This is a genomic window from Agreia sp. (assembly GCF_964263775.1).
GTDB lineage: Bacteria > Actinomycetota > Actinomycetes > Actinomycetales > Microbacteriaceae > Agreia.
Genome location: NZ_CAXVWM010000183.1, coordinates 1 through 52,535, shown reverse-complemented (window position 1 = coordinate 52,535; position 52,535 = coordinate 1). Strand labels below are relative to the sequence as shown.

45 protein-coding genes, 1 tRNA gene and 1 other RNA gene are annotated in these 52,535 nt (G+C 66.4%); 31 read left to right on the top strand and 16 right to left on the bottom strand.

Features of this window, described 5'->3' with window-relative positions:
• A partial coding sequence (locus ACE5CZ_RS13415; protein ID WP_374947834.1) for a helicase HerA-like domain-containing protein occupies positions 1 to 495 on the top strand: 495 nt, incomplete at its 5' end.
• Positions 496 to 633: 138 nt separating this feature from the next.
• Complete coding sequence (locus ACE5CZ_RS13410; RefSeq protein ID WP_374947833.1) at positions 634 to 1,047, top strand: DUF3224 domain-containing protein; 414 nt, start codon at positions 634 to 636, stop codon at positions 1,045 to 1,047.
• Here ACE5CZ_RS13410 and ACE5CZ_RS13405 read toward each other — a convergent pair.
• From ACE5CZ_RS13405 to ACE5CZ_RS13395, 3 genes are all read right to left on the bottom strand, one after another.
• On the bottom strand, positions 1,044 to 1,670 hold the full coding sequence (locus tag ACE5CZ_RS13405; protein ID WP_374947832.1) for a hypothetical protein: 627 nt from the start codon (positions 1,668 to 1,670) through the stop codon (positions 1,044 to 1,046). The genes ACE5CZ_RS13410 and ACE5CZ_RS13405 overlap by 4 nt on opposite strands.
• 133 nt (positions 1,671 to 1,803) lie before the next feature.
• Positions 1,804 to 2,355, bottom strand: coding sequence for a TetR/AcrR family transcriptional regulator (locus ACE5CZ_RS13400; protein WP_374947831.1), 552 nt, complete (start codon positions 2,353 to 2,355; stop codon positions 1,804 to 1,806).
• A 98-nt stretch (positions 2,356 to 2,453) separates the two neighbouring features.
• Complete coding sequence (locus tag ACE5CZ_RS13395) at positions 2,454 to 3,353, bottom strand: serine/threonine-protein kinase (protein ID WP_374947830.1); 900 nt, start codon at positions 3,351 to 3,353, stop codon at positions 2,454 to 2,456.
• A 187-nt stretch (positions 3,354 to 3,540) separates the two neighbouring features.
• On the opposite strand from ACE5CZ_RS13395, the gene ACE5CZ_RS13390 reads away from it, so the two are divergent.
• A complete protein-coding gene (locus tag ACE5CZ_RS13390; protein WP_374947829.1) occupies positions 3,541 to 4,074 on the top strand; it encodes a DUF6328 family protein in 534 nt (177 codons plus the stop codon).
• 40 nt (positions 4,075 to 4,114) lie between these two features.
• On the opposite strand, the gene ACE5CZ_RS13385 is transcribed toward ACE5CZ_RS13390, so the two are convergent.
• Entirely contained in the window at positions 4,115 to 4,480 is a 366-nt protein-coding gene (locus ACE5CZ_RS13385; protein WP_374947828.1) for a hypothetical protein, read from the bottom strand.
• Between the two features lie 54 nt (positions 4,481 to 4,534).
• Here ACE5CZ_RS13385 and ACE5CZ_RS13380 point away from each other — a divergent pair, with 54 nt between their 5' ends.
• Both ACE5CZ_RS13380 and ACE5CZ_RS13375 read left to right on the top strand, forming a co-directional pair.
• Complete coding sequence (locus ACE5CZ_RS13380) at positions 4,535 to 5,341, top strand: thymidylate synthase (RefSeq protein WP_374947827.1); 807 nt, start codon at positions 4,535 to 4,537, stop codon at positions 5,339 to 5,341.
• The gene (locus tag ACE5CZ_RS13375; protein ID WP_374947826.1) at positions 5,338 to 5,850 is read left to right on the top strand and encodes a dihydrofolate reductase; all 513 of its coding nucleotides are present in this window, start codon (positions 5,338 to 5,340) and stop codon (positions 5,848 to 5,850) included. The genes ACE5CZ_RS13380 and ACE5CZ_RS13375 overlap by 4 nt, the downstream gene beginning before the upstream one ends.
• 29 nt (positions 5,851 to 5,879) lie before the next feature.
• Here ACE5CZ_RS13375 and ACE5CZ_RS13370 read toward each other — a convergent pair whose 3' ends face one another.
• Positions 5,880 to 7,190 carry an MFS transporter gene (locus ACE5CZ_RS13370; protein WP_374947825.1) on the bottom strand — a complete coding sequence of 437 codons (1,311 nt, stop codon included), beginning with the start codon at positions 7,188 to 7,190 and terminating at the stop codon, positions 5,880 to 5,882.
• Positions 7,191 to 7,241: 51 nt separating this feature from the next.
• Between ACE5CZ_RS13370 and ACE5CZ_RS13365 the strand changes: the two genes are divergently transcribed.
• Positions 7,242 to 8,384, top strand: a complete 1,143-nt coding sequence (locus tag ACE5CZ_RS13365; protein WP_374947824.1) for an AI-2E family transporter — start codon at positions 7,242 to 7,244, stop codon at positions 8,382 to 8,384.
• Here ACE5CZ_RS13365 and ACE5CZ_RS13360 read toward each other — a convergent pair whose 3' ends face one another.
• On the bottom strand, positions 8,385 to 8,942 hold the full coding sequence (locus ACE5CZ_RS13360; protein WP_374947823.1) for a CGNR zinc finger domain-containing protein: 558 nt from the start codon (positions 8,940 to 8,942) through the stop codon (positions 8,385 to 8,387).
• A gap of 73 nt (positions 8,943 to 9,015) precedes the next feature.
• Between ACE5CZ_RS13360 and ACE5CZ_RS13355 the strand changes: the two genes are divergently transcribed.
• From ACE5CZ_RS13355 to msrA, 6 genes are all read left to right on the top strand, one after another.
• Positions 9,016 to 9,987, top strand: a complete 972-nt coding sequence (locus ACE5CZ_RS13355) for a DMT family transporter (RefSeq protein ID WP_374947822.1) — start codon at positions 9,016 to 9,018, stop codon at positions 9,985 to 9,987.
• 18 nt (positions 9,988 to 10,005) lie between these two features.
• Positions 10,006 to 10,566 carry a dihydrofolate reductase family protein gene (locus tag ACE5CZ_RS13350; protein WP_374947821.1) on the top strand — a complete coding sequence of 187 codons (561 nt, stop codon included), beginning with the start codon at positions 10,006 to 10,008 and terminating at the stop codon, positions 10,564 to 10,566.
• A 14-nt stretch (positions 10,567 to 10,580) separates the two neighbouring features.
• Positions 10,581 to 11,018, top strand: coding sequence for an SRPBCC domain-containing protein (locus ACE5CZ_RS13345; RefSeq protein ID WP_374947820.1), 438 nt, complete (start codon positions 10,581 to 10,583; stop codon positions 11,016 to 11,018).
• Positions 11,018 to 11,518 carry a DNA alkylation repair protein gene (locus ACE5CZ_RS13340; protein ID WP_374947819.1) on the top strand — a complete coding sequence of 167 codons (501 nt, stop codon included), beginning with the start codon at positions 11,018 to 11,020 and terminating at the stop codon, positions 11,516 to 11,518. Before ACE5CZ_RS13345 ends, ACE5CZ_RS13340 begins: the two co-directional genes overlap by 1 nt.
• Before the next feature lie 90 nt (positions 11,519 to 11,608).
• On the top strand, positions 11,609 to 12,100 hold the full coding sequence (msrB, locus tag ACE5CZ_RS13335) for a peptide-methionine (R)-S-oxide reductase MsrB (RefSeq protein ID WP_374947818.1): 492 nt from the start codon (positions 11,609 to 11,611) through the stop codon (positions 12,098 to 12,100).
• Positions 12,097 to 12,615 carry a peptide-methionine (S)-S-oxide reductase MsrA gene (gene msrA, locus ACE5CZ_RS13330; RefSeq protein WP_374947817.1) on the top strand — a complete coding sequence of 173 codons (519 nt, stop codon included), beginning with the start codon at positions 12,097 to 12,099 and terminating at the stop codon, positions 12,613 to 12,615. The genes msrB and msrA overlap by 4 nt, the downstream gene beginning before the upstream one ends.
• A gap of 31 nt (positions 12,616 to 12,646) precedes the next feature.
• On the opposite strand, the gene ACE5CZ_RS13325 is transcribed toward msrA, so the two are convergent.
• From ACE5CZ_RS13325 to pgi, 6 genes are all read right to left on the bottom strand, one after another.
• On the bottom strand, positions 12,647 to 13,288 hold the full coding sequence (locus ACE5CZ_RS13325) for a TMEM175 family protein (RefSeq protein ID WP_374947816.1): 642 nt from the start codon (positions 13,286 to 13,288) through the stop codon (positions 12,647 to 12,649).
• 66 nt (positions 13,289 to 13,354) lie between these two features.
• Positions 13,355 to 13,684 (bottom strand): hypothetical protein, encoded by a 330-nt coding sequence (locus tag ACE5CZ_RS13320; protein WP_374947815.1) that lies wholly within the window; start codon positions 13,682 to 13,684, stop codon positions 13,355 to 13,357.
• A 97-nt stretch (positions 13,685 to 13,781) separates the two neighbouring features.
• The gene (locus ACE5CZ_RS13315; RefSeq protein WP_374947814.1) at positions 13,782 to 14,378 is read right to left on the bottom strand and encodes a DUF1992 domain-containing protein; all 597 of its coding nucleotides are present in this window, start codon (positions 14,376 to 14,378) and stop codon (positions 13,782 to 13,784) included.
• Positions 14,379 to 14,418: 40 nt separating this feature from the next.
• Positions 14,419 to 14,907, bottom strand: coding sequence for a glutathione peroxidase (locus ACE5CZ_RS13310; RefSeq protein ID WP_374947813.1), 489 nt, complete (start codon positions 14,905 to 14,907; stop codon positions 14,419 to 14,421).
• Between the two features lie 187 nt (positions 14,908 to 15,094).
• Positions 15,095 to 15,433, bottom strand: a complete 339-nt coding sequence (locus tag ACE5CZ_RS13305; RefSeq protein WP_374947812.1) for a hypothetical protein — start codon at positions 15,431 to 15,433, stop codon at positions 15,095 to 15,097.
• A gap of 88 nt (positions 15,434 to 15,521) precedes the next feature.
• Positions 15,522 to 17,249, bottom strand: a complete 1,728-nt coding sequence (pgi, locus tag ACE5CZ_RS13300; protein ID WP_374947811.1) for a glucose-6-phosphate isomerase — start codon at positions 17,247 to 17,249, stop codon at positions 15,522 to 15,524.
• Between the two features lie 242 nt (positions 17,250 to 17,491).
• On the opposite strand from pgi, the gene ACE5CZ_RS13295 reads away from it, so the two are divergent.
• Genes ACE5CZ_RS13295 through ACE5CZ_RS13280 form a run of 4 tightly spaced genes read left to right on the top strand, consistent with a single transcriptional unit; the run spans position 17,492 to position 31,512 of the window.
• Positions 17,492 to 18,007, top strand: coding sequence for a hypothetical protein (locus ACE5CZ_RS13295; RefSeq protein ID WP_374947810.1), 516 nt, complete (start codon positions 17,492 to 17,494; stop codon positions 18,005 to 18,007).
• A 38-nt stretch (positions 18,008 to 18,045) separates the two neighbouring features.
• Positions 18,046 to 19,041: a hypothetical protein gene (locus ACE5CZ_RS13290; RefSeq protein WP_374947809.1), complete on the top strand. Its 996-nt coding sequence runs from the start codon at positions 18,046 to 18,048 to the stop codon at positions 19,039 to 19,041.
• Positions 19,042 to 19,084: 43 nt separating this feature from the next.
• Entirely contained in the window at positions 19,085 to 30,736 is an 11,652-nt protein-coding gene (locus ACE5CZ_RS13285; protein WP_374947808.1) for a beta strand repeat-containing protein, read from the top strand.
• A gap of 14 nt (positions 30,737 to 30,750) precedes the next feature.
• Positions 30,751 to 31,512, top strand: a complete 762-nt coding sequence (locus ACE5CZ_RS13280; protein ID WP_374947807.1) for a hypothetical protein — start codon at positions 30,751 to 30,753, stop codon at positions 31,510 to 31,512.
• On the opposite strand, the gene ACE5CZ_RS13275 is transcribed toward ACE5CZ_RS13280, so the two are convergent.
• A complete protein-coding gene (locus tag ACE5CZ_RS13275; protein ID WP_374947806.1) occupies positions 31,427 to 32,137 on the bottom strand; it encodes a FadR/GntR family transcriptional regulator in 711 nt (236 codons plus the stop codon). The genes ACE5CZ_RS13280 and ACE5CZ_RS13275 overlap by 86 nt on opposite strands.
• Positions 32,138 to 32,274: 137 nt before the next feature.
• Between ACE5CZ_RS13275 and ACE5CZ_RS13270 the strand changes: the two genes are divergently transcribed.
• Both ACE5CZ_RS13270 and ACE5CZ_RS13265 read left to right on the top strand, forming a co-directional pair.
• Positions 32,275 to 33,960: a 2-isopropylmalate synthase gene (locus ACE5CZ_RS13270; RefSeq protein WP_374947805.1), complete on the top strand. Its 1,686-nt coding sequence runs from the start codon at positions 32,275 to 32,277 to the stop codon at positions 33,958 to 33,960.
• An 82-nt stretch (positions 33,961 to 34,042) separates the two neighbouring features.
• A tRNA-Ser gene (locus ACE5CZ_RS13265) sits at positions 34,043 to 34,127 on the top strand.
• Between the two features lie 65 nt (positions 34,128 to 34,192).
• On the opposite strand, the gene ACE5CZ_RS13260 is transcribed toward ACE5CZ_RS13265, so the two are convergent.
• Positions 34,193 to 34,846 (bottom strand): SDR family oxidoreductase, encoded by a 654-nt coding sequence (locus ACE5CZ_RS13260; protein ID WP_374947804.1) that lies wholly within the window; start codon positions 34,844 to 34,846, stop codon positions 34,193 to 34,195.
• A 53-nt stretch (positions 34,847 to 34,899) separates the two neighbouring features.
• Here ACE5CZ_RS13260 and ffs point away from each other — a divergent pair.
• The 3 genes from ffs (at position 34,900) to ACE5CZ_RS13245 (ending at position 38,392) form a co-directional block, all read left to right on the top strand.
• Positions 34,900 to 34,996, top strand: an RNA gene (gene ffs / locus ACE5CZ_RS13255) — signal recognition particle sRNA small type.
• Between the two features lie 64 nt (positions 34,997 to 35,060).
• On the top strand, positions 35,061 to 37,211 hold the full coding sequence (pta, locus tag ACE5CZ_RS13250) for a phosphate acetyltransferase (protein ID WP_374947803.1): 2,151 nt from the start codon (positions 35,061 to 35,063) through the stop codon (positions 37,209 to 37,211).
• On the top strand, positions 37,208 to 38,392 hold the full coding sequence (locus ACE5CZ_RS13245) for an acetate/propionate family kinase (RefSeq protein ID WP_374947802.1): 1,185 nt from the start codon (positions 37,208 to 37,210) through the stop codon (positions 38,390 to 38,392). Before pta ends, ACE5CZ_RS13245 begins: the two co-directional genes overlap by 4 nt.
• A gap of 49 nt (positions 38,393 to 38,441) precedes the next feature.
• On the opposite strand, the gene ACE5CZ_RS13240 is transcribed toward ACE5CZ_RS13245, so the two are convergent.
• On the bottom strand, positions 38,442 to 38,909 hold the full coding sequence (locus ACE5CZ_RS13240; RefSeq protein ID WP_374947801.1) for an endonuclease domain-containing protein: 468 nt from the start codon (positions 38,907 to 38,909) through the stop codon (positions 38,442 to 38,444).
• Between the two features lie 303 nt (positions 38,910 to 39,212).
• On the bottom strand, positions 39,213 to 39,629 hold the full coding sequence (locus ACE5CZ_RS13235) for a GNAT family acetyltransferase (RefSeq protein WP_374947800.1): 417 nt from the start codon (positions 39,627 to 39,629) through the stop codon (positions 39,213 to 39,215).
• 87 nt (positions 39,630 to 39,716) lie between these two features.
• On the opposite strand from ACE5CZ_RS13235, the gene ACE5CZ_RS13230 reads away from it, so the two are divergent.
• From ACE5CZ_RS13230 to ACE5CZ_RS13185, 10 genes are all read left to right on the top strand, one after another.
• A complete protein-coding gene (locus ACE5CZ_RS13230) occupies positions 39,717 to 41,792 on the top strand; it encodes a DNA polymerase III subunit gamma and tau (protein ID WP_374947799.1) in 2,076 nt (691 codons plus the stop codon).
• Complete coding sequence (recR, locus tag ACE5CZ_RS13225) at positions 41,793 to 42,392, top strand: recombination mediator RecR (RefSeq protein WP_374947798.1); 600 nt, start codon at positions 41,793 to 41,795, stop codon at positions 42,390 to 42,392.
• 2 nt (positions 42,393 to 42,394) lie between these two features.
• Complete coding sequence (locus ACE5CZ_RS13220; RefSeq protein WP_374947797.1) at positions 42,395 to 44,092, top strand: bifunctional 3'-5' exonuclease/DNA polymerase; 1,698 nt, start codon at positions 42,395 to 42,397, stop codon at positions 44,090 to 44,092.
• A gap of 60 nt (positions 44,093 to 44,152) precedes the next feature.
• Positions 44,153 to 45,448, top strand: coding sequence for an aspartate kinase (locus ACE5CZ_RS13215; RefSeq protein WP_374947796.1), 1,296 nt, complete (start codon positions 44,153 to 44,155; stop codon positions 45,446 to 45,448).
• Positions 45,449 to 45,615: 167 nt separating this feature from the next.
• Complete coding sequence (locus ACE5CZ_RS13210) at positions 45,616 to 46,749, top strand: aspartate-semialdehyde dehydrogenase (protein ID WP_374947795.1); 1,134 nt, start codon at positions 45,616 to 45,618, stop codon at positions 46,747 to 46,749.
• Positions 46,750 to 46,817: 68 nt separating this feature from the next.
• Positions 46,818 to 47,396: a DUF1707 domain-containing protein gene (locus ACE5CZ_RS13205; protein ID WP_374947794.1), complete on the top strand. Its 579-nt coding sequence runs from the start codon at positions 46,818 to 46,820 to the stop codon at positions 47,394 to 47,396.
• Between the two features lie 81 nt (positions 47,397 to 47,477).
• Positions 47,478 to 48,176, top strand: a complete 699-nt coding sequence (locus ACE5CZ_RS13200; RefSeq protein WP_374947793.1) for an SGNH/GDSL hydrolase family protein — start codon at positions 47,478 to 47,480, stop codon at positions 48,174 to 48,176.
• A gap of 45 nt (positions 48,177 to 48,221) precedes the next feature.
• Positions 48,222 to 48,887 (top strand): response regulator, encoded by a 666-nt coding sequence (locus tag ACE5CZ_RS13195; protein ID WP_374947792.1) that lies wholly within the window; start codon positions 48,222 to 48,224, stop codon positions 48,885 to 48,887.
• A 31-nt stretch (positions 48,888 to 48,918) separates the two neighbouring features.
• Complete coding sequence (locus ACE5CZ_RS13190) at positions 48,919 to 50,409, top strand: malate:quinone oxidoreductase (RefSeq protein WP_374947791.1); 1,491 nt, start codon at positions 48,919 to 48,921, stop codon at positions 50,407 to 50,409.
• 34 nt (positions 50,410 to 50,443) lie between these two features.
• Positions 50,444 to 52,423: a diguanylate cyclase domain-containing protein gene (locus ACE5CZ_RS13185; RefSeq protein ID WP_374947790.1), complete on the top strand. Its 1,980-nt coding sequence runs from the start codon at positions 50,444 to 50,446 to the stop codon at positions 52,421 to 52,423.
• The last annotated feature ends 112 nt before the right edge of the window (positions 52,424 to 52,535 follow it).

The window sequence follows — 52,535 nt, the reverse complement described above, 5'->3', positions numbered from 1 at the left end:
CAGAGCCTGGCCATCGGCGAGGCGATCGTCACGGTGATGAACGAGAAAGGTGCGCCCACGCCGGTCGCGTGGACGCGGATGCGCGCTCCGCAGGGCTCCATGGACCCCACGCCGACCGCGGAGATGCAGGCCACAGTGCAGGCGTCGCCGCTGCTCGCCCGGTACGGAGTCGCGGTCGACCCCGACTCGGCGAAAGAGATGCTCGCCCGTCGTCTCGACGCCGCATCCGCCGCTGCGGCCCAGGCCGAAGCCGCCGAGGCCGCCGCCGCGCAGGCCGCCCAAAGCGAGAAAGAACGCTTGGCCGCGCAGAAGAAGATCGACGCCGAGTACGACCGGATGGCGCGACAGACCGAGCCTCGGCGCAGCAGCACGCGCTCGTCGTCGACCCGCAGGTCGTCGAAGACCCCGATCGAGCAGGTTCTCGGCTCGCAGGTCACCAAGACGATCCTCACCGAGGTGATGCGGGGAATCTTCGGCAATGCGCGTCGACGATGATGCTCGACCGGCGCATCCGGTCGCAGCGAACAGTCGACGCGCCCGACGTGTTCGTATTATGAGCGACTCGGGTTGCGTGCTCGTGCGGCGCCCGCCGAGATCGGTGCACTGACGGGCCGGAGGCTCTATGATCGGCTCATGATCGAAGACGCTCCCATCATCGCCCCGTTCGAGATCACCGGCTGGGATCAGGCGCCGTACGGCGAGGTCGGGGAGCGCAACGAACTCGCCCGGGTCACCGTCACCAAGGTCTTCACCGGAGACATCGAGGGCCAGAGCGTCGCCCAGCTACTGATGGCGGGCAACCCTGTGGGCGCCGGCTATCTCGCATCCGAATCGTTCACCGGCACCGTCGGGGCTAGGTCGGGGTCTTTCGTCGTGCAGCACGGCGGGCTGGTCGACTCGGCAGACGCTCACTCGTTCGGCAGCATCGTTCCCGGCTCGGGAACCGGCGAGCTGGCCGGCGTGCGGGGCGAGGCGATCTACGCCGACAACGACGAGGGCCACACGCTCACCCTGACGCTGCGCTTCGTCGAAGAAGCTGACGCTTAGCCCACCACGAGGTTCTCGGGCGACATCAGCAGGATGAGCGTGAGTGACAAGGCCGCGATGGTGCCCGCAGCCACGGCGACGCCGAGCCAGGGCCAACGCTCGAACCAGTGCAGAAGCGGCGCATGGTCACGGCGTAACTCGGCGCGCGTCATCGGCTCGAGAATCCGTCTTATAGGCACATCGAAGGCGGCAGCCACCGCCTCGATACTGTCGATCGAGTAGAACTGACCGCGCATGCGCAGCAGTGCGTCGCCGCTCGCGTCGAGCAGAAACAGGTGTGCGGCCAGGTCGAGAGAATGACCTCGATAAGCCCTGACGATGAGGACGCTCTCGATGCGCTTGCTCGCAACCCGGTTGCTCGTGAAGAAACCCCGCTCTGAAACGCAGTCGTGTGCGATGCGGATCGACACACGGGAAAGAAGGTACGACGCGACCGCATAGACCGCGCTCACCACGAGCAGGGCGACGAAGACACGCGGCCACGTGCCCCGGGGGATGGCGAACCAGAAGACGGCGGTGAAGACCGGGATGAGCAGAGCCGCGGTGACGAGGCGTGTCTGCCCGTGCAGCTGGGCGATCGGCCGGAGCAGTCGGTCGGCGCGCGAAACAGGGGTCTTCAGCAACGCGGCCTCGATCCTTCGACAGGAAGCGGCAATTCGGATGCCCGCCCGTGCTCATCGTAGGTTGCGCCCTGCATCGCGGAACAGCCGCATTAATGAGGACACGCCACTCAGCGACGCGAGGCCTGCTGTGGTGTCAGCTGTGCGCGACCGCTTCGCCGGCGCCGAGAAGCTCTACGGCGCCGTCGGCGAGGCGCCCGATCAGGGCGTCGGATGCGGGTTCGTGCAACACGAGTTCACTGAAGTAGACCGGGCCGACGAGCTCGGCGAACTGCTCGGCCGTGACCGGCCCGATGAGGTCGCGGAGCTGCTGCAGTCGCTTGTCGCTCATGTCGTTCATCGAGGCGACCGCCTTGTCTTCTTGCGTCGCGTGGTGAATGAGCGACGTGAGGGCGACCTTCGTGATCGGCTCGTGGATGCCGTCGCGCACGCTGCCCAGGAAGTGCACGACACGTTCGCGGTTCGACAGGCCTTCCGAGTCGAACCCGTCGCCACCCGGCGCGAGGCTGACCGCTTCGCTGATGACCTGCTCGATCGTTCCCCAGTGCACGTACAGGGTGCGCCTGGAGACCTCGGCCTCTTTTGCCAGGCTGCTGAGCGTGATCGTCTCGCCGTTGCGCTCGGACAGCATCCGGCGGGTCGTCTCGAGGACGTGCAGGCGAGTTCTTTTGATTCGGGGATCAGTCACGTGGAAAATGCTAGACGAGTCGTATCCTTTGCAGCATGTCCTTGACGTAGATGGTTAGACGCTGTAGGTAAATCCTGAGGCGGAAAACGCCCATTCAATCACGTGCCGACGCCCGGCGAGGCCGTCGCCTCAGGGGCGCCGTGCCGGCCCGAGCCCGCAGCGAACGCGTCGCGAAAGAAGACGATGATCTCGTTCAATGCGGGCCTGTCGGCGATCGCGCGTGACGTCATGCCCGTGAGCACGATGCGCCAGTCGACGGGCAGATCGTCGGGAACCTCGGGATCGTCGAGAAGTCGGGCCATCGCCGCCTGGAGTTTGGGTCCGCTGAACGAGGGCGTGCCGCTGAGGCATTCGAGCAGAACGAGTCCGAGCGAATACACGTCACTCGCCGGCCCGAGCAGCTCGCCTCGTGCCTGCTCCGGGCTGAGGTAGGCCGCCGTTCCCGTGGCGGAGCCGCCGCTGGCGGGCAGGCCGTTGCGCGACTGGGCTATGCCGAAGTCGGCGAGCTTCGCCCGGGTGCGCACCCCGTGCTGCGAGTACTCGGCCAACAGGATGTTGGCGGGTTTCACATCGCGGTGCACGACCCCGTGGTGGTGGGCGTACTCGAGCCCTTCGGCGAGATCGAAGGCGAGCTGGGCGACCTGACGCAGGGGAAGAGGTCCGTCATCGAGAGCCTCTTTGAGGTTCTTGCCCTCGACGAGTTCCAGCACGAGGAACCGGCGAGGATTTTCGGGGTCCGTGCGATCGATTCCCGCATCGTGCAGTGTGACGAGGCTCGGGTGGTTCAGGCTCGCGAGAACGGCCAGCTCGTGATGCTGCCGGGCCAGCTCTTCTGTGTTGGACGGCGCCGGCTCGAAGAGTTTCACGGCCACGTCGCGACCGAGCATCTGGTCGTGGGCGCGGTAGACAGAGGCCATCCCGCCCTTGCCGACGAACGCCTCGATGCGGTAACGGTCGCGCAGCACCGAATACGGGTGGTGCGACGCGGTCTCGCTCATCGTGAACCCTCCATCCCCAGTGGATGCCGATCACCCCACTACTGATCGTAGGCGCGAACTCGACAGAACCTCACCGATGACGGCGGGGGTTGACGCACGGTACACACCCGTGCTCCCGTCATGCCGCAGTCGCCGTGTTTCGAGTTGGCGCTCGATTGGGTAATCTGGCGACAAACGAGGAGCGGCTGTGAATGAGACGAACGGCAACGGCGCCGGCGCCGTCGACGATCGGGACGCGGACCCCAACGACGGACGCCGCGAGACGCTGACCGAGCGGCTCGACCGCAACTGGGAAGAGATCCTGCAGGAGCTGCGCGTCATCCAGACGGGAACACAGATCCTCACAGGCTTCCTGCTGGCCGCAGTGTTCCAGAGCAGGTTCACCGACCTCGACGACTACCAGAAAACCGTCTACGCCACTCTCGTGATCGTCACCATCCTCACGACGGTGATGGGGCTCGCGCCCGTGAGCCTGCACCGCATCCTGTTCCGCCAGCACGCGAAAGCCACCATCGTGGCGGCAACCGACCGTCTTCTGCAGGTCACGATGGGTGGCGTCGCGATCACACTGGCGGGAACGGCGATGCTCATCTTCGATTTCGTCTTCGGTCGCGCAGCCGGTGTCGTCGCGGGCATCGGCGTGCTGCTGGTCGTGGTGGCGCTCTGGGTGGTGGTGCCGCGAGTATTGCGTGCGCACGCCTCGAACGCGCGCCCCCTCTGACCTCGACCCCGCCTATTCGGCCCCGCCTATTTGGCCCCGCCTATTTGGCCGGCGCGTCGATGATCGCGATGAACCGCGAACCGATGCCGTCGAGCTCGCTGCGCGCGAGGCCGGTGGCGGGCAGCGGTATGTCGCCGATGCTGTGATGATCGCAGGTGAGGTAGGTGAACTCGGGCCACCACTTCTTCGGTCGCACCGACTCTTCGAAGCCGCACACATCGCAGCTGAGCTGCACCCACACGGCCTTCGTGCCCGTGCGGTTCGCCCGAGACTGGGCCAGCCACGGCGGAGGATTGTCGTTCAGCTCGGCGAGGTCGGCCTCGGAGATCGTGGCGGCGATGCCGTGCTTGCGCGCCATCTCGAGCGAGATGTCGAGGCGGAGGGCGGCTTCTCGTCGAGTGGTCATTGCAGTCAAGGATACTTCGTCCCGTCAGGGCATCCGTGGGTTTAAGATCGCAGGGTGCCCACACTCCAGACTCCGTACGAAGACCTTCTGCGTCACACGCTCGAGACGGGAGCCGCGAAGTCGGACCGCACGGGCACGGGAACGACGAGCGTATTCGGCGCCCAGCTGCGCTTCGACCTGAGTGAGGGCTTTCCGCTGGTCACGACCAAGCGGGTGCACTTCAAGTCGATCGCCTACGAGCTGCTGTGGTTCTTACGCGGCGAGAGCAATGTGGGCTGGCTGCGCGAGAACGGCGTCTCGATCTGGGACGAGTGGGCCGACGCCGACGGTGAGCTCGGCCCGGTCTACGGAGTGCAGTGGCGCTCGTGGCCCACGCCGTCGGGCGGCCACATCGACCAGATCGCTCAGGTCATCGAGACGTTGAAGACCGATCCCGACTCGCGGCGCATCATCGTGTCGGCGTGGAACGTCGCCGAGATCCCCGAGATGGCCCTGGCGCCCTGCCACGCCCTCTTCCAGTTCTATGTCGCCGACGGCAAACTGTCGTGCCAGCTCTACCAGCGCAGCGCCGACCTCTTCCTCGGCGTTCCGTTCAACATCGCGAGCTACGCCCTGCTGACCCACATGGTCGCGCAACAGGCGGGCCTCGAGGTGGGCGACTTCATCTGGACCGGCGGCGACTGCCACGTCTACGACAATCACGTCGAGCAGGTCACCGAGCAGCTCACCCGCGAGCCCTACGCGCTGCCGAAACTGCGCATCGATCGCACGCCCGACAGCATCTTCGACTACCGCTACGACGATTTCGAGATCATCGACTACGTGCACCATCCCGCGATCAAGGCGCCTGTCGCGGTATGAGCATCGCGCTCATCTGGGCCGAGGCCCGCGGGGGAGTCATCGGCGACGACGGCACGATGCCGTGGCATCTGCCCGAAGACCTCGCGCACTTCAAAGAGGTCACCTGGGGCAGCACGGTCGTCATGGGCCGGCGCACCTGGCAATCGCTTCCCGAGCGTTTTCGACCCCTCGCGGGCCGGCGCAACGTCGTGCTGACCCGCGACCACAGCTGGTCTGCCGACGGCGCGGTCGTCGGGCATTCGCTCGACGAGGTTCTGGATGCGACGGGTCGCGACGACCCGTCGGCGACCGTCTGGGTCATCGGCGGCGGCGAGATCTACGCGCAGACGCTGCCCCGGGCATCCCGAATCGAGGTCACCGAACTCGACCTCGAGATCGGGGGCGACACCACCGCGCCCCGCATAGATGCCCAGGTCTGGCGCGTCGCAGACGCGACGGAGTGGCGACAGTCCCGCATCGGAACGCACTACCGGTTCGTGAGCTACGTTCGGGCCGCGCCGGCCGAGTAGGCCGGCCATCGCGTTTCGAAGCTCTCGCGTCACCTCGCTGTGGGCGACGGGCGGTGCCAGTCGTCCTCGAGCATCCGCGGTCGGGCGACCACGGGGCCCACGACGACAACGATGACGAGCGTCAGAAGGAGAAAGACGATCGGCAGTTGCCATCCGCCGGAGGCCTCGTGCAACACGCCCACGACGAGGGGGCCGAGCGCTCCGAGGGCGTACCCGATGCCCTGCGTGAATCCTGAGAGCGCCACGGTGCCCTCCGGCGTGCGGCTGCGAAGCCCCACGAGAACGAGCACCAGCGGAAACAGCAGTGGGCCCGCGCCGGCGAGCGCCACCCACAGCCAGGGGAGGGCGGCCGGGGCGAGGAGCAGCCCGCCGTAGCCGAGCACGTAGAAAATGAGTCCGAGCGCGATCAGGGGCGCCACAGATCTCATTCGGCTCGCCAGCACCGGCACGAGAAGAGAGAACGGGATGCCCATGCCCGCGTAGAGCGAGAGCAGAACTCCGGCCTGTGCGGGAGAAGCCCCGGCGAGGTCGATCAGAATCTCGGGAAGCCATGCGAAGGCCGCATAGACATTGAGGCTCGTCGCGCCGAACAGCAGTCCCATCGACCACGCCAGCGGCGAACGCCAGACCCGCCCGACGACGACCGGCGAGGCTTCCGGCAGGAGGTCGGCGTCCAGCCGCGCTGCGGACGCTGCGGCGCCTGCCGTGGCCGCGGCGGCTGACGCGGCCGTCGCCCGACGGTCGCGCATCCACAGGGTGAACCACGGAATGATCGCGACGACGGCCAGCACGGCCCACAGAGATACGCTGACGCGCCAGCCGAGCGACTCGGCCACGGGAACGGCGACGAGGGGAGGGATGAGGCTGAAGAGCGCCATGATCGTCACATACACCGAGGTGAGCGCACCGATCGAGGCCGGAAAGTATTTCTTGACGACGGGGGGAAGCACCACGTTGGCGACGCCCATTCCGGCGAACGTCAGAACGCTCGCCAGCGCGAGCACGACATAGCTCGGGGCGAGGCCGCGCACGAGATGGCCGATCAGGATGGCGCACAACGCCGCGATCAGCAGGGTCTCGAGGCGCAGGTGCCTCTTCAGCGCCGGAGCCAGGAGGCCGAAGACGGCGAAGCAGAGGGGAGGCAGGGTGCCGAGCAGCCCGACGCCGACGCTGGTGATCGGAATGTCGACACTGATCTGCGCGAAGATGGGCGACAGGGCGGCCACGGCGGTGCGGAGATTCACCGCGACGAGCACGATCCCGGCGAGGGCGAGTGCCCGTCCGCCGCCTCGCGCCGCCGCTGCCGCTTGCCCGCTTCGAGGATCGGAAGGGTTCGGCACCGGCCAAGTCTAGGGGGGCGCACGAATCCATTCGTTGCCTAGGGTGGGTGTATGACCGTTCCCTCCGGCGAGCCCACGGCCGCTCCCACGCTGCGATCCCTCCTCACAGACAAGATGGGTTCGCTGGCGATTCGCAGCGGCCAGATCCTCATCGTGCTCGCGTTGGCCGTGATCGTGGTCTTCGCGCTCGTGCAGCTCAAGCTCGTGGTGATCCCAGTGCTGATCGCACTCATCGTCGCCGCCGCCGCCTCGCCGATCATGCGCTTTCTGAAGAGGCGTGGCCTGTCTGCGATCGTGGCGACCTGGCTGACGCTGCTCGCCGGCATCCTCGTGATCGGCGGACTGATCACGCTTATCGTCTTCGCCGTTCGCGGGCAGTGGGAGACGTTGGCGTCGTCGGCGAAGGACGGCCTCGACGAACTGCAGAAGTTCATCACGACCGGGCCGATTCCGGTCGACGCCCAGCAGATCGAGTCGGCCAAGCAGTCCCTCATCGATTTCGCGACGAGCAGCCAGGCCGGATCGGGCGCCCTTGCCGGCGTGTCGGTCGTCGGCGAACTGGCGACGGGAGCGGCGCTGGCCGTCGTGATCCTGTTCTTCTTCCTCAAAGACGGGCCGGTCATCTGGGCCTTCTTCCTCCGTCCGTTCCGAGGCCACCGCAAGGCGCGCGGCGAGCGGATCGGTGCGACCGCCGTTCGGGTGCTCGGCGGCTACGTGCGGGGAACCGCCATCATCGCCTTCGTCGACGCCGCCGGCATCGGCATCGGTCTCGCCATCCTCGGCGTGCCCCTGGCCCTGCCGTTGGCCGTGATCGTGTTCGTCACCGCCTTCATCCCCATCGTCGGTGCGACCGCCGCCGGAATCCTGGCCGCACTCGTTGCCCTGGTGGCGAACGGTCCGGTGGTCGCCCTGATCGTGGTTCTCATCGTGATCGCCGTCAACCAGCTCGAGGGCAATTTCCTCCAGCCCGTGGTCATGGCGCAGTCGCTCAAACTGCATCCGCTCGTCATTCTGGTGGCCCTCACGGCGGGAACGATTCTCGGAGGCATCACGGGCGCAGTGCTTGCCGTGCCGATCGCCGCAGTCGGATGGGCGATCGTCAAGACGTGGAACGAGAATGGGCCGGCGACGTCGGCCTCGCCCGTCGCGCCGCCGCCCGCCATCGATGCCGAGCCACTCACACCCAAGAACTAGCTAGGCCGTCTCGGATGCGGCGCGCTCGCGGAACGCGATCATGTTCACCCGGTTGCCGCAGCGCACACTGCAGAACCGCTTCGAGCCGTTGCGCGAGAGGTCGGCGAAGATGCCGTCGCAGTCGACGGCGCCGCACACTCGCAGGCGGGCCATCTCGTCGGTGCGGATCACGTCGACCAAGGCGAGCGCCGCTTCGCTCAGGATGCGATCGGCCAGGGGCTCGTCGCTCGCCGACGCGTGCAGGTGCCAGTCGAAGGCGTCGTGACGAGCGAGCTGGGGCAATGCGCGGGTCAGCTCGAGCATGTCATTGACCTCAGCCGCAGCCTCGTCGCGCGACAGACCCCAGACCCGGCGCAGGTGCGCGCGCACGCGGTGCACGGCGTCGAGTTCACGGTCGTCCCGGTCGAACCGTCCGGTGTAGCCGTGGGCATCGAGGAGGCGGGTCAACTCGGCGGCCGTGGCGATCTCGTCGGAGCCGCTACGAGAGGCGCCGGCGACGGTATTGCCGAGCGCGACGACGAACGCGAGTACATCTTCTGTGTCAGGGGCTAAATGCAAATTGACTCCTTACTCACTCTGAGACTAGCGTCTGGCATACGGAAGCTCTACCAGCAATGTGAGAAGGAATGCCATGCCCCGGTCACAGACCTCGCTCGGACTCGTCATCGCCGTGATCGCGGCGGCCACCTTCGGCAGCTCGGGCGCCCTCATCAAGCCCGTGCTCGAGGCCGGCTGGAGTCCGGCGGCCGCCGTGACCGTGCGCGCGCTCGTCGGAGGAATCGTGCTCGCGCCGGTGGCGATCGTGGCGCTTCGCGGCCGCTGGTCGACGCTGTGGCGCTCGCGGGGCCGGGTGCTCGCCATGGCCCTCATCGGCGTCGCCGCAACCCAGCTGCTCTACTTCGCCGCCATCCAGCGCATTCCCGTCGGCACCGCCGTGCTCATCGAATACATGGCGCCGTTGCTTCTCGTCGCCTTCGCCTGGGCTAGCACGCGTCGGATGCCCAAGGCCGTCGTCCTGATCGGCTCGGTCGTCGCGCTCGTCGGCCTGGTTCTGGTGGTGTCGCCCGGCGGATCGGCGAGCTTCGATGTGCTCGGGCTCACCTTCGCCCTGGCGGCAATGATCGGATGCGCCGTCTACTACGTCGTCGCGGCTCAGCCCAGCGACGGGCTTCCCCCTGTGGCCCTCGCGGCAGCCGGCCTTGTCGTCGGCGGAATCGTTCTCGGCGCGGTCGGACTGACCGGACTCGTGCCCTTCACCGCCACGTTCGGCGAGGTCGCGATGTTCGGAGGTCTGGCGCCCTGGTGGATGCCGCTTCTGATCGTGGGCATCGTCTCGACCGCGATCGCCTATGCCACCGGCATCACGGCGAGCGAGATGCTCGGCTCGCGGCTCGCCTCGTTCGTGGGGCTGCTCGAGGTCGTGGCCGCGACCTTCTATGCATGGCTGCTGCTCGGCGAGCGGTTGACCATTCCGCAGATGCTCGGCGGCGCGCTCATCCTGGTCGGCATCGGCTTCGTGCGCAGCGAGAAGACGGATGCACCGGCTGAGGCCGTGCCAGAAAGGCGTCGGGTTGTGGCGAGGCGGGTGCGCCTGCTGAAGTAGGCGAGTAGTGTCCTGACCATGGCGAAGCTGATCTATTTCGGAATCGGATCGCTCGACGGCTACGTCGCCGATGCAGAGGGCAGCTTCGACTGGGCCGAACCCGACCCCGAGGTGCATGCCGCGGCCAACGAAGTCGCCAGGCCGATCGGCACCTACCTCTACGGTCGTCGCATGTACGACGTCATGTCGTTCTGGGCCACGCCCGACGCCGAGAAAGACCCCGAGCCGGTGATGCAGGACTTCACCCGCATCTGGCGCGCCGCGCAGAAGGTCGTGTTCTCGACGACCCTCGCCGAGGCATCCACCGAACGCACGAGAATCGAGCGGACATTCGATTCTCGGGCGATCGCCGAGCTCAAGCGAATGGCGACGACCGACATCAGCGTCGGGGGTGCGAACATCGCGGCGCAGGCGATCGCGGCAGGCCTCGTCGACGAGTACAGCTACTTCGCGTATCCCGTGGCCGTCGGCGGCGGCACGCCGTTCTTCCCTCAGGGGGTGCGCCTCGACCTCGAGCTCGTCGAGGTGCATCGATTCTCGAGCGGTGTCGTCTCCATGCGCTACCGTTCACAGCACTGACGAGAGGTACAGCAATGGCAGCACTCACCATCACCCGTTCATTCGCGGCCACGCCGCAGGCGGTCTTCGACGCCTGGACTAATCCCGAGAAGTTCGCCGTGTGGTTCGGCACCGACGGCGTCGACGTTCCGGCCGAGACCCTGTCGTTGGATGTCCGCCCCGGCGGCTCCTGGAGCGCCGTCATGCAGCTTCCCGATGACACCTCCATCAGCTGGGTCGGCGAATACGTCGAGGTCGAGGCGCCCTCGCACCTGGTGATGACGATCACCGACAACCCCTCTGACGACGCGCGGGGAGTGATCACGGTCGACCTGGCCGAGGTGGTCGGCGGCACCGAGATGATCATGTCGCAGCAGTCGCCCGGTTTCGACGAGGGCCAGCTCGAGCAGACTGTCATCGGCTACAATGCGTTTTTCGACGTACTGCAGAGCGTGGTCACCGAGAGCGAGTAGTGGCGTCGCAGCGAGTGAGCGAGGCGTGCGGCCTCATCGATGAGGCTCTGCAGTACGAATCGTCGTGGCAGCGGGCCGACGAGCATCGCGCCCGTTTCGGCGAGGGCGTCGAGTACTACGGCTCATCGGTGGGTGCCATCCGAGCCACTCTTCGCGACACGCTTCGCCGTTATCCCGAGCTGTCGCACGACGAGCTCACGACGCTGAGCTCCCAGCTGTGGAGCGCGCCCGTCTATGAGCGTCGACTGGCGGCCGTCATTCTGCTCCAGACCCGGCTCGAGGTGCTCGTGGCATCCGATCTCACGAGGCTCGAGGGGTTTGTGCGCGCCAGCGTGCCGGTCGAGATCGCCGACGCGCTTGCGCACGACGTGATTCGTCCTCTCGTGCGCTCACTCGGCCCCCGCGATCGCACCCGAGCGGATGCCGTGGTGGCCCGGTGGTCGCGCAGTGAGTATCCGGTTCTCCGACGTGCCGCCGACGTCGTGAACTCTGATTCCTGAGTATTGGCCGACCGCGGAACATCCGGCGGGCGATGCCTGTTCTACCTGATATCCGCGGCAGCCAGCCGCGCACTACACGAGGAGTCGACAATGTCAGCCCAGTACGAGAAGAGCCCCGAGGCGATCGCCCGCCTCACGCGCCAGCAGCGCCGGGTAACGCAAGACGATGCAACCGAGCCGGCATTCCAGAACGAGTTCTGGAACAAGAAAGACGCGGGGCTCTACGTCGATGTCGTCTCCGGTGAGCCGCTGTTCGCGTCGACCGACAAGTACGACAGCCGTTCCGGTTGGCCCAGTTTCACTGTTCCGGTCGATCCCGACAACATCGTGATCAAGACCGACAAGGCGTTCGGAATGGTGCGCACCGAGGTGCGCTCCGCCCACGGTGACAGCCACCTGGGCCACGTCTTCGACGACGGCCCCGCCGAGGCCGGGGGGCTGCGCTACTGCATCAATTCTGCCAGCATGCGTTTCATCGACGAAGCAGACCTCGAGGCAGAAGGCTACGGTGAATACCGCGGCCTGTTCACGACCGAGTCCACCAGCACCGAGTCCACCAGCACAGAGGAGATCTCACGATGACCACGACCACCGAAACAGCCATTCTGGCCGGCGGATGCTTCTGGGGAGTCCAGGAGCTGATTCGCAAGCGCCCGGGAGTCAGCTCTACCCGCACCGGCTACTCCGGCGGCGACATCCCGAACGCCACCTACCGCAACCACGGATCCCACGCTGAGGCCCTCGAGATCGTCTTCGACCCGTCGCAGATCAGCTATCGCGACCTGCTCGAGTTCTTCTTCCAGATCCACGACCCGTCGACGAAGAATCGACAGGGCAATGACGTCGGCGAGAGCTACCGCTCCGCGATCTACTACACGTCAGACGAACAGAAACAGATCGCCCTCGACACGATCGCCGACGTCGACGCATCCGGTCTCTGGCCCGCGAAGGTCGTCACCGAGGTCGCGCCCGCGGGCCCGTTCTGGCAGGCCGAGGAGGAGCACCAGGATTACCTGGAGAAGTACCCCAACGGGTACACGTGCCACTATGTACGTCCGGGGTGGAAGCTTCCCCGCCGAGAGCAGTCGGTCGCCTAAGCGCTGAACTCCAGCAGAATCCGCGCCGGGTTCATCGCGTCACTTTCGCGGTGGATCCGGCGTCGTGCGTTCTGCGACGCAACAGTTTCGCGATCAACCCGTCGAAGACGAGGAGCAGCAGCGCCCACGGGCCGACCGCCGGCACGAGCACCGCGATGACGAGAGCGGCGGCCATCGTGATCACGGTGACGACCCCACCCGTCAGCCGAGCGGTTCCTCGGCTCTTCGACGACTGAAGAGACGGTGTTCGGGTGACGTGCCATTGCATCGCCAACGCGGCCACACACGTGAGGAGCATGTTGCCGATGTACACCCCCGTGCTGGCAGGATCGCGACTGTCCGACGTGCCGATCAGGCTGGTCGTGAAGGGCAGCAGCACGATCGAGAACAGCCAGACGGCGTTCGACCAGAACAGGGGCGCATCGAAGGTGACGAGCTCCCGCATGATGTCGTGGTGGGTCAACCAGAACCGACAGATCACGAGAAAACCGAGAAGCAGAAGCAGAACCTGGCCACCGCTCTCGGCGACGATGTCCCCGAGCGAGGGAAGGCCGCCCCGGGTCGCGTTCTCGGCCAGGGGAAGCACCAGCAGGGTCGCGGCTATGGCGACGACTGCGTCGCTGAAGGTGATCAGCCGCGCGAGGTCGCCCGGCACCCGCTTAGACAGGGCCAAGCTCCGTCGACACGGCACGGGTGTCCAGAGCGAATGGCATGAGCTGAACTGTACTGCCCGAGATTGTCAGTATTCGAATTCGAAATCCGGATACACGACCGAATCGACGGCCCCCGCGCTGATCGGTCGATGCAGCGAGGCGATTCGCTCGCGCAGATCTCGGATCGTTTCGCTATCGTCGAGCTCGTCGGCCGTCTCGCTCGCGGGAGTGCAGAAGATCTGGGTCGACGGCCCGAGCAGGATGTTTGAATCGGCGACCGAGCCGTTCACCAGCACGGGCACGTTGATCAGGTCGGAACGGCCGACCCGCGCAAGTGCAAGGGCGTAGTCGAAGACCGCCGTGCAGACATCGAGTCCGACGATCAGAATGCCGCCTCCGTAGTGAAGCTCTCTCATTCACCTACTCTCGTCGGCCCGCCGTCGTCGGTGCAATGGGGTTGCACGGGTCAACACCCGCCGTTAGAGTCTCAAGAATTCGGAGCTGCCCTCGTGGTCAGCGGCGCGACCGGCGTGCTCGGCGGCGTTCTCGCCATCCGAGGGCTCGGTACTCGGCCTCCTCGCGTTGCCGGGCCTCGGCGTACTGTCGGTAACGGGCATCCCGTCGCTCGCGCCAGCGGCGCACTTCTTCCTCGACGTCGCGCGGGCGCGTCACCACGGGCGGCCCGCCCAGCAGCTGACGGCGGGCCTCGATGATGCGCGCGTTGAAGTCTGCGAGCGTGTGCCGGACCGCCTCCTCCGAGGGGGCTGCGTCGAGCCGCTCGTCGAGCTGCGCGTCTTCGGTTCTGAGCGTCAGGGCCGGGGGCCCCAGCCCGGTGAGACGCTCGCGCTCGATCTTCTGGCGGATCCACCAGTTCGGATCGTAGGCGTTTTCGAGCCCGGTCAGCGGCTTGCCCGCGCCGGGCATGTCGTCGAAATCTCCTCGTCGCATCGCCTGTTGGATCGAGATCTCGACGATTTGGGCCCGCTGCTGCATCGTCGGCTGGCCCGGGTCGGAAGCGTCGTCGTCGCGTTCGCTCTCGGGGCTCAGCTTGTCGACCTGGTAGCGGGCGACGTTCACTCGGGAGTCGCGAGGTTCTGTCGAGCCACTCATGCGTCGAGCCTGGAAGCGTTAGAAAGAGGCCGCGAGGCGGTCAGGGGGTGGCGGTCGGCAGCGACGACTCTATGACGCCGACGATGGCCGGATCATCGGGCTCGGTTCTGGGGCTGAAGCGGTGCACGACGCCCTCCGGGGTCATGACGAACTTCTCGAAGTTCCAGCTGATGCGGCCCGCCTTTCCAGAACTGCCTGGCGTCTTGGTGAGCTCTTTGTAGAGGGGGTGCGCATTGCGGCCGTTGACGCGGATCTTCTCGAAGATCGGGAACGTGATGCCCCACGTCGTCGAGCAGTACTGCTGGATCGCTTCGTCGCTGGAGAGCTCTTGGAGAAACTGGTTGCTCGGAAAGCCGAGCACGGTGAAGCCCCGGTCGCCGTAGGTCTTCTGGAGCGTCTCGAGCTTCTCGTACTGCGGTGCGAGGCCGCAGCGGCTGGCCACGTTGACGATGAGTCTGACCCCGTCGTAGGCACCGAGTGTGGTCTCTTCGCCGGTGGTCGTGGTGATGGGAATGTCGTCGAGGTTCATAGTGTCTTCCCTACTCGATTGGTTTTCGATTTCGACACCGCAAATCCGCGCCATCGTCAAGCCCCAAATGTCGCTATGGCCGGGGTCGTTACGATTGCGGGCAGTTGGCGGCGTTCTCGCGCGGGACTAGCTTCGCAGACGAGTGCACCGGTCGAGGTCGTGCGAAACGCCGCCACGCCAGCGTCTTCTATTCGAGGCCGAGTTCGTCGTAGGTGGCCGGCATGGTCTCGTCGGTGGGAAGAGCCGTGCGCGGCGACGTCAGATACATGATCTTTTGTCGGATGTACATCACCGCGTCTGCGTTGTCGGGCTCGGCGAGCGACGTATTAGAGGTCTCCGCCATCAGATTGCTGCCCGCGTCGAGAAGAAGGGTTGCATCCACCTCGTCGCCGTCGGCGCCGACAGCGTGAAGCGTGACCGTGTCGGCCTGGCCGTTGCTTGCCAGAACGGCACCGTAACGCAACACGAGATCAGCGACCTCGTCGCCGACGAGAAGGCTCTTCTCTGTGTATGTGATGTGTTTCATGCGACGACGATACCCGCTCCTCCGTAGTGCCTCGAAAGGGGGTTCCTCTGGGCCGACCGAGGTTCTAGGGTGCCGTCGCGCAAGAACTCTATGCGCGCAGCTCGAGGTACTTCGCGATGAGCGACTTGCTCGACGAGTCCTGGCTCTCGAGGGCTGCCGCGTCGCCGGCCACCGCGGGCGTGATCTGAAGGGCCAACTGCTTGCCGAGCTCGACGCCCCACTGATCGAATGAGTCGATGCCCCAGACGGTGCCCTCGACGAAGACGATGTGCTCGTACAGCGCGATCAGCTGTCCCACCACGCTGGGCGTCAGCGCGGGTGCGAGAATCGACGTCGTCGGCCGATTGCCCGCGAACTCGCGCGCAGGAACGACGGACTCGGTCGTGCCCTCGGCTCGAACCTCGTCGGCAGTCTTGCCGAAAGCGAGCGCCTTCGTCTGCGCGAAGAAGTTGGCCATGAACAGCGTATGCACATCCTGGCCCGGCTCGACCGCAGCACCGTCGCCGGTCGCGTCCTTGAGCGGATGCGCCGGGTTGGCTACCGCGATGAAATCGGCAGGGATGAGGCGCGTGCCCTGGTGGATGAGCTGGTAGAACGCGTGCTGGCCGTTCGTGCCCGGCTCGCCCCAGAAGATCTCGCCGGTGTCGGTCGTGACAGGCGAGCCGTCCCAGCGCACGCTCTTGCCGTTGGATTCCATGGTGAGCTGCTGCAGGTAGGCGGCGAAGCGGTGCAGGTACTGCGCGTACGGCAGCACGGCGTGGCTCTGCGCTCCGAGGAAGTTGGTGTACCAGACGTTGAGCAGGCCCATGAGCACGGGAACGTTCTCGTCGAGGGGAGCTGTGCGCATGTGCTCGTCGACGGCGTGGAAGCCGGCGAGGAACTCGCGCCAGTTGTCGGGGCCGATGGCGATGACGACGGAGGTTCCGATGGCGGAGTCGACCGAGTAGCGGCCTCCGACCCAGTCCCAGAACCCGAACGCGTTCTCGGGATCGATGCCGAACGCCGCCACCTTGTCGAGGGCGGTCGACACGGCCACGAAGTGCTTTGCCACGGCACCCGTGCGAGCCTCGTCGGTGTCGTCGAGCACGCCGGCGGCGCCCAGTTGGGCCCAGAGCCACTCGCGCGCGAGGCGTGCGTTGGTGAGGGTCTCGAGGGTGCCGAACGTCTTGGAGGCGACGATGAACAGCGTGGTCTCGGGGTCGAGGCCGACGGTCTTCTCGTAGACGTCGTTGGGGTCGATGTTCGAGACGAACCGCGCCTCGATGCCTGCCTGCACGTAGGGCTTGAGGGCCTCGTACACCATGACCGGACCGAGGTCGGAGCCGCCGATGCCGATGTTGACGACTGTCGTGATGCGCTTGCCGGTGACGCCGGTCCACTCGCCCGAGCGAACCTTGTCGGCAAACGCGTAGACCTTGTCGAGGGTGGCGTGCACGTCGGCATCGATGTCCTGGCCATCGACGATGAAGCCCCTCGGCGGAACAAGTCCCTCGCCGTCTTTCGGGCGGCGCAGGGCCGTGTGCAGAACGGCGCGGTCTTCGGTGACGTTGATGTGTTCGCCGGCGATCATGGCTTCGTAGCGACCTGGCACGTCGACATCTCTGGCGAGCTGCAGCAGGTTGGCGAGGATCTCGTCGGTGACGAGCCCCTTCGACACATCGACGGTGAGGTCGGCGGCCTGATAGGTGTAGCGCTCGGCGCGCCCGGCGTCGGCGTTGAACCATGCGCGGAGATCGGGAGAGAAACCGTCGGCGATCGTAGCGAGGTTCTTCCAGGCGTGGGTGGTGGTGGGATCGACGGGAGTGGATGCGGTCATGGAGTTCTCCGTAAGTGCCGGCGGCGCGTGGCCCGCGACTCTCGCGGCGATGCGAGGCGAGCCACAGACAAGCCTATTCCTGCGGCCCGGTGATGCCGTGCGTTGCACTGTGTAGCAGCAGGGGTCCAGCGCATGCTCCCTTATCGAGCTATACATCGCCGGAGCCATGAGCTACCCTGTTTTTCAGGGTGAACTCTCACCCTATATTGGGGGATATAATGAACGCTCGTTTTAATACCACTATGCCGCGCGGCTACCGCACTCTCATGGGAGCGGCAGCTCTTGCGTCAACGGCGGCGCTGCTGGCCGGCGGCGGCCTGGCCGCGAACGCGGCCACCGACTCAGACACGACCGAGGCACACGTCGAGGTCGAGACCGCGATCTCGTTGACCGCTCTCACCGACGAATTCACGCTCACCGGGGCTCCGAGCGACGTCGTCACCGACGCAGACGCCGTCACCTTCACAGTCGAGACGAACAATATCGCCGGCTACTCGGTGACCGTGCAGAGCACGACGGCAACGCTGCTTCCCGAGACGGCAGGCAACCCCGATTCCATTCCGATCGGAGCGCTGAGCGTCACGGGAGATACCGGCTCCGGCGCTCTCAGTTCCACGGTGCCCGTCACCGTCCACACCCAGGCGACCCGGTCGGCCGAGGGCGGCGACGACCTGACGAACGGATACACGGTCACGATTCCGTTCGTCAACTCCGACACCTACACGACCACGCTCACCTACGTCGCGGCGACGCTCTAGCCCGAGGCGCAATTGTTTCAACGCATGACGGTCATCCGATGACCGGCCGTCGTGCACGCGGCCGAATCGTCGCCGCGTGCACGATCCTGTTCAGTTCGTTCCTGCTCTCGTCGGGCAGCATCGCCGCGCATGCGAGTGTCACCCCGACGCCGATTCCCAGCCCGAACCAGACGACCACATATCAAGCCGTTCCCGACGAATTCAACCTCACGGTAAGTCCGACGCGGTTGATTGTGGGGCCGGAAGACACGGCCAAGACGCACGAGGTGAGAGTGGTGAACCGAGGCACGGCAGCGGTGCACGTCGACGTCAATGCGCAGAGCTTCGTGGGCGGCGCCGACGGCAGTCTCGTGTTTCAGGAGGACGCGCCGTACTCGGCGGCGAAGTGGGTCAGCCTCTCGCCGACCAGTTTCGAATTGAAGCCTGGAACGGAGCAGGTCGTCACAACGACCATTGCGGTGCCGCCGAATCCCGATCTCGGCGATCACCAGGTCGCGCTCGTGTTCCTCGTGCCCGCCGGCGAGACCGGAGGAAACATCAAGGTCAATCGAGGTGTCGCCACCCCGGTGTACATCACGGTGCCGGGGCCGGTCGACGAGTCGGCCGAGGTGAGCGACCTGACCGCGCCCGGTTTTTCGAGCGGTGGCACCGTGAAGGTCGAAGCCACGGTCACGAACACGGGAACGGTGCACCGGGACTTTCGGGGAGAGTCGGCCCTGCTCATAGACGGCGCCGGCTCGACCACATTTCCCGACTTCACGGTTGCTCGCGGCGGAGAGCGGCGCATCGCGGTCGACTGGGAGCCGCCCCTGTTCTGCATCTGCAACCTCAGCGCCGCGGTCGAGAACGTCGACGGCGTCTCGACGACGAACACCGTGCAGGTCATCGTCTTTCCCGTAGTGCCCGCACTCATTCTGCTGGGCGGCTTGGCCCTCGTCGTGGTGCTGGTCATTTTCGCGTACAAGCAATTTCAGAAGGGCGTTCGACAGGCTGCGGCCGACATGCACGCCTCCGGCGGCGGCGGGGATGGCTAGCCGGGCTATCGCGGCGTACTCCGCTCGCAGAAGGTCTGTCGCGATGGCAGTGACGATAGCGCTCCTCGCTGCGGTCATCAGTGTGCTCGATCCGACGTCGGCGTCGGCAGTGGGCACCGTACTGTTCCAGAACGCGTTCAACAATCGGACTGTTGACGGTACCGGCTCCGTCGTCGTCCCGACTCCGGCCAGCGGGGCCAACACCGCCTGCCTGACGGTGCCGGGCAACAGTGCAACGGGACCCCTGTTCTCGTGCGCCGGCGCATCCGATGCGCAAGGCTCGGGCAAGCTGAGGCTGACGAGTGCAGCCGGCAATCAGATCGGCGGGGTGTTCGGCGAAACGAGCTTCCCGACATCCAACGGACTCGACGTGACCTTCAACTCCTACCAGTGGGGCGGCGGTGGAGCCGACGGACTGTCGTTCATGCTTGCCGCCGTGAATCCGACCAATCCCGTGGCGCCGACCTCCATAGGTCCGGGTGGCGGATCGCTGGGCTACAGTCCTGCCGGTTCGATCAAGGGTCTGGCCAACGCGTACCTCGGCGTCGGACTCGACGTGTACGGCAACTTCAGCAGTTCCAGCTTTCAAGGAACCGGATGCCCGGCCGTGCCGAATATCGGTACCTCGGTGTCGGGGGCCGTCGTCGTGCGCGGCCCGGGTAACAACAACACCGGCTACTGCGGCCTCACCACGACCTACACGGGCACAGCAGCATCTCAGATCGCGCTGCGTGCATCGACCCGGGCGGCGTCTGCCGTGCCGGTGCAGGTTCTCATCAACCCGACCGACGGCCCGTTCACGTCGACGACGGGTGTCACGGTCGACGCCAATACCTACAAAGTCGTGGTGAAGCCGGTCGGCCAGGCCGGGAGGACATTGACCGGGGCGCTGCCTTCGGTCTCGTCGACGCTCTATCCTTCCCCCACCTGGCTCGACTCCGACGGCGTCCCCCGACAGCTCGCGTTCGCCTTCGTCGGGTCGACGGGTGGCGTGACAGACAACCATGAGGTGTCTGACGTCAAAGTGCTCACCTTCGATCCAGTGCCCCAGTTGCGGGTGGCCACCACGAGTTTCACCGCTGCGACTCCCGCCGCCGGCGCTCCGGTGACCTACAAGATCACACCGAGCGTGCAGGTCGGCGCCGACGAAGCTGCCCCGGTCTCGGTGACCCAGACGACGCCGGCCGGCGTGCTGCCGGTGGGGGCCTACGGCACAGGATGGGCATGCCAGGCACCGGTCGGCCAGTCGGTCACCTGCACGACGACCGCGTCTTCCTTCGGCAACGGCACGACTCTGCCCGTCATCACCGTGGTCGGCATCGTGACGGGCTCGAGCATGTCGGCTGCCATCGTGCAGAACTCCTCGGTCACTCGGGTCTCGTCGACCGACGCGAATCCCGACACCGTCACCGTCACCACGGCGGGAACCCTTCCGGCGTCGCCGTCCGCAGTCACCGCCTCACCGACCATCGGCCCCACGACCGGCGGGGGTTCCGTCACGCTGACCGGAACGAACACCGCGAACGCCACAGCCGTCGAGATCGGCACCGCCGCCCAGCAGACGGCGGGCACCCCCGTGGTCCTGCTCCCATGCCCCGCGAACACGCCGGCCGCAGGATGCTTCACCCAGTCCGGCTCGACCATCACGATCTCGTCGATGCCCGCCCGCGGCTCCCCGGGAGCCGTCTCGATAACGGTCGTGACCTCCGGCCTGGCGTCCGCCGCGCCCTACACCTATGCGTCTTCCCCGGCGACACCTGCCGCACCCACGGCCACTGCCGGTGTCACGAGCGCCACCGTGTCGTGGGTCGCCCCGGCCGACAACGGAAGTGCGATCACCTCCTACACGGTCACGCCGTACCTGGGAACAACCGCCGGCACGCCGGTCACGGTCGGCCCCGCAGTGCTGTCTCGCACGTTCACCGGCCTGACCGTGGGGGCCTCGTACACGTTCGCCGTCACAGCCACCAACGCCTACGGAACCTCGGCCGTCAGTCCCAAGTCGACCGCCGTCATCCCGTACACGGTGCCCGGCGCACCCACGATCACCGCCGCGACAGCCGGCGACTCCTCGGCGGTGCTCACGTGGACGACGCCCCCGAACGGCAGCAGTGCCATCACGGGCTTCATCGTCACGCCCTACGTCAACAATGTCGCACAGCCGGTGCAGAGCTTCGCCTCAGCCGGCACAACGCAGACCGTGACCGGTCTGGCACCGGGAACGTCCTACACGTTCACCGTCGCGGCCCAGAACGCCGCAGGCACGGGCCCTGCATCCGCCCGCTCGGGCGCGGTCGTGCCGAACGTCTCACCCACGCTCACGTTCCCTGCTCCGCCGTCGGGCCAGGTCGGTGTGTCTTACAGCACGCAACTGACGGTGACCAACGGCACGTCGCCGTTCACCTGGTCGGTCTCCTCTGGGTCGCTTCCGCCGGGGATCTCCCTCGGCGCGAGCACCGGTCTGCTCAGCGGAATCCCGACCGCGGCGGGAAGCTACCCCATCACCGTGCGGATCGTCGACGCCAGCGGCCAGACCGCAAGCAAGGCCGTGACCCTCGTCATCGCAGCCGCTCCCGTTGTGAGCTACACGCCGACGGCCGGTGAGGTCGACGTGGCGTTCTCTCAGCAGCCGAGCGTTTCGGGCGGCACCGGGCCCTTCACCTGGACCATCAGTGCGGGCAGCCTTCCGCCCGGTGTGAGTATCAACGCGTCGACAGGCCAGATCGCCGGCACACCGACGACCGCGGGCAACTTCACCGTCACGGTGGCCGCAACGGATGCGTTCGGTCAGGTCGCATCCAAAACGGCCACCATCAGCATCGTGGCTCTGCCGACGTTCACCTTCACGACCCCGCCGGCAGCCCAAGTGGGGGTCGCCTACACCACCTCCTTCAGCGTGGCGGGAGGCACTCTGCCGCTCACCTGGTCGATCAGCGCGGGCAGCCTCCCGCCCGGCCTCTCTCTCGCACCCGGTACCGGCGCTGTCACGGGCACTCCCACCACGACCGGCGTCTCGTCCTTCACTGTGTCGGTCGTCGACGCGAACAACAAGAGCGTCAGCCGCTCCGTGAACCTGACGGTGAGCGCGGGACCGATCGTCGTCGTCAAATCGGCCGACGTGTCGTCTGCCGCGCCCGGGAGCGTCGTGGCCTACACGATCACCGCCAGCAATACGGGCACGTCGGCGTTCTCGAACATCGTGCTCACAGACCCGCTCGCGGCCGTGCTCGACGACGCGACGTACAACGCCAACGCCACCTCGACCAGCGGATCGGTCGCCTACGCAGATTCCACCCTCAGTTGGTCCGGCAGCATCCCGGCTGGAGCGACCGTGACGATCACCTACGGCGTGACTGTCAAGAATCCACCCGGCGGCAACAGAATTCTCGTCAATACGGTCAGTTCATCGACCCTGGGCACCAATTGCTCCGCGGGCAGCACCGACGTTCGGTGCAGCTCAACGGTCTCCGTGCCCGGGCTGTCGATCGTGAAGTCGGCCGACGCATCCACGGCAACCCCCGGCCAGGTCGTGCGGTACAGCATCGTGCTGACCAACACGGGCCAGACGGCCTACGCCCCCGCGTCGTTCTCCGACAGCCTCGCCGGCGTTCTCGACGACGCGAGTTACAACCTCGACGGCACCTCGAACTCCGGGAGCGTCTCCTATTCGGGCCAGACGCTGAGCTGGTCTGGCCCGCTCGGGGTGGGCGCATCCGTCACCGTCACCTATTCAGTCACCGTCTCGAGCCCGGGTGCCGGCGACCGTTCGCTGAAGAACACGGTCGTCTCGTCGTCTGCCGGCAACCCGTGCCCTGCGGTCTCGCCGGCGCCGCAGTGCACCAGCACGGTGACCGTGCTCGTGCCCGCCCTGGCGATCGCGACGACCGCCACTCCCGGCGTGACGACGACGCCGGGTGCGGCAGTCGGCTACGCGACGACGATCAGCAACACCGGCCAGACCGCCTACCCGGCGGGAACCAGTGTCGTGCTCGCCCTCGACCAGGTGCTCGACGACGCCACCTACAACAACGATGTCACGGTCTCCGGGGGAGGCTCTGCCGCCTTCAACTCGACGGCCAAGACCATCACCTGGACGGGTTCCCTCGCCATCGGCGCCTCGGTCACTGTCACCGCGTCCGTGACCGTCAACCCGAACGGCACCGGCCTTGGCGACAAAGTGCTGTCGACCACGACGACCTCTTCGGCGCCGGGATCCACCTGCCCGCCCCCGGGCACAGGCGCGGCCTGCACCACGACAGTGCAGGTGCGGGTGCCGGCCCTGACCGTGACGTCGTCGGCCGACGTGGCGACGACCACCCCGGGTTCTGTCGTGCACTACACCGTCACCGCGGTCAACTCCGGCCAGACGCCACAAGACGGCATCACGGTGACGAACGAGCTGGCCGGGGTCGTCGACGACGCTGTACTCGCGAATGACGTCAGCGCGTCGAGCGGGTCCACGTCGTTCGCCGGCTCGACGTTGACCTGGACCGGAAGCCTGGCGGTCGGGGCGACCGTCACGATCACCTATTCGGCGACGGTCAACGATCCGGACAGCGGGGACCTCGCACTGAGAAGCTCGGTGTTCTCGGGGGCCGCCGGCTCGAACTGTCCCGTCGACGGCAACGACCCACGATGCGCGACCCGCGTCGACGTTCTCGTACCGGGCCTCGCCTTCAGCACCTCGTTCGACGATGCGACGACCACACCCGGCTCGGTCGTGAACTATTCGGCCACGGTCACCAACACGGGCCAGACGAGCTACACCGCTCTGCCGGTGACGTTCGATCTCGCCGGTGCACTGGACGACGCCGCATACAACTTCGATGCCGCGGCAACGGCGGGCGGCCTCACCCTCGATGCGAACGGCAATCTGACCTGGACGCTGTCGCTCGCGCCCGGGGCCACGGCGACCGCATCGCTGTCGCTGTCACTGACGGTCGCGAATCCGGATGTCGGAGACCGTGCTCTCATCGTGCGTGCCTCCTCGCAGGCGCCCGGCAGCTCGTGCCTTCCGCTCTCCACCGATGCCGATTGTGTCGCCTCGGTCACCGTTCTCATTCCCGGCCTCACCATAAGCAAGACCGCCAACACCTCGACCGCGAGTCCCGGATCGGTCGTCGGCTACACCATCCAGATCTCGAACACGGGTGAGACCACGTATACGAACGCGACCGTTGCCGACCAGCTCGGCAGCGTTCTGAGCGACGCGACCTTCGATCCCGCCGAGGCCTCGGCCACGATAGGCGCCCTCGACTATTCGTCGTCCGTGCTGACCTGGACGGGCACGCTGACGCCGGGCGCGACGGCCACCGTCAGCTATCCGGTGCATGTGCTCGATCCGGCTCCGGGCGATAAGCGCATGATCAACACGGTCAGCTCGGCCGCACCCGGCAACAACTGCCCCAGCCAAAGCACCGACCCGAGGTGCACGAGCGTCGTCGATATCCTGGTTCCGAGTCTCACCATCGTCAAGACCGCGGATGCCGCCACGACCGTTCCCGGCGCGAGCGTGCGCTACACCATCATGGTGACGAACAGCGGGCCCACGAGCTATTCGGCAGCGACGTTCCGCGATTCTCTTTCCGGTGTGCTCGACGACGCCGCGTACATCGGCGACGCGGTCGCCGATACCGGTGTCGTGAGCTACGCGAATTCACAGATCTCCTGGACGGGTGCCCTCGCGTCCGGTGCGTCGGCCACCATCGGGTACTCGGTGCTGGTGCACGTGCAGCCCGGAGGCGACAACGTGCTCACGAACACCGTGGTCTCCTCCAGCTCCGGAAGCACGTGCCCTGCAGCCGGCGGCGACGCCCGCTGCACCAGCAGCATCCCGGTCGCCCGCCTCGTACTCGAGCAGAGCTTCTCGCAGTCGAGCGCCACCCCGGGGTCGACGGTTGCGCTCACCGCGACGTTCACAAACACGGGTCAGGTTCCCTACACCGGTATCACGGTGTCGACGCCCCGCGCCGATACCTCCGACGACGCGACTCCCGTCGGCGACCAGACGGCATCGTCGGGCACCCTCTCGCTCACGGCCGCCGCCATCACCTGGACCGGAAACATCCCCGTCGGCGAGACGGTCACCATCTCGGGCGGAGTGCGTCTTCTCGATCCGCCGCTCGGCAACCGCGATGTCACCGGAACCCTGCAGTCGACGGCCCCCGGCAACAACTGCCCGGCTGGCGGCAGTGACATCCGGTGCACCTCCCACCTGGCGGTGGTTGTGCCGGCCCTCACCATCACCACTGCCGCCAGCGCGTCGGCCGTCGTTCCCGGAGCGACAGTCGGTTACACCATCACGGTGCAGAACAGCGGCCAGACACCATACGCCGCAGCAGACGTCACTGCAGCCCTTGCCGGTGTGCTCGACGACGCGGTCTACAACGCGGATGCGACGGCCACGGCGGGCGCTGTCAGCTATGCGAACTCGTCGCTGAGCTGGCAAGGCCCGATCGCGGTCGGCGGCACCGTCACCATCACCTACTCCGTCACGGTGAAGGATCCTGCCTCGGGCGACAAGACCATGATCACACCCGTGAGCTCGACGGCGGTGGGAAGCACATGTGCACCCTCGAGCGGCGCTGCGGCCTGCCGCACGACCGTCGTCGTACTCACCGCGGGCCTCACCCTCGTCAAGACCGCCGACCTGCACAATGCGACCCTGGGCAGCACGGTGAACTACACCGTCGTCGTCACCAACTCCGGCCAGACCCCCTACAGCGCGGCACAATTCACCGACTCACTGGCGCAGGTGCTCGATGACGCGGCTCTGGTTCCCAACAGCCTCCAGACCACCGGAGGCTCGGTCGGATACTCGGCGGGCACCATCACGTGGAGCGGAAGCCTGTCGCCCACCGCGGCGGCCATCATCACCTACTCCGTCGTCATCTCCAATCCCTCGTCAGGCGACCTCCGTCTGAGCAACACAGTCGTCTCGTCGAACGCGGGCAGCAACTGCGCACCGGCCAGCGTCGATTCTCGCTGCACGGCGGTCGTGGTGGTGACCAACTCGGTCAGCCTGACGTTCACCAAGACCGCTGACGTGCAATCGACCGTCGCCGGGGCCGAGGTGAACTACACCGTGACCGTGACGAACGCGAGTCAGTCGCCCGTTGAGGCCGACTTCACCGATCCGCTTGCCGACGTTCTCGACAACGCCTCGTACAACAACGACGCCGTCGCCAGCGACGGGACAGTCGCATTCACCGACCCGAACCTCGTCTGGTCGGGCACAGTTGCTGCCGGGGCAACCGAGACGATCACCTACTCGGTCACGGTGAACGCAACCGTCGCCGACAATCAGACGCTCACGAGCACGCTTCGTTCACTCTCCGTCACGTCGAGCGAAAACTGTGCCCCCGGCAGTGACGATCCTCGCTGCACGACCTCCGTTCCGATCGCACGCCTCGTCATCGAACAGCACTACACCGAGAGTTCCACGACGCCGGGCTCGGTCATCCACCTCACGGCCACGTTCACGAACACGGGGGCCGTGGACTATGAGGGCATCACCGTGAGCGCCCCGAGCGGCGACACGACCGACGACGCCACGCCCGACGGAAATCAGACAGCGACCTCGGGAACGCTTGTCCTCACCTCTCAGGGAATCTCCTGGACCGGAGACATCCCGGTGGGAGCAACCGTGACGGTCACGGGAACGCTGACCGTCAAGAATCCCGACCCCGGCAACAAGACGATCACCGGCACCCTGGTCTCGACGGCTGCCGGAAGCACCTGCCCGCCCGCGGGAACGGACCCTCGGTGCACCGCGATTCTTGCGGTGCTGCTGCCGGCCTTGACCATCACGAAGACCGCGAGCGCCGTCTTCGTCGTGCCCGGCGGCGTCGCGACCTACACGATCACGGTCTCGAACACGGGTCAGACCCCCTATGAGAATGCGGCCTTCACCGATTCTCTGGTCGGGGTGCTCGACGACGCGAGCTATGCGGGAGACGCCACGGCGTCGATCGGCGTGATTACCTTCGACAGCCCCGATCTCACCTGGGAGGGCGACCTGGCCGTGGGCGAAAGCGCGGTGATCACCTATTCGACGGCCGCCCTCGATCCGGCTGTGGGCGACAAGGTCATGATCAACCCCGTGTCATCGACGGATGTCGGCAGCACGTGTCCGCCGGCGAGCAGCAACGCCGCGTGCAGGGCCACGGTCGCCGTGCTCACGCCGGCGCTGACGATCGTGTCGTCGACGGATGTCGCGAGCACCGAGCCGGGAGCGACCGTCGCCTACACGATCGTCGCCACGAACAGCGGGCAGGTGCCTTACGCCCCGGCAGAGTTTGCAGTGGATCTCGGCGACGTGCTGAGCAATGCAGACATCACCACGTCTGTCGTCGCTACATCCGGCGTCGCCACCGTGACAGGCGAGACCCTGCAGTGGACCGGCTCGCTCGCAGTCGGTGCCTCATCGACGATCAGCTATGCCGTGACCGTCGCGTCCGCCGCGGAATTGACCGGCGGAACTTACCGACTCGAGCAGACCGTCGAGTCGAACACAAGGGGAAGCGATTGCCCTCCCACCGGCAGTGATCCCCGGTGTAGCACGAACGTTCCGATCGCGAGCCTGTTGCTGGAGAACAGAGCAGACGTCGCAACGGCGAAGCCCACCGACGTCATCCGGTATACCGGAACGTTCACCAACACCGGCCAGGTTCCGTACAGCGGGGTCACCGTCACCGACAGCTTCGTCGGCGCGGTCGACGACGCCACCTACAACGGAGACGCGACGGCGGACTCGGGCAACCTCGTGCTCGTGATCGGGTCGGGCAAGGTCGTATGGACGGGCAACATCGGCGTCGGCGAGACCGTGACGGTGACCGGATCGGTCACCGTCAACAACCCTCCCACGGGCAACCGCTCCGTGGCCACGACTCTGAGCACCGACGCGGCTGCCACCAACTGTTCCGTCGGCTCGACCGACCCCCGGTGCACGACTTCGGTGGCAGTGTTGCTGCCAGCCCTGGCGATCAGCACGACCGCCGACGCCGTGACGGCCGCGCCGGGCTCGCTCGTGACCTATACCACCGTCCTTCGCAACTCGGGCGAGACGCCCTACACGGCGGCATCCGTCACCATCGCCCTGAACGGTGTTCTCGACGATGGCGTCTACCAGTCGGGCACGGCCGACCGCGGCAACCTCGTCTTGACGAGCCCCGCCCTGCGTTGGACTGGTGACCTCGCCGTGGGCGACGAGGCCGTCATCGTCGTGAGCATTCGCGTCAATGATCCCGACCTCGGCGACCGCGAGATGGTGGCCTCGGTGACCTCTGCGGAACTCGGGAGCGAGTGCCCGCCCGGGGCTGCGGTAGCCCAGTGCCAGAGTACGGTCACGGTGCTGGTGCCCGCCCTCGACCTCTCTGTGATCGCGGACACAACCACCACGGTGCCGGGCGCAGCTGTCGGCTACACAGTGACCGTGAGCAACTCGGGCCAGACCGACTACGACGATGCCGAGGTCACCGTGCTGCTCGAGGGGGCGCTCGACGACACAGCAGACCCGGTCGACCTCAGTGCGACCTCTGGTTCCGTGGTGTTCGTGCCGGCACTGTCGGCTCTCGAGTGGACCGGCGACCTCGCGCGGGGACAGACAGTGACGATCCTCTACTCCCTCGTCGTCGACGACCCCGACGAGAACGGCAACCTCACGCTGACGACAACGGTTGCGTCAACAGAGCCGGGCACCGCCTGTGCCGTCAACGGATGCGTCAACACGGTCGTGGTGCTCGTGCCGGGACTGGCCATCGACATCGCCGCATCGGGCGCCACGACCACGCCGGGCAGTCGTGTCGAATTCACCGTGACGGTCGCGAACGTCGGTCAGACCGCATACTCCGCCACGACAGTCGAGGTCGCGCTGACGGATACGCTCGACGATGGGCGCATCGACGGCCTCGCGACGGCGTCGTCGGGTGTGGTTCAGGTGCTTTCCGACCGAGTGACCTGGACGGGCGGCCTGGCCGTCGGACAGACTGCAGTCATCACCTACGCCGTGATCGTCGACGACCCGGATGCCGGCGACCGCATGCTCGTCGGTACCGTCGTGGGGCAGAGCGCGGGCAGCACGTGCCGCGCTGCGAGCACCAACCCGTCGTGCACCGTCTCTGTCGCCGTGCGCATACCCGAGCTCACGATCGCCAAGTCGGCTGACGCGGCCACGGTCACGCCGGGGGAGACGGTGCAGTACACGATCGTCGTGACGAACAGCGGCGAAACCCCCTACACGGGTGCGGTCGTGACGGACTCGCTCGCCGGTCTGCTGTCAGATGCCGTCTATGGCGGCGATGCGACGGCGACGAGTGGAGGCCTGGAGTACGTATCGCCCCTGCTCACCTGGACAGGCGACCTGCCGATCGGTGCGAGTGCGACGATCAGGTACACGGTCACCGTGAACGATCCCGACCTCGGAGACAAGATACTGACGAACACCGTCACGTCGGCGGAGCCCGGAAGTACGTGCCCGCCCGCGACCTCCGCAGCCAGCTGTGTGACCGTGGTGCAGGTGCTCGTACCGGCTCTCGAAGTGACGAAGTCGGCCGACACGACTCAGGTCGCTGCCGGCGAGGTCGTCACCTACACGATCGTGCTCACCAACACCGGCGAGGCAGACTACGAACCGGCCACTTTCGTCGACTCGCTCGCCGCGGTGCTCGACGACGCGAGCTACAACGACGATGCCCGTGCGTCGAGCGGCGACCTCGACTACGTCGATGACACCCAGACCCTCAGCTGGACGGGCGGCATCGACGTAGGCGACACCGTCACCGTCTCCTACTCCGTGACCACATCCTTCCCCGCGGTGGGCGATCGCATCATGACGAACGCCGTCACATCGTCATCTCAGGGCGCCTCCTGCGCCATCGGCGGCGAGCCCGGATGCGCCACGACCGTCGCGGTCCTCGTTCCGGCGCTGTCGGTGACCAAGACGGCAGACAGCGCCGTCGTCGTGGCCGGCGGTGTGCTGAGGTACACGATCCAGGCGACCAATACCGGTGAGGTGGACTACACGCAGGCCGTCCTCACCGACGAGCTCGCGGGTGTTCTCACAAGCGCCGCCTACAACGGAGACGCCACGAGCAGCCTGGGCGAGGTGGGCCTCGCCGGCTCGACGCTCGCGTGGAGCGGACCGCTCGTGCGGGGTGCGACCGTCGTCATCACCTACTCCGTCACCGCCGACATCGACGCGAGCGACACCGCGGTACTCGTGAATTCCGTGTCGTCGACCGCCCGGGGCAGCACCTGCGTCGCCGGCGACACCACGACGCCCTGCTCCGTCGCCGTGCCGGTGGCCCCCCGAACGATCAGCATCTCCGGTCTGACCGACGACATCACCCTGACCGGCCTGCCGAACACGACCGTCACATCCAATGGGGCCGTGACCATGACGGTCACGACCAACAGCGCCGGCGGCTACGTCGTGGCGGTGCAGTCCTCGACCGAGGCGCTCACCGGCGCCGACCCGTCGAACACCGACGTCATCCCGATCACCGATCTCAAGGTGCGCCGCAGCGGCGACACATCCTTCGTGCCCCTGTCGCTCGACCCGCTCATCGTGGAGGACAGCGACTCTGCGACACCCCCGTCGGGAGACGCGGTGAGCAACGACTACCGGGTAGACATCCCGTTCGTCGACGGCGATACGTATTCAGGCACGCTCAACTACATCGTCAGCGCGCAGTGAGGAATCCCGAATCGATGAGAGCCACCAGTTCGTCAGGCGGATTGCGTCGCACCGTATTCGCCACGGGGGTCGCCGTGGCGCTGCTCGCCCTGAGTATCGGCGGCTCTGCGCCCGCCGATGCCGCGTCAAACCTCACTACCGAGCCGGTTGCGACGACCGAGCCCGTTGAGCCCGCAGAGACCACGACGCCCGAAGAGCCCGCCCCGGCCGAGCCTGGAGCACCTCAACTCAGCATCACCGTGAGCGATGAAAAAGACGCCGTTTCGGCCGGCGACGAGCTCGCCTACTCGATCACCATCGTCAATCTGGGCACATCCGACGCGTTCGACCTGACCGTCACCCAGACCGTGCCGGAGGGACTCGAGTTCACGTCTGCAGACAGCGGCGGAACGCTGACGTCGTCGACTGTCGGTTGGACGGTCACTGTGAAAGCGGCGGAAACCGCGACACTCAAGACCACGATGACCGCCGGGGACACTCCTGCCGACCTTCTTCGCCTCGCGACGGTCGCCTGCGCGGCCTCGGTGCCCACGGAGCCGCCCATCGTGTGCGCGTCCGATTCGAATATTCTCCCCGCCGGCATCGCGGCGGAGAAGGCCGCGGCAGCGCCGGCACAGCGAGACGGTGACCGAACTCCCTGGATAGTCGGTGCGTCGGTCGGGGCCGCCCTTCTGATTGCGGCTTCGGCGTTCATCCTGAATCGGCGTCGGCGCGCCCGTCGCGCAGCTCCTCCTGAAGGGCGCCGTCGCGGAGTGCCAAAAGGTGGGCGCGGCTGAGTTCCGACGCTGACGTGGCGTCACGCTTCGTGATCGCGTCGACGATGTCTTCGTGAACGGCGTCATCACGCGCTGTGGGGGCTTCGCCGTTGAATTCGAGCATCTGGATCATCGCGTCGCGGCTTCGCTCGGCGAAAGTGTCGAAGAGCTCGACGAGGATCTCGTTGCGGCCAGCGGCCACGATGCTCCGATGAAAGGCCGTGTCCGCGTCGACTCGGGCCGCGATCGACACGCGGTCGGCACGCCGACGGGCGAGTGCGACGCGAATCGCCTCGAGGTCTTCGTGGGTGTGGCGTTGTGCTGCGAGAGAGGACGCCTCGCTTTCGATGGCGAGGCGTGCCTCGAGGATGGACGCGATGTTCGCTTTCAGGATCCGCGACTCCCAGTCGTCAACGGGGGCACGTGCGAGCAGAAAGACGCCGGCACCTTGGCGACTCGCGAGTACACCCTGTCCAGCCAGCTGGCGAATAGCCTCCCTCACCGTGGAGCGGCCGACACCCAGCTGCGGGGCCAATGTGGTCTCACCGGGCAGTTTCTGCCCCACGGTCCATTCGCCGTCCTCAATACGTGCGAGGAGAAGGCGCGCAGCCTGGTCGGAAAGTGATTCGCGGTTCACAACGGCCATACCGCGATCATACTCCTCAGCTTGTCTGAGGAGTATGCTAGCGTGGCCCCGTGAACTTCTCCGACTCGCGTTTATCCACTCCGGCAGGCCCGATTCCCAGCCATGCTCCCCGGTGGAACAGGCAACGGCAGTCCCAAATGCCGTACTCCCGTTATGAGGACTTCTTCTCGCGCGTTGACCTGCCGTCTGCAAACCGGGAATGGCCCTCGCGCCGGCTTACAGAGGCTCCGCTCTGGGTGCCGGTAGATCTACGGGACGGCAATCAAGCACTCTCCGAGCCGATGGACCCGGGGCGCAAACAGAAGTTCTTCGAGCTCATGGTGGCGATGGGGTACAAGGAGATCGAGGTCGGGTATCCGTCGGCGTCGCAGACGGACTACGACTTCGTTCGGCTGATGGCCGAGGAGGACGTCGCGCCAGACGATGTCACTCTTGTGGTGTTCACGCCGGCCCGCCGCGATTTGATCGAACGCACCGTCGAATCGATCGACGGGATTCGCAACCAGGTTGTCATCCACATGTACGCGGCCACGGCCCCGATCTGGCGCGAGATCGTACTCCGCCGCGATCGCACATCGTTGCGCGAGCTGATTGTCGCCGGCGCACGAGACGTGCTCGAATTCGCTGGAAGCCTCGACAACGTGCGGTTCGAATTTTCACCGGAAGTCTTCAACCTCACCGAGCCTGAGTACGCCCTCGAACTCTGCAATGCCGTCACGGCACTCTGGGACGCATCCGCCGACAGGCCCGTGATACTCAATCTGCCGGCCACGGTCGAGGCGGCGACGCCGAATGTGTACGCAGACCAGATCGAGTACATGCACCGCAACCTCGAGCGACGCTCGTCTGTGATCCTTTCGGTGCATCCGCACAACGATCGCGGCACGGGCATCGCATGCGCCGAACTAGCCGTTCTCGCGGGCGCACAACGGGTGGAAGGCTGCATTTTCGGCAACGGCGAACGAACCGGCAACGTCGACATAGCCACTCTGGCCTTGAATCTCCACGCGCAGGGCATCGACCCGATGATCGACTTCTCGAACATCGATCACATCCGCCGAGTCGTCGAGCACAGCAACCGCATCCAGATCCATCCAAGGCACCCCTACGTCGGCGAACTCGTGCACACGGCGTTCTCCGGAACCCATCAGGACGCGATCAAGAAGGGACTCGCCGAGCATCAGGATCGCGCACTAGCCACCGGGATCCCCGCCGACCAGCTTGCGTGGCGAGTGCCGTATCTGCCGGTCGATCCTGCCGACCTCGGTCGCAACTACGAGGCAGTCATCCGGGTGAACTCCCAGTCGGGCAAGGGCGGCATCGCCTACCTCCTCGAACGCGACTACGGCATCGAGATGCCGCGGCGACTGCAGGTCGACTTCTCCCGGCGGGTGCAGAACCACGTCGACGTCACCGGTCTCGAGGTCGGCGCGGAGCAGCTGCTCGACATCTTCGAGCGCGCCTACTCCGGCCCGTCCGAGCTGGCGCTCGCATTGCGCGAGGTCGACGTCAGCACAGAGGACGGTCATGATCGAACGAGGCTTCGCCTGGCCCTTGACGGCGACGAACGCGATGCCACGTTCACAGGTGTCGGGCTCGTCGAAGCGACCATCCTTCTGCTGCGCGACTTCGGGCTGCCCCTCGAGGTGGTCTCCCTTCACCAGACATCGCTCGGAGCAGGAAACGATGGCGAGGCACTCACCCTGCTCGAGTATCGACGCGGGTCCGAGACGCGCTGGGCCGCGAGTCGGCACCGGTCGGTACTCGACGCCACGGTCAAAGCCGTGCTCGCGGCGGCCATCGTCGCCAACGGTCCGGAGTGACACCGACCGAATGACCTTCGAGCAGCCCTGTCGTCGTCTGGATGCCGGATCGGTTACGATAGTCGAGTTCGTTCAGAACACTGGTGGCGTACTCAAGCGGCCGAAGAGGCACGCTTGGAAAGCGTGTATAGGGCAACCTATCGAGAGTTCGAATCTCTCCGCCACCGCCGATACCCCTGATCGAGGCCGCACAGGCTCCGATCAGGGGTTTGTGCGTTCTGCGCGGCGAAGCCTAATAGCGTGCCATCGTGAGCGCCTCGGCCACGGGGTCGTCACCCTCGACCGCCTCGAACTGGGCGTGCAGGCCCACGCCGTCGACGAGGCTGCAGAACGCCAGGGCGGCTACATCGGCGCGGGGGATGGATCCGCGCCCGGTGCTCTCGGCAAGGTGCACGAGGCCCGTTCCCGGATCGTCGGTGAGGGCGCCGGGCCGGATGATCGTCCAGTCGAGGTCGCGCTGACGCACGGCCGAATCGGCCTCGCTCTTGGCGCGCAGGTACACCTGGAACACGTCGTCGGAATCGGGTTCGAACGAGTCGGCCGACATGGCCGAGATCATCACGTACCGACGGATGCCGGCGAGCACGGCCGCGTCGGCGAGCAGCACGGCCGCATCCCGGTCGACGGTGAGCTTACGGGCCGCCCCGGAATCGGGACCCGCCCCGGCGGCGAAGACGACGGCATCCACCCCGGCGAGGTCGACGGCGAGTGTCTCGGCCGAGACCCGTTCGAGGTCGAGAACGACCGGGATGCCGCCGGCGACGAGGAGATCGCCCGCCTGGTCGGGGGTGCGGATGAGGCCGACGGCTTCGTGTCCGGCGTCACTGAGGAGCTTCTGGAGGATCAGGGCGATCTTGCCGTGACCTCCCGCAATTGCAATACGCATGCGCCCAGTACACCTCAGTTCGCGAGCAGCACACAACCTCGCGTAAAGTGGTTGACGGCTCCCCGCGTGGCGCCACCCAGGCCAACTCCCCCAGGACGGAAACGGAGCAAGGGTAACCAGGCTCTGGCGGGTGCGCGGGGGGTCTTTGATCTTTAAACATGGCACGGGCTTTAAGCTGGTTGGGCACGCCTATCCCGCGTATAAGAAAGTAGTGATGTCACAAAGCATCTACGTCGCGTCCGCCGAGGGTCACTCGGGAAAATCCACAATCGCACTCGGCGTTCTCGACACCCTCTGTCACTCGCTGCAGCGGGTCGGCGTCTTTCGGCCCATCGCCCGCTCGGTGGCCGAACGCGACTACGTGCTCGAGATGCTGCTGGCGCACGACGGCGTCGAGCTGAGTTACGAGCAGACCATCGGGGTCACCTACGACGACGTGCACACCGATGCGGATGCCGCCCTGTCGGTGATCGTCGAACGCTACAAGGCGGTCGAGCGCGAGTGCGACGCCGTCGTCATCCTCGGCTCCGACTACACCGATGTCGGCAGCCCCAGTGAGCTGTCGTTCAACGCCCGCGTCGCGGCGAACCTCGGCGCGCCCGTGCTGCTCGTGCTCGGCGGCCGCAAGGGCCAGGGGTCCTCCGAGACACTCGGCTACTCCGAATCGCGAACGCCGGATGACATGCGTCAGCTCACCGAGCTGGCCCTGGTCGAGCTCAAACTCGCCCACGCCACCCTGCTCGGCATCGTGTCGAACCGCGCCGATCCCGAGCGACTCGACGAGATCCGGGATGCGATCGGTTCCGCGATCGACGGCCCCGCATCCGTTCCCATCTGGGCCATTCCCGAAGACCGCGTGCTGGTCGCCCCGACCATGCAGCACCTCGTGGAGGCCACCGCCGGCTCGCTGCTCTCGGGCGACCCCGACCTGTTGAACCGCGAGGCCCTCGGCGTGGTCGTCGCCGGCATGTCGATGGTGAATGTGCTTCCCCGGCTCACCGAAAGCGCGGTGGTGGTCATTCCCGCCGACCGCTCCGAGGTGCTTCTCGCGGTTCTGATGGCCCATGCCTCCGGAACCTTCCCGTCGCTCTCCGGCATCATCCTGAACGGCGGGTTCGAGCTGCCCGAGCCGATCACCCGGCTGATCGCCGGCCTCGACTCGAGACTGCCGATCGTCGCCACGAACCTCGGAACGTACGACACGGCCCTGCGCATCACGTCGACCCGCGGACGCCTGGCGGCCGACTCGCAGCGCAAATACGACAGCGCACTCGCGCTCTTCGAGCAGCACGTCGACGGCGCCAGGCTGCTGCAGCTGCTCGACGTGAGCTCCTCCACCGTGGTCACCCCGCTCATGTTCGAGTACGGCCTCATCGACCAGGCGCGACACGTTCGCCGCCACATCGTGCTGCCCGAGGGCGACGACGACCGCGTGCTGAAGGCGGCGAGCACCGTGCTCGCCCGGGGCATCGCCGAGCTCACGATCGTGGGAGACGAAGGGGGGGTGCGCGCACGTGCCGCCTCCCTCGGCCTCGACCTCGAGGGCGCCCACATCGTGAGCGTGTTCGACGAGAAGTACCGCCAACCGTTCGCCGAAGAGTACGCGAGACTCCGTGCCCACAAGGGCGTCACGGTCGAGCAGGCCCGCGACACCATCACCGACGTCTCGTACTTCGGAACCATGATGGTGAAGCTCGGTCTCGCCGACGGCATGGTCTCGGGTGCGGCGCACACCACGGCGCACACCATCCGCCCGGCGTTCGAGGTCATCAAGACCCAGCCCGGCGTATCCGTCGTCTCGAGCGTCTTTCTCATGGCGCTGGCCGACCGGGTGCTGGTCTACGGAGACTGCGCGGTCATTCCCGACCCCACGGCCGAGCAGCTGGCCGACATCGCCATCTCGTCGAGTGCCACGGCCACCCAGTTCGGGGTCGACCCGCGCATCGCGATGCTGTCGTACTCCACCGGAACATCGGGATCGGGTGCCGAAGTCGAGAAGGTACGGGCGGCCACCGGTTTCGTGCGTGAACGCCGGCCCGACCTGTTGGTCGAGGGCCCGATTCAGTACGACGCCGCAGCGGATGCCGCGGTGGCGGCCACGAAGATGCCCGACAGCCAGGTGGCCGGTCGCGCCACCGTCTTCATCTTTCCCGACCTCAACACGGGCAACAACACCTACAAGGCGGTGCAGCGCAGCGCCGGAGCGGTGGCCATCGGGCCCGTGCTGCAAGGGCTCAACAAGCCGATCAACGACCTCTCGCGCGGCGCTCTCGTGGCCGACATCGTCAACACCATCGCCATCACGGCTATCCAGGCGGCGGCCCAACCCGTCGACGCCGTCGCAGCAGAAGGAGTTCCGGCATGAGCGCGATCCTCGTCGTGAACTCGGGTTCGTCGTCATTCAAGTACCAGCTCATCGAGATGACGACCGAGGAGGTGCTGGCATCCGGGCTCGTCGAACGCATCGGAGACGAGACCGCGCATTCCACGCACACCACCCCGGGCGGCTCGAGCAAACTCGACCTTCCGATCGCCGATCACTCGCAGGGATTCCAGGTGATGCTCGACGCGTTCCGGGCGAACGGGCCGTCGCTCGACGAGCATCCGCCCGTCGCCATCGGGCACCGCGTGGTGCACGGCGGACAGCGCTTCTTCGAGGCGACGATCGTGACCGACCTCGTGAAGATCGACATCGACGGCCTGGCCGACCTCGCGCCGTTGCACAATCCGGCGAATCTGCAGGGCATCGATGCGGCGCAGAAGGCGTTTCCGGATGTGCCCCACGTGGCTGTCTTCGACACGGCGTTCCACTCCACGCTGTCGCCCGCCGCCTACACCTACGCGATCGACAAGACGCTCGCCGAGCAGCACCGCATCCGGCGCTACGGGTTCCACGGCACCTCGCACAAGTTCGTGTCCGAGGCGGCGGCAGAATTTCTCGGCCGGCCGCTCGACGACACGAAGACGATCGTGCTGCACCTCGGCAACGGGGCGTCGGCCTGCGCGGTCTCCGATGGCAGATCTGTCGAGACGTCGATGGGCATGACGCCGCTGGAGGGGCTGGTCATGGGCACCCGCTCGGGCGACCTCGACCCGGCCGTGCTGTTTCACCTGCACCGAAAGACGGGCCAGACGTTTGCCGAGCTCGACACGCTGCTCAATCGCGGCAGCGGCATCCTGGGCCTCTCGGGCCACGGCGACATGCGCGACCTGATCGCCGCGGCGACGGCGGGCGATGCCGACGCGCGGGCGGCCCTCGACGTCTACCTGCACCGCCTGAAGCAGTATGTGGGCGCATACGCGGCCCATCTCGGTCGGCTCGATGCCATCGTCTTTACGGCCGGAGTAGGCGAGAACACCCCGCTCATCCGGGCCGGCGCGCTCGCGGGCCTCGGCATTCTGGGCATCGAGATCGACGGGGCGCGCAACGAGTCGTCTGAGCGCGGACCCCGGCGCATCTCGACCGACGACTCGCGCGTGGCCGTGCTCGTCATCCCCACGAATGAGGAGTTGGAGATCGCCCGTCAGACGCTCGCCGTCATCTGACTTGTACGCGATGGTCAGCTATCGAGTCGCCATACGACGAGGTGAGTGTTCAGACGGCACACGTTGCGAGGTCCGCTCGGCGATGGCGTGCCGACCAGCGATGTTCTCTGCGTGAGACATACCCGCGTACGACCTCGTCGATGCGCGCCCAGTCGAACATCACCTGACGGTAGGTGACTCGGATCACGATGTATCCGAGGCGGTGCAGCTCGAGATCACGGCGGCAGTCCTCGTCATGGGCCTTCGCCGAGCTGTGCCACGTGATGCCGTCGCACTCGATGACAAGCCTGTCGCCGATCAGCAGGTCGACAGAGCCGACCCCCGCAATGAAGATTTGTGAGCGGCATCGGATCCCTCGCCGTCGAAAGCCCAGGCGCGCCTTGGTCTCGAGGCCGGACTGGGCGGCCGGGTCCACAAGATCTAGAAATGCGCGGTACTCGGCCGACAACGGCAAAGCCGTCAGGCGGTCCATCGTCGTAAGTCCGAGGTTCAGGGCCGAGTCCACCGAGGCGATCACGTCGTCGCGAGCCTGACATGAAAAGAGACTCGCAAGCGCATCGTCGATGCCATCGACGACCCGAGCCGCATCGTGCGTTCCCTTCGAGGGGTGAAGTCGGATGCCCCATCGTTCCGGCCTGTCCAGAACAGTGCCATTCGGTGCACGGAGTCTCGAGGGCCGGCGGGTGTGGCTGAGATGGGTCAGATGGTCGTCGACACACCAGACCCCGCGAAGCCGAAGCAGGCTCACGCAGCTCAGTCGCCCGCCGACCTTGACGGATATACGACGAAGACCCCCTCAGTCGGCGGCACGTTCGCACGCTCAGTCGGCGATCAGACGTTTGCCGTAGCTGACCGCCGCATCCTGCGTGTAACCGAGGCGCTCGTAGAACGCCCGAACCTCGACGTTGTCGCTTCTGATCTGCATGTTGATCTTCGGGCAGCCGAGCTCGAGAAGAAGCCGTTCGGCCTCGTTCATCAGCTGTCGCCCGTGATCGAGCCCGCGGGCATCCAGAGCAACGGCGAGGTAGTTGACCCAGACGCGATGGCCGTCGTAACCGACCATCGCGGTGGCCACGATTCGAGCGTCGGTCTCGCCGACAAGAAACAGCTCGGGCTGCACGGTGAGCTTGCGCTCGATGTCCTTGCGCGGGTCGTTCCACGGGCGAACGAGTCCCGCTTCTGCCCACAATTCAATGACGGCGTCGGTGTCGGCGGGCGAGAAAGATCGAATCTTCATCTGTTCATCCTGCCGCGTTGCGGGCTGTGCCCACAGGCATCCGGATGCGACGGGCACGCCGTCGGTGGTGACCGTTACGATTGCTGCATGGTCACCGCCCTCTATCGCCGCTACCGACCTGAGGCGTTCTCCGAGATGATCGGCCAGTCGCAGGTGACCGATCCGCTGATGACCGCGCTCCGCACGAACCGGGTCAACCACGCCTACCTCTTCTCCGGTCCGCGCGGCTGCGGAAAGACCACGTCGGCGCGCATCCTGGCGCGGTGCCTCAACTGCGCCCAGGGCCCGACAGACACCCCGTGCGGCGTCTGCCCCAGCTGCGTCGAACTGGGTCGCGACGGCGGGGGATCGCTCGATGTGGTCGAGATCGACGCGGCGAGCCATAACGGCGTCGACGATGCGCGCGACATTCGCGAGCGAGCGGTCTTCGCGCCGGCCCGCGACCGCTTCAAGATCTTCATCCTCGATGAGGCGCACATGGTGACCCCTCAGGGCTTCAACGCGCTGCTCAAGATCGTCGAAGAGCCGCCGGAGCACGTGAAGTTCATCTTCGCGACGACCGAGCCCGACAAGGTCATCGGCACGATCCGCTCGCGCACCCACCACTATCCCTTCCGGCTTGTTCCCCCCGCGCAGTTGCTCGAATACGTGCAGCAGCTCTGCGACAGCGAGGGCATGCAGGTCGCGCCCGGCGTACTTCCGCTCGTCGTGCGTGCCGGCGGCGGCTCGCCTCGAGACACTCTGTCCCTTCTCGACCAGCTCATGGCCGGCTCCGAGAACAACAGGGTCGAATACGAGCGTGCCGTGGCGCTGCTCGGCTACACCCATTCCGCACTTCTCAGCGAGGTCATCGACGCCATAGGCGTTCGCGATGCCGCAGCCGCATTCGGGGCCGTCGACCGGGTCATCCAGACCGGGCAAGACCCGCGCCGATTCGTCGAAGACCTGCTAGAACGCCTTCGCGACATCATCATCGTCAGCGCCACCGCCAGCATCGAGGCGGCAGGCGCTGTTCTGCGCGGCGTGCCCACCGACGAGCTGCAGGCCATGCATCACCAGGCGCAGCAGTTCGGTCATGCCGAGCTCTCGCGCACGGCCGACATCGTCAACGCGGCGCTCACCGAGATGACGGGGGCCACCAGCCCTCGTCTGCACCTCGAGCTGATGGTGGCCCGGGTCCTGGTTCCGGCGAGTGACGACACCGAACGTGGTTCGCTCGCCCGCATCGAGAGGCTCGAGCGACGTGTCGGTGTCGAGACGACGGATGCGCCGCGTCCTGCTGCCGCGGTTCCGATGTCGACTCCCGACCTGCGGAGCGAGCCCGAGCCTGCCTCGGCGTTTGCGCCGGTCTCCACGCCTGAGCCTGTCGCGGCGTTCGCGCCGGTCTCCGCGCCTGAGCCTGTCGCCGAAACCCCGCAGACCGTCGGGCCCGCCGCTCCGGCGCGACCGGTAGCGGCCGCCGGTCCGGTCAGCCTGCAGCAGGTGCGCGACACGTGGCCCGAGATCCTCGAGGCCGTCCAGAAAGCCAAGCGCAGTGCGTGGTTGGTCGTGTTCACCGCGACCGTGCGCGCCTTCGAGAACGATGTTCTCACGCTCGCCTTCCCCAGCGAGAACGATGTCAATCAATTCAAGCAGCAGCAGGCGCCGGGCCACGGGGTCAGCGAGATTCTGCGCCAGGCCATCCTCGACCTGTTGGGCGTACGCGTCAAATACATCGCCCGTGTCGAACAGTCGGGAGCCGCGACCGGTTCCACGGCGAACGAGACCCAGCCGCCCGCGCCCGCACCGTCATCCGGGTCCGTGACCACGGCGCCCGCGTCCATGCCGCCGGCAGCACTTGCGCCGGGGCCTCGAGCCGCCGCCGCTGGTTCTCCGCAGAAGCCCGCCGAAGTCACGAACTCCTGGGCGGTCGTCACCATCCCGAAGTCCGATCCGGGCCTTGAGCTGTCGGCCGAGCCCGTGCCCGAAGAAGACCGCGAACCGGAGCCCGACGCGCGGGCGCGCGCGCGCCCCGAGACTCCGCCTGCCCGCCCCCCGGCCGTCGCCACGACCGATTCTGGTCGTCAGCGCTACGGTGAAGCGGTCGTTCGCGAAATCCTCGGCGCCAATTTCATCGAGGAGCAGCCCGTGGCTTCCCGAACCACGCAGAGAAGCGACGGCTAAGTGTACGAGGGCATCGTCCAAGAACTCATCGACGAACTGGGCCGGCTTCCGGGCATCGGCCCGAAGTCGGCACAGCGCATCGCGTTCCACATCCTGCAGACAGAATCGTTCGACGTCACTCGTCTCGCCGAGGTTCTCATCGAGGTGCGCGACAAAGTGCACTTCTGCTCGATCTGCGGAAACGTGTCCGAGCAGGAGACCTGTTCCATCTGCCGCGACCCACGCCGACAGCAGACGGTCATCTGCGTGGTCGAAGAAGCCAAAGACGTGGTCGCCATCGAACGCACGCGCGAGTTTCGGGGCCTCTACCATGTGCTCGGCGGCGCCATCAGTCCCATCGACGGCATCGGCCCCGACAACCTGCGCATCCGTGAACTCATGCAGCGACTCGCCGACGTCACCATCACCGAGGTCATCATCGCCACCGACCCCAACCTCGAAGGCGAAGCCACGGCCACCTACCTCTCACGTCTGCTGAACACCCTGCAGATCCGGGTCACACGTCTGGCATCCGGGCTTCCCGTCGGAGGAGACCTCGAGTACGCCGACGAGGTCACCCTCGGCCGTGCCTTCGAGGGGCGTCGGCTCGTCGAGAGCTGATCGTGCATATCGCCGTCGGCGCTGCGACCGGCGATGCCGGCGACGAGGTCGTGACGCTCACCGAGCTCGATGAAACGGGCGGGCTCCTCGGCCGGCCCGAGGCGATCCCGCGCGCGCGCCTGCCGCACGAGATCGCCCGACGCGAGAAGCAGTCGCCGCGCTGGGTGTGGGACGACACGCGGCGCTGGTATCCCGCGCTCCTCGACAACGATGTCGTGGTCGAGCGCTGCATCGACCTGCGTCTGTGCCACGCCATCCTGCGCAATGCCGCGGCGACGGCTGCATCTGAGCTCGCTCTCGCATCGACCTCATCGTGGGACGCGCCGGGCGCATGGGCCGCGCCGGGTGAGACCGACACGCTCTTCGAGCTGGGCGTGCAGCGCGCACTTCACGACGCGACGCAGCCCGATCCCGTCGAGGAGTTCCAGCTGCAGCGCGCTGCCGTCGCGGGCGCCCCCGACCCCAACCGTCTCGCGCTGCTCCTCGCGGCGGAGTCCGCCGGCAGTCTCATCGCCATCGAGATGCAGTTCGCCGGCCTGCCGTGGAACGCATCCCGGCACAACGAGCTGCTGGTCGAGCTGCTCGGCGAGCGGCCGCAGCCCGGGCATCGTCCCGCACGCATGCACGAGCTGCTCCTCGAGATCCGCGCGGCGATCGACGACCCGACCGCGAACCCCGATTCGCCCGTCGAACTGGTCAAGTCGCTGCGACGTGCGGGGGTCGATGTCTCGAGCACGAGCCGGTGGGAGCTCGCTCGCCATGAGCATCCGGTCATCGAGCCGTTGCTGGCGTACAAGAAGTTGTCGCGGCTGCTCTCGGCCAACGGCTGGAACTGGATCGACACGTGGGTCGAGGACGGCCGGTTCCGCCCCGTCTACGTGCCCGGCGGCGTCGTGACCGGCCGTTGGGCCGCCGACGGCGGGGGAGCGCTGCAGCTGCCGCACCAGGTGCGCGGCGCCGTCGTCGCAGACCCGGGGTGGATGTTCGTGGTCGCCGATGCCGCGCAGCTCGAGCCCCGCATCCTCACGGCCATGTCGGGCGACCGTGCGATGGCTCTCGCGGGGCGCGACCGCGATCTCTACGACGGCATTGTGGCATCCGGGGCCGTCGACACCCGAGCGGCCGCCAAGGTCGGCATGTTGGGAGCGATGTACGGCGCCACGACGGGCAAGAGCGGCCGCATGCTGCCCAGGCTCGCGCGGTCCTATCCCGACGCCATCCGCTTCGTCGAAGAGGCGGCGCGCCTCGGCGAAAGCGGCGCCGTGGTATCGACGCACCTGGGCCGCACATCCCCGAATCCGTCGCCTGAGTGGCGCGAGGCGCAGTTCGACGCGCAGCAGGAGGGGGCGGGCGAAGCCGTGCAGACCCGCGCCAAGACCGCTCGCAGAAGCTGGGGTCGCTTCACGCGCAATTTCGTGGTGCAGGGAACGGCCGCCGAGTGGGCGCTCTCGTGGATGGCAGGTCTGCGCCGCCGCCTCACTCTGCTGAGCCCCGAGGTGCCCCTTCGTGCACGACCCCATCTGGTCTTCTTCTTGCATGACGAGATCGTGGTGCACACTCCTGCCGGGCAGGCAGACGTCGTCGCGGCCGAGGTGCGCGCCGCGGCCGAAGACGCGGGCAGGCTCCTGTTCGGCGCGGCTCCGGTGCAGTTTCCGGTGAGCGTCGCGATCGTCGACAGCTACGACAAAGCCAAAGCGTGACCCCGCGCGCCCGCTAGAATTGCACGCCGGACCCATCCTCGTCATTTCAGGAGTGTTTACGTGAGCTTGATCGTGCAGAAGTACGGCGGATCATCCGTTTCCAACGCCGAGAGCATCAAGCGCGTCGCCAAGCGCATCGTCGAGACGCGCAAGGCGGGCAATGACGTCGTCGTCGCCGTCTCGGCCATGGGAGACACCACCGACGAACTGCTCGACCTGGCCCACGCGGTCACGCCCATGCCGGCGCCGCGTGAGCTCGACATGCTGCTGAGCGCGGGGGAGCGCATCTCGATGGCGTTGCTCGCGATGGCCATCACGAGCCTCGGGCACGAGGCGCGCTCGTTCACGGGCAGCCAGGCCGGCATGATCACGGATGCCCGACACGGCTCCGCGCGCATCGTCGACGTCACGCCCGTTCGCCTCCGCGAAGCGCTCGACGGGGGCGCCATCGCGATCGTCGCCGGCTTCCAGGGCTTCAACCGCGACACCAAAGACATCACGACCCTCGGTCGGGGTGGATCCGACACCACCGCGGTGGCGCTGGCCGCGGCCCTCGACGCCGACGTCTGCGAGATCTACACCGACGTCGACGGCATCTTCACAGCCGACCCCCGCGTGGTTCCCAAGGCGAAGAAGATCGACCGCATCACGAGTGAAGAGATGCTCGAGTTGGCGGCCAACGGCGCCAAGGTCCTCTACATCCGTGCCGTCGAATACGCCCGCCGCCATGGTGTCACCCTGCACGTGCGCTCCTCGTTCAACAACAACGAGGGCACCATCGTCTACAACCCATCGGAGAACCCCTCGGAGGGTCTCCCCACAGAGAGTGAGAACGCCGTGGAAGAGCCGCTCATCGCCGGAGTCGCGACAGATCTGGGTGAAGCCAAGATCACGGTCGTCGGTGTGCCCGACATTCCCGGAAAGGCGGCGCAGATCTTCAACCTCGTCGCGAAGACCGGTGCAAACATCGACATGATCGTGCAGAACGTGTCGGCCGCGTCCACCGGTCTCACCGACATCTCGTTCACCCTGCCGAAGACCGAGGGCCAGACGGTTCTCACCGCCCTTCGAGCGGACCAGCCCGACGTCGGCTTCCTGAGCCTGCAGTACGACGACCAGATCGGAAAACTGGCGCTCGTCGGCGCGGGTATGCGCACCAACGCGGGAGTGTCGGCCCGTTTGTTCACAGCACTCTACGAGGCGGGCATCAACATCGAGATGATCTCGACGAGCGAGATTCGCATCTCGGTCGTGACCCGCGCCGACACGATCAACGACGCGCTGCGCGTGGTGCACACGGCATTCGGCCTCGACGCCGACACCGACGCCGTGGTGCACGGCGGCACCGGCCGCTAGGCCACGGTGAGTCTCGCCTCGCGGGAGGTGAGCCGCACAGAAGAAGCATCGCTCGTGAGGGTTTCGTGCTTCGCTTGGTGGCCGCCGTCCTGCGTGCAGTCCGCCTAATACGGGCCCGATCCCTTGCTACCATGGGCGAGCGCGGCCAATCGTGCCGCCTATGGTAAATGTCGCTCGTGCCTCCTACTGGGGGTCGGGCGCACTGCGTCGAGATTTGCGGAGACAGAGTGGCTGCACTGGCATTGAACGTTGGAGTCGTCGGAGCGACCGGGCAGGTCGGCACAGTCATGCGCCGCCTGCTCGAGGAACGAGATTTTCCGATTGCGAGCATCCGCTTCTTCGCCACGGCGCGTTCGGCCGGCACGACCCTCGAGTTCCGGGGCGAGCAGATCGTCGTCGAAAACACCGAGACCGCCGACCCGGCCGGCCTCGATATAGCCCTCTTCTCAGCGGGCGCAACGGGCTCGCGCGCCCAGGCGCCGCGGTTCGCCGCTGCCGGCGTGCTCGTCATCGACAACTCCAGTGCCTGGCGCATGGATCCCGACGTTCCGCTGGTGGTGAGCGAGGTCAACCCGCACGCCATCTCCGACGCACGCAAGGGCATCATCGCCAACCCCAACTGCACCACGATGGCCGCAATGCCGGTGCTCAAGGTGCTGCACGAAGAAGCGAAACTCACGCGACTCATCGTCTCGACCTACCAGGCCGTCTCGGGAAGCGGACTCGCGGGCGCGGAAGAGCTGGCCGGCCAGGCTCGCGCCGCCGTGGCCGACCCCGATCTCCTTCAGCTCGTGCACCGCGGAGACGCGGTCACCATGCCCGACCCGAAAACGTACGTACGACCCATCGCCTTCGACGTCATCCCCCTCGCCGGGTCGATCGTCGAAGACGGCCTCAATGAGACCGACGAAGAGAAGAAACTGCGCAACGAGAGCCGCAAGATCCTCGAACTGCCCGAGCTCCTCGTCAGCGGCACCTGCGTGCGCGTTCCCGTGTTCACCGGCCACTCGCTGTCGATCAATGCAGAGTTCGCCACGTCGCTGAGCCCCGAGCGCGCCACGGAGCTGCTGTCGAACGCTCCCGGTGTCGAGCTGTCCGATGTTCCGACGCCGCTGCAGGCCGCAGGAAGCGACCCGAGCTACGTCGGCCGGATCCGAGCCGACGAGGGTGCCCCCGCGGGTCGTGGCCTGGCACTGTTCATCAGCAACGACAACCTCCGCAAAGGGGCCGCGCTGAACGCCGTGCAGATCGCCGAATACATCGCGGCCGAGCGTTCGGTCGCCGTCGCCGTCGCCGTCTAGCGTCAGGCAGCGCCGCGCGCATCCGCTTTATGGATGCGTGTGGGGCGGCGTACCGGCACAATGTCGGTATGAGCATTCCGGACTACTCGGGCAACCCTGCACATCGCCTCAGCACCGCGGAGCGTGATCGCGCGGTCACCGAGCTGCGCCAGCACGTGGCCGAGGGTCGGCTCACCGAGACCGAGTTCGCCGAGCGCAGCAAGGCCGCGCGCAATGCGGTGACACGAGGCGACCTCGCCCCGTTGTTCGACGATCTTCCGGCAACGACGTTCCCCTCGACCGTCGGCGACGCATCGACTGACAAGGCACCGGCCACCGACGCTCCGGCCACCGACGCACCGGCCACCGACGCACCGGCCGACGGAGTCCCCGACTACGGTGCACCCGAGATCGTGCACGCCACACCACGCGCTTCGTCGCCCGCCGTGCACGCCGCCCCGGGCGCGACCGAAGGCGGGAAAGAGCCGCAGGCGACCAAGACGGGCCGGGTCGGAGAGACCGTCATGGCCATCGTGCCGTTCGCCTCGCTCGCCCTCTTCTTCGTCACGAGCAGCGCCTTCGGGTGGAGTTACAGCTGGCTGTGGTTCACCCTGATTCCCGTGGCCGGAATCATCATCTACGGGCCGAATGGAAGACGCAGACGCTGACCGGCGTCGAAACGCCACGAATCCCCTGGGCGCGCCCGGAGGCGGAGCAAACCCCGAGGTGAATCGCTCCGAATAAGCTGCATGACTTCACGGCGACCGGCGATCCTGATCGCTCTTCTCGTCGTGCTCGCAATCGCCGTCGGAGGTGGAGCCGTGCTGGCGTATCACAAGACGGGCGCTCGGAGCGAACCGCGCGCGGGCAACGCCATCCCGGGAGGACCGGTCGTCGCCTTCTACGGCGACTCCTACACCCTGGGCACGGGGGCGAGCGACCCGAGCAAGCGGTGGTCCACGATCGTCTCCGCTGATCGCGGGTGGAACGAGGTCAACCCGAGCGTCAACGGCCTGGGCTTCGTGAACAATCGCGGCAGCCTGCCCGCCGGGGGCGACCTCGTCGACGCGGTCATCGCATCCGAGCCCGACATTCTCTTCGTGACGATGGGGCTCAACGACAACTTCTCGATGCCCGCGCGGTCTGACGACGTGCACGCCGCCATCGTCTCCGACTTCACGACCCTGCGTTCTGCGCTTCCCGAGACCCGCATCATCGTGGTCGAGCCGTTCTGGTACACCGATGACCGCCCTGCGTCGCTGGCGACGATCAGCGGATGGGTCGCCGACGAGGCGCGCGTCATCGGGGCCGACCACATCGAGGGCGCGTCGCACTGGATAGAAGGTCACCCGGAGTGGATGGCCGGCGACGGCCTGCATCCGAACGACGACGGGTACGCCGAGATGGCGAAACGGATGTCGGAAGAACTCGAACGGCTCGGCTTGTAGTGCGCCGCCGCCTCAGCGGTCAACTCGATTTGCGAGTAGTGTGAAGTGATCGCGCGCCTCTGGGGGGAGTCGGACTGCGTGCGTGGGCATATTCAGGGGGACAACGTGATACCGCAGTCGATTGTGCGATCCTGTCGCGTTGCAATCGTCGACGATCACGAGCTCGTGCTCGACGGCCTCACCATGTACATGCGCAGCAACGCCGCAGATCTCGATGTGGTCATCAGCGTCACCGGATGGTTCGAGCTGATCGGGCATCCGGCGTTCGCTCCCGATGTCGTGGTGATGGATCTGCAGTTGCAGGAGTCGATCTCCATCGAGACGCGGGTGACGAGTTGCCTCGCCGCTGGTGCGCTCGTCGTGGTCGTCAGCTCCCTCGAGACCGATGAGCTGCGCGAACGGTCGTTAGCCGCCGGCGCGTCGGCGTTCGTGCCGAAATCCTCGCCCGCAGACGCTGTCGTCGACGCGGTGCGTTCGGCGTGGTCCTCGGTGCACGAGTCGAACACGTTCATCGACGCGCAACTCGAGATCCTCAGGCTGTACGCCGACGGCCTGAGTCCCGTCGACATCGGTCTGCAGCTCGGGCTCTCGTTCGAGGTTGTCAAGACCCACCTCTCGCGCATTCGTGATCATTACGCGGCCTCGGGCAGGCCGACGCATTCGAAACAAGATCTGATTCGTCGAGCGGCAGAAGACGGGCTGGTGTCTTGAGCCGCCTGGCGCTCGCTCGGGCAGTCGTATCATGGAAGATGTGAGCGCAGCAGGCAAACCCGTAGACGTCGTTCTGATCGGTAGCGGCATCATGAGCGCCACCCTCGGCACATTTCTCTCGATCCTCCAGCCGGACTGGTCGATCAGGATATTCGAACGACTGGGTCATGTGGCGGGTGAGAGCTCCAACCCCTGGAACAACGCGGGCACGGGCCACGCAGCACTCTGCGAGCTCAACTACATGCCGGAGCGGCCCGACGGCACGGTCGAGGCATCGAAGGCAATTGCCATCAACGAGCAGTTCCAGATGAGCCGTCAATTCTGGTCGTACCTCGTCGAGCACGGTGACATTCCCGACCCCTCGACCTTCATCAACACGGCGCCGCACATGACGTTCGTGCGGGGCGAGAAGAACGTCGAGTACCTGCGCAAGCGCTACGACGTGCTTCGGAACGAACCGCTCTTCGAGGGCATCGAGTACACCGAAGATCCCGCTGTCATCTACGAGTGGGCTCCCGCGCTGATGCGCCGCCGCAAGAAAGACGAGGTCGTTGCGGCGACCCGAATCGACGCGGGCACCGATGTCGACTTCGGCTCGCTGTCGCGTCATCTCTTCGATTTCCTCACCAGTCGCGGCGCGAGCCTTGCGACCGAGCATTCGGTGTCGAACCTGCGCCGTCAGAAAGATGGCACGTGGAATGTCGCCGTCACCGAGGTCATCGGTTCGAGGCCCACGACGGTGAACGCCCGATTCGTGTTCGTGGGAGCGGGCGGCGGCGCGCTGCACCTGCTCCAGAAGTCCGGAATTCCTGAAATCAAGGGGTTCGGAGGGTTCCCGATCAGTGGCCAATTCTATCGCACAGACAATGCCGCCGTCGTCGCTGAGCATCGTGCGAAGGTGTACGGCAAGGCCGCTGTGGGCGCTCCCCCCATGAGTGTTCCCCACCTCGACACCCGGGTCGTCGACGGCGAAGCGTCGTTGCTCTTCGGCCCCTACGCAGGGTTCAGCCCGAAGTTCTTGAAGAAGGGCTCGTGGCTCGATTTGCCCGGATCGATCCGGGCGCACAACCTCGGCCCGATGCTCGCCGTCGCACGCGACAACCTCGACCTCATGAAGTATCTGATCGGCGAGCTGCTGGCGGGCAAGAAGAAGAAGTTCGCCGCTCTGCAAGAATTCATGCCCACGGCGGATCCGAAAGACTGGTATCTCATCACCGCGGGGCAGCGGGTTCAGGTCATGAAGAAAGACGCCGACCGCGGGGGAGTGCTTCAGTTCGGCACCGAGCTCATCGCGTCTGCCGACGGGTCGATCGCGGGCCTGCTCGGGGCCTCTCCCGGCGCATCCACGGCCGTGCCGATCATGCTCGACGTGCTCGAACGATGCTTTCCCGACGACTACGCTCGGTGGGTGCCGCAGATTCGCTCGATGATTCCGTCGCTGGGAACCCGCTTGACTGATTCGCCGGCGACGGCCCGAAAGGTGCTGAAGAGCACCGCCAAGGCACTGCATCTCGCGTCCTGAGAGGCAGGCGCGGCGTCGAAAAAGGACGGGGCTCATGGCTGATCGTTTCAGACTTTCGGTCTTCGACCGCATCTTCGCCACGCCGTTCATCGCTTTCGCCGTCTTTGTTTTGGGCTACGCGATCTATGGGGCCGTCCTCGCTCCGCCCAGTTCGTGGACGGTCGACCTGGTCACAGTACTGGGGTGCATCATGTGCGCACACCTGCGCATCCCCACAGGGCGCATCGCTGGTCTTCCCATGCTCGGCGTAGCCGTATCGCTCCTCGCGATCTCGCGCCCGGCATCCGAATATCTGCTAGCCGTGGCGATCTGGTCGATCGGCTTGACGATCTCTAAGATGATTGTGCTGCGCAACGTCCCCATCGCCCTGTACGTCGCCGGCATCAGCTCGCTGGGCGCCGTGGCTTTCGTCGTGGTGCACAACGAGTTGACCCGCGCCGGAGTCTGGCAGATCGTCAGCTACACCGTCGCGAGTCTCTGCTACTTCGGCGTCGCGATGCTGATCGAGTTCATTCGCAATCGCGGTCGGTGGAGTCTCGAGAAGCGTTTCGGCCTGTCGGCGCTGAATCCGTTGAGCATCTTCGGGGTCGTACTGCTCGTCGCCGTCGTGTCGACGCTCATCAATTCGATCGATGGCGCGATCATCCCGTGGCTCGACCGCGATCCCGATGCCAGGTCCACCCCCCTGGTGATCCTGCTCGCCGCCACCCTCTTCCTCGTTATCGGCCAGTGGGTTCGATTCCGCACAGTGCACCGTCGTCTCAGCGGGGTCGTCACGGCCGCGGTCCAGCTGCCCTGGGCCACACGGACCGGTCTTCGCAGGGCCCTCGAGGTGCGGGCGCAGACGGTGTTGCAAGCAGGGGAGACCGAGGTGCGCGATGATCCGCCCGGCCCCGGCGAGATCGGTGCGCCGGTGCGGCTGGAGTTCGGCGTCGACGAGTACATCGTCGCGTCGCGACGTCTCGGCGCCCTTCCCCTCGGAAGCGAGGACGAGCAGGCCCTCACCGCCCTCGCCCATATGGCGAGCGAGACCGCGCGCATCCAGCACGACGTCGACAGTCTCGAGCGGCGGGCCAACAGCGACCCGCTGACGGGCCTTCCCAATTACGGAGCCTTTCAGGCGGCGCTGGTCGAAGCCAACGAGAACAGGTCGTACCACACGGGCATCGCCGTGCTCTTCATCGACCTCGACAACTTCAAGAGGCTCAACGATTCTCGCGGTCACCACACGGGGGACGAGCTGCTGAAGGCTGTTGCGGCCCGGCTTCGCAACTCGGTCGGAGGACGCGACTTCGTCTCCCGCATCGGCGGTGATGAGTTCGTCGCGATCCTGACCGAACTGCAGACCGTGGCGCAGAGCAAGGAACTCGCAGACGGGATCATCCACGACATCGGGATGCCCCTGACGCTCGACGGTCAGGAGTTTCGACCCGTGGTCAGCGCCGGTCTCGCCTTCTCCGGTCACCGAGAGATCGACGCGCAGCTTCTCGTCGTGGATGCCGACCGCAGCATGCTCCAGGTCAAGCGTTCGAGGCGCCAGGGCGGCCCGGCCGAGGGCAGCAGCGTCAGCATCGCGTCGCACCGCTCGACCCGAACCAACGACATCGTCGCCCGGGCGATCACCGAGAACCGGCTGACGCTGGCGTTCCAGCCGATCGTCAGCATCGACCAGGGTCGCATCTGGGCGTTCGAGGCGCTCGTTCGCTACATCGACCCTGAACTGGGGCCCATCTCACCGTCGTCGCTCGTCGCTCGAGCCAAGAGCCTCGGACTCATGGACGAGCTCACGAGGCAGATCATCGTGAAAGCCATGGATGCTGCGGAGAAGTTCCACGCGCTCGAGCCGAGTATCGCGTGCATGACCGTCAACCTCGAGCTCGGGCAGATCGGCGAGGAGCACCTCGGGCCCTTCATCCGCGATGTCGCCCAGTCGCATCCGAAAGTCTCGCTCTGCATCGAACTCAACGAAAGATCACTTCGCTCGGTCACCGACGACCTGCGCCGTGAGGCCTAGGTGATGCAGGATGCCGGCGTCATCATCGCCCTCGACGACTACGGGTCAGACGACTCGTCGGTCGGCGCCCTCGTACGCTTTCCCATGGACATCCTGAAGATCGACAAGAGCC

What these genes read in the sequence shown, in the direction of transcription:
- ACE5CZ_RS13410 (WP_374947833.1), top strand. Translation starts at nt 634, where the DNA reads ATGATCGAAGACGCTCCCATCATCGCCCCGTTCGAGATCACCGGCTGG.
- ACE5CZ_RS13395 (WP_374947830.1), bottom strand. Translation starts at nt 3,353, where the DNA reads ATGAGCGAGACCGCGTCGCACCACCCGTATTCGGTGCTGCGCGACCGT.
- ACE5CZ_RS13385 (WP_374947828.1), bottom strand. Translation starts at nt 4,480, where the DNA reads ATGACCACTCGACGAGAAGCCGCCCTCCGCCTCGACATCTCGCTCGAG.
- ACE5CZ_RS13375 (WP_374947826.1), top strand. Translation starts at nt 5,338, where the DNA reads ATGAGCATCGCGCTCATCTGGGCCGAGGCCCGCGGGGGAGTCATCGGC.
- ACE5CZ_RS13365 (WP_374947824.1), top strand. Translation starts at nt 7,242, where the DNA reads ATGACCGTTCCCTCCGGCGAGCCCACGGCCGCTCCCACGCTGCGATCC.
- ACE5CZ_RS13355 (WP_374947822.1), top strand. Translation starts at nt 9,016, where the DNA reads ATGCCCCGGTCACAGACCTCGCTCGGACTCGTCATCGCCGTGATCGCG.
- ACE5CZ_RS13350 (WP_374947821.1), top strand. Translation starts at nt 10,006, where the DNA reads ATGGCGAAGCTGATCTATTTCGGAATCGGATCGCTCGACGGCTACGTC.
- ACE5CZ_RS13345 (WP_374947820.1), top strand. Translation starts at nt 10,581, where the DNA reads ATGGCAGCACTCACCATCACCCGTTCATTCGCGGCCACGCCGCAGGCG.
- msrB (WP_374947818.1), top strand. Translation starts at nt 11,609, where the DNA reads ATGTCAGCCCAGTACGAGAAGAGCCCCGAGGCGATCGCCCGCCTCACG.
- msrA (WP_374947817.1), top strand. Translation starts at nt 12,097, where the DNA reads ATGACCACGACCACCGAAACAGCCATTCTGGCCGGCGGATGCTTCTGG.
- ACE5CZ_RS13320 (WP_374947815.1), bottom strand. Translation starts at nt 13,684, where the DNA reads ATGAGAGAGCTTCACTACGGAGGCGGCATTCTGATCGTCGGACTCGAT.
- ACE5CZ_RS13315 (WP_374947814.1), bottom strand. Translation starts at nt 14,378, where the DNA reads ATGAGTGGCTCGACAGAACCTCGCGACTCCCGAGTGAACGTCGCCCGC.
- ACE5CZ_RS13310 (WP_374947813.1), bottom strand. Translation starts at nt 14,907, where the DNA reads ATGAACCTCGACGACATTCCCATCACCACGACCACCGGCGAAGAGACC.
- ACE5CZ_RS13305 (WP_374947812.1), bottom strand. Translation starts at nt 15,433, where the DNA reads ATGAAACACATCACATACACAGAGAAGAGCCTTCTCGTCGGCGACGAG.
- pgi (WP_374947811.1), bottom strand. Translation starts at nt 17,249, where the DNA reads ATGACCGCATCCACTCCCGTCGATCCCACCACCACCCACGCCTGGAAG.
- ACE5CZ_RS13295 (WP_374947810.1), top strand. Translation starts at nt 17,492, where the DNA reads ATGCCGCGCGGCTACCGCACTCTCATGGGAGCGGCAGCTCTTGCGTCA.
- ACE5CZ_RS13290 (WP_374947809.1), top strand. Translation starts at nt 18,046, where the DNA reads ATGACCGGCCGTCGTGCACGCGGCCGAATCGTCGCCGCGTGCACGATC.
- ACE5CZ_RS13285 (WP_374947808.1), top strand. Translation starts at nt 19,085, where the DNA reads ATGGCAGTGACGATAGCGCTCCTCGCTGCGGTCATCAGTGTGCTCGAT.
- ACE5CZ_RS13280 (WP_374947807.1), top strand. Translation starts at nt 30,751, where the DNA reads ATGAGAGCCACCAGTTCGTCAGGCGGATTGCGTCGCACCGTATTCGCC.
- ACE5CZ_RS13275 (WP_374947806.1), bottom strand. Translation starts at nt 32,137, where the DNA reads ATGGCCGTTGTGAACCGCGAATCACTTTCCGACCAGGCTGCGCGCCTT.
- ACE5CZ_RS13270 (WP_374947805.1), top strand. Translation starts at nt 32,275, where the DNA reads ATGCCGTACTCCCGTTATGAGGACTTCTTCTCGCGCGTTGACCTGCCG.
- ACE5CZ_RS13260 (WP_374947804.1), bottom strand. Translation starts at nt 34,846, where the DNA reads ATGCGTATTGCAATTGCGGGAGGTCACGGCAAGATCGCCCTGATCCTC.
- pta (WP_374947803.1), top strand. Translation starts at nt 35,061, where the DNA reads ATGTCACAAAGCATCTACGTCGCGTCCGCCGAGGGTCACTCGGGAAAA.
- ACE5CZ_RS13245 (WP_374947802.1), top strand. Translation starts at nt 37,208, where the DNA reads ATGAGCGCGATCCTCGTCGTGAACTCGGGTTCGTCGTCATTCAAGTAC.
- ACE5CZ_RS13235 (WP_374947800.1), bottom strand. Translation starts at nt 39,629, where the DNA reads ATGAAGATTCGATCTTTCTCGCCCGCCGACACCGACGCCGTCATTGAA.
- ACE5CZ_RS13230 (WP_374947799.1), top strand. Translation starts at nt 39,717, where the DNA reads ATGGTCACCGCCCTCTATCGCCGCTACCGACCTGAGGCGTTCTCCGAG.
- ACE5CZ_RS13210 (WP_374947795.1), top strand. Translation starts at nt 45,616, where the DNA reads ATGTCGCTCGTGCCTCCTACTGGGGGTCGGGCGCACTGCGTCGAGATT.
- ACE5CZ_RS13205 (WP_374947794.1), top strand. Translation starts at nt 46,818, where the DNA reads ATGAGCATTCCGGACTACTCGGGCAACCCTGCACATCGCCTCAGCACC.
- ACE5CZ_RS13200 (WP_374947793.1), top strand. Translation starts at nt 47,478, where the DNA reads ATGACTTCACGGCGACCGGCGATCCTGATCGCTCTTCTCGTCGTGCTC.
- ACE5CZ_RS13190 (WP_374947791.1), top strand. Translation starts at nt 48,919, where the DNA reads ATGGAAGATGTGAGCGCAGCAGGCAAACCCGTAGACGTCGTTCTGATC.
- ACE5CZ_RS13185 (WP_374947790.1), top strand. Translation starts at nt 50,444, where the DNA reads ATGGCTGATCGTTTCAGACTTTCGGTCTTCGACCGCATCTTCGCCACG.